We start from the raw sequence: 57671 nt of genomic DNA, 5'->3' as shown, positions 1-57671 counted from the left end.
CTAAAAGCGTCTTTGATACACTGACAATCACGGCGGAAGTGGACCGAAAACATTGCGTTATTTTGGAAGCTTCCTGTACGTTGGCGACCGATCACGGCCGTCAATACATCCATGACCTTTTAAAAGGCATTAGTTTAAAGACGGGGTTAGCTGAAGCGGAAGCATTAATTCGCCGTCAATATAAAGGGAAAGCGACGAACGCATTGCTCGCCGCTGTCCACGATTTGCATCGCCAATACGAATCCATGCAGGAAGGGGAATGATGAGATGAAAACACGGTATCAAAAAACAATGTCAGGCGGAGAAGCGATCGTTGAATGTATGCAAATAGAAGGGGTGGAGCACGTCTTCACGGTGCCCGGGGAAAGTTTTCTTGCCGTGTTGGATGCCTTGGAACATCAAACCTCTATCCGGCTCGTCGTGAACCGCCATGAAGGCGGGGCAGGTTTTATGGGGGAAGGGTATGCAAAAGCGAGCGGTAAGCCGGGTGTTGTGATGGCCACTCGGGGGGTTGGAGCCACAAACGCTTCCATCGCCATACATACGGCCTATCAAGACTCGACACCGCTTGTCGTTTTTCTGGGACAGGTACAAAGAGAATTCCGGGGAAGAGAAGGTTTTCAAGAAGTGGATTTTGATCGTGGTTTTCATGATTTGGCGAAGGATACGATAGAAATCACCGATGCCCGGCGCGTACCGGAGTTGGTGCAAAAAGCGTTTCGTGTCGCGCAAACCGGACGCCCGGGACCTGTGCTTGTTTCTTTGCCGGAAGATATGCTTAAAGATGAAGCGTTAATGACCTTTGGACCCGCTGCCCATAAACCAAAACCGGCGCCTTCCAAAGAAGAAACCGATAAATTCCGGGAATTGTTGCAACAATCAAAACGGCCTGTCGTCATCGCCGGAGGAGGTGTACAATTATCCGGTGCCGAGGAAGCATTACGCCTTTTTGCAGAAAAACACTCCATTCCTGTCATCGCAGGATTTCGCAGGCAAGATCTCATTGATAACCACCATCCGAACTATGTGGGGCACATGGGGCTAGGGGCTGCGCGTTCACTAGTCAAACATTTTCAGGAAGCGGATCTCGTGATTGCTTTGGGGACTCGCTTATCGGAAGCGACGTCACAAGACTATACACTTGTCGGATGGGAACAATCGCTCATCCACATCGACGTTGACCCTAATACGATCGGCAAGGTGTATGCTCCGGATCTCGGCATCGTTGCCGACTTGAAAATGGCATTGGAAGCTTTTACGGAAATGATCTGCAATCAAACATGGGAAGAGTGGTTGCAGACATGCAAACAATCCTTCGACCGTATCGTTGAAAAGCCAGGGGATGACTCTATTTATACTTCCGTTGTTGAAACCCTTTATAACCGCTTGCCCGAGGAAGCGCTTCTGACAAATGATGCCGGGAATTACGCTACATGGGTAAATGGCCTTTTTCGTTTGAAACGCCCGAACTCTTTTATTGGTCCGGCAAATGGAGCAATGGGGTATGGGCTGCCAGCAGCGGTAGGGGCAAAGCTTTTTGCTCCGGAACGTCCTGTCGTTGCTTTATGCGGAGACGGAGGATTCATGATGACGATGCAGGAAGTTGAAACGTCGATAAGAGAAGATGCGCCGGTCATCTGTATCGTCTTTAATAATCAGATGTACGGAACGATCCGTATGCATCAAGAGATGCATTATCCTGAGAAAGTAATCGGGACAGGCCTCGGAACTGTGGATTTTGCAAAGATGGCAGAGGCAATGGGAGCCAACGGATATACCGTTGAAAGCGGTGAAGGATTTCGGGCAACTTTGGAAAATGCACTGCAATCCGGGAAAACAACCGTGATTGATGTAAAATGCGACGATGAACCGTATGTTGCCTATCGGAAAACCATTGATGACATGCGTAAGACATTCAGGTCATAGAATGGAAGTGTTGGTAACTGGCAACGGAAGGAGGGACCATCAATTGAAAATAGTTGTTCTAGGTGCCGGTTTAATGGGAAAAGAAGCGGCGAGGGATCTTGTAAACAGTTCCGGTGTTGAAAAAGTAGCTCTTGCCGATATTGATCTCAATCGCGCGGAATTCATATGTAAACAACTTAATGCCCCGGCTTTAAAAGGGTACCGTGTGGATGCAAGCGACCCTACTGAATTATCAGCTTTCATTGCCGACTATGATGTGATGATTAATGCCCTCTTCTACTCTTTTAATGAAATCGTCGCCGGAGCGGCCATTGAAGCCGGCGTCCATTGTGTGGACTTGGGCGGACACATCGGGAATGTGACGGACCGAGTGCTAAAAAAAGATAATGATGCCAAACGAAAAGGTGTGACGATTATTCCCGATCTCGGAGTAGCCCCCGGCATGATCAATATTTTATCGGGACACGGGATCGGGAAACTCGACCGTGCACAGTCGGTGCAGTTATATGTGGGCGGCATTCCTATGCGGCCGGAACCTCCTTTGGAATATAACCATGTGTTTTCCATGGAGGGGTTACTTGATCATTACACGGATCCTGCTTCGATTATTCGCAATGGAAGCAAGGATTGCATCCCTTCCCTATCTGAAATTGAAAAGATATATTTTGATCGTTTCGGTCCATTGGAAGCGTTTCATACGTCCGGAGGAACATCGACGTTGAGCCGCTCGTTTCCGAGCTTGAATACGTTGGAATATAAAACTATCCGCTATCCGGGTCATGCTGAAAAGTTCAAACTGCTCGTGGATTTGAATTTAACGGACAAGAATTATTCCATCGATGTGAATGGACAACGCATCAACCCTCGGGAAGTGTTGCTAAAAACGCTTGAACCCATCGTTGACTTAAAAGATAAAGATGATGCCGTTCTTTTGCGTGTCATTGTCGAAGGGATTCGCGAGGGAAAATCATCGGCGTATACGTATGAGATGATAACCATGAAAGACCGCGAGCATGAGGTGACAGCGATGGCAAGGGCTACGGCCAACACCATTTCCGTAGTCGCGCAAATGATAGCGTCCGGAGAAATTCATAAACGAGGCGTCTGTCCCCCTGAGCAAATCGTACCCGGGGACAGCTACATCGAAGCGATGGGCGAGCGGAACGTCATTATTACGGAATCTGTGACGGAGGATTGAGTTTCTCCGTCACGTTAGGATAATTAATAGCGCGTAGCAGGCTCACGCTGTAATTTCGATCCCGTTTCTAACGATTGTTTCTACGATCCCGTCTTGCTCGTAGTAGTCATGAATGGTGAAGGGGTGCGGTTCGATGTCAATTTCGTCATGTTCTACACGCTGAAGCAAAAAGTATATCCCATCAGCCTTTCCCATTCCATCAAAGTAGTTCGAGAAAAAAGCAAGATCGACATCGCTGTCTGGCTAAAAAGTTCCTTTTGAGTATGAGCCAAATAATATGGTTTTCTCTACCGGGATCTCTTGTTATAAATCGTGGATATATTTCCGGGCTGCTATTTTGATACTTCCAGGGATTTCAACCCATTTTGTTGTCTCCTTTGTGGCTCTTCACCAAAATCTAAGGCTGACAAACTAGGGGCAATTATGGTTGTGACCGCTACGGAAAAACCCTACGCTTTCCGTGGGCCCCGAGCTCAGCCTCCTCGGAAAAAAAGAAGTTCGCTTTTTTCCTGCGGGGTCTTCGCCCTGCGCTTTCCCACAGGAGTCTACGTGTTTTTCCTTCGCTCGCTAGTGGTGTTACCATATTTAATCACGAATATCAACCATTGATTTTAGTGTTGACCCTCCTTTGTTTTATTTAAAATCTCATGGTACTCTTTTTTGTTATGGAGATAGACAGCTCTTCTTTGTATGATGGGTAACGTTCATTAATATAGTATAGTTTAGTATCAGATAAGCCCTCAGAAACGAGTTCTGGGGACTCAAAATGTTGATCGGGGGCCAGTGGAGTCTTCAGAAGCGACATCTGGGGACTCAAAACGATGATCGGAAGCCAGGTGAGTCTTCAGAAGCGACATCTGCGGACGCAAAACGGTGTTCAGAAGCCAGATGAGTCTTCAGAAACGAGTTCTGGGGACTCAAAATGTTGATCGGGGGCCAGTGGAGTCTTCAGAAGCGACATCTGGGGACTCAAAACGATGATCGGAAGCCAGATGAGTCCTCAGGCACGGGTTTTGGACTCAAAATGGTTGCGGAACGCAAAATTAGCCCGCAAATGTATCATCATTTCCCCTTCAAAATGGGGTGTCACGAAGCGACATGGTTGATTAAGCCATTCGATTGGTTAAATTTGGATAATAAACACGTTTAATATAGTATGAACGTAACTTGAGGAAAAAGAGAAACAAAGTAATCCCTCAAACGGAGATCGGTTTGGACTAGCGAATGTAACTTTTCAAAAAGTTATTGTTCTCTTGTTTGTGTATTTTAATTGATGCGCCGCTCACGTTGTTCGCAGTCAGTTTCAATATCGGTTCAAATGCCAGTGACAATGACATGGCAGCGATTCCTAGATCGTACTCGGCAATGCCCTTCCAATACTCAAATTTTTCATGGAGAACATATTTATTCACCGTCAAATATATTTTTTATTCTGACTTTAGTTTTGAGAGTTAATTACATCAAGGAGGGAAGCTTATCGATTGGAAAAGCTTCCCCCTTCATCAAGATACTTGCTCAGCCTCCATCTCTGCCAGGACATAGGTTTTATGCTCTTTATCAAACGAAAAGGTTAACGATTCTTTGAAGTGAGCCCGGTTTCCGGCACCGTCTTCAACCGATGATGTTTTCATATTCACGATTTTTTGGCCGTCTCGATGGACAATCTCTACGTGCTCGACATCCCGATGCACCAATGAATCGACCTCGACATAATCATCTACGTCATTATACTCAGCTAAATGCGGGCGATGAAACTGGTTGTAAATCTTTAAAGCCATGTCTTCGGTAAAATAATCTTGCAGTTCCTCGACCATGTGGGCGCCGGTTTCATTATCCATATCTCCTTCCTCTACTTCCAGAAATTGATGCGTCCATTCTTGGACAGCCTTAACCGAAAGAGTAAGGTCATGTTCATCTCCCGCAAATGTCTCTTCAACAAACGGTTTCGGTTTTTGGACCGGCGTTTTTTCGCCCTGGGCGGCATGAATAAATGTTGGCAGCGCGAGCGCTGTGACTAGAACAAGCAGACTGAGGCAGGTTCTTATTTTCATATCGAACCCTCACAAACGGTTTTTCTTTTAGGATGCCATTGTTTAAGGGTTTTTATCCAAAAAACCCGGGGCTTTCAAGCGCCGCCGGGTTTTTCTTTATTGGTTGATTAAATTCATATCAGCCAAATAGTCTTCATACGTTTGCTTTTTGTCAATGACTTTCTCAGGTGTGAACTCGATGATGCGATTGGCGATCGTTTGAATAAACTGATGGTCATGGGAGGAGAAGAGGACGGAACCGTCAAAATCAATCAGCGCATTGTTGAGCGCGGTAATGGATTCCAGGTCCAAATGGTTGGTCGGTTCATCCAAAATTAACACGTTTGCGCCACTAAGCATCAGTTTTGAAAGCATGCAGCGAACCTTTTCGCCCCCGGAGAGGACAGAAGGTTTTTTCAATGCTTCTTCCCCGCTGAATAACATTCGCCCTAAGAAACTGCGAACATACGTTTCATCTTCATCATCGGAATATTGGCGGAGCCAATCAACAAGGTTTTTGCTTGCTCCTTCAAAATACGTGGAATTGTCTTTTGGAAAATACGACTGGCTTGTCGTAACGCCCCATTTATAATAGCCCTCATCCGGTTCAAGTTCTCCGGCAAGAATTTGGAATAACGTTGTTTTTGCCACTTCCCGCTCGCCGACAAACGCGACTTTTTCTCCGGGCTCAAGCCTGAAGCTGACGTTATCCAACACTTTATTCCCATCGATGGTTTTTGAAAGTCCTTCGACGGTAAGCAGATCATTTCCTATCTCCCGATCCGGTTTAAAATGGATATACGGCGTGCGGCGGGAAGAGGGTTTAATGTCATCAAGATCGATTTTTTCCAATGTTTTCTTTCTTGATGTTGCCTGTTTCGATTTGGACTTGTTCGCACTGAACCGCTCGATAAAGGCTTTTAGCTCTTTCACTTTTTCTTCTTTTTTCTTGTTTTGTTCTTTGGCCATTTGCTTGGCCAGTTGGCTCGATTCATGCCAGAAATCATAATTTCCGACAAAAAGTTCAATTTTGCCGTAATCAATGTCCGCGATATGCGTGCAGATACTATTTAAAAAATGACGGTCGTGGGAAACGACAATGACCGTGTTTTCAAAATTAATCAGAAACTCTTGCAGCCACTGTATAGCTTTAATGTCCAGGTCGTTTGTCGGTTCATCGAGAAGCAAGATGTCGGGGTTGCCAAACAGTGCTTGCGCAAGCAATACTTTCACTTTTTCGGAACCGGCGAGTTCGGACATCTTTTTGTTATGCAGGTCGGTTGTAATGCCGAGACCGTTTAGTAAGGAGGCTGCTTCATTGTCGGCATCATACCCGTTCATTTCTGCGAATTCCCCTTCAAGTTCGGCCGCGCGCATGCCATCTTCATCCGAGAAGTCCGGCTTCATATAAATGGCATCTTTTTCTTTCATCACTTCATAGAGGCGGTTATGCCCCATGATTACCGTTTCAAGCACTTCAAATTCTTCATACGCATAGTGGTCTTGTTTTAAAACGGCCAACCGTTGGTTTTTTCCAATATGAACTTCTCCTGTTTGTGCATCAATCTCACCGGAAAGAATTTTAAGGAATGTCGATTTTCCGGCACCGTTTGCACCGATTAAACCGTAGCAGTTTCCGGGGTTAAACTGAATGTTGACTTCTTCAAAAAGCTTTTTGTCACCGTAACGTAAACCGATGTTTTCGCAACTGATCAAAAGCGATCGACCCTTTCTTTTATATAAAATAGTCATTGTGTATGCTAGTTTTTGTGAATAGACAGTCTGTTTTTTATCATAACATGTTTGCGGCTTGAATACACGTTTGAACGAAAAGTTAGCGCCGCATTCCCCTTTAAAATCTTTGATTTAGTGGGTGGGGGTTAGGCGCTAAGGTCTTGGTCTGTTTATTTTTAAAATCCCATTGATAAGTAGGGACTGCTGAATAACGGAAAAAGATTGGCACATAAGCATTTTCCGTTGATGTTGTCAAAACTGGATGCAAGGAAATCCATCCTATAAGCAAAAAACCCTTGCACTTCTGGAAACGTACGGAGGGATGGTGCTGCAATGGCGAGACTCCAGCGGAAAAACGGACGCGTCAAGACCCCGCAGCGCCGGTTTTGCGCGAGGAGGCTTGACGCGGAAAGCGAAGCCATGGAAGCGGCATCCCGGATCCAACTAATATATGTAAGTTGTTCAGCAATCCCTAAGTATAGAATTAGACTTCGCATAAAGGATAAGGTATAATAAAATCAAACAAATGTTTTCTTTATAAGTAGATGGCCTTGGAAAACCTTTGGAAGGAGGGTTTGATGATGAACATAGCCAAAACGTTATCGCACAAGATTACGAATCACTCTCGTATATTTGACGCAACACTAGATATCTACAACGATGCACTGGCTTTTATTATCGAAGTCATAGACAAGGAATTTGGTAATCTAGATGAGATGACGACGAAATCCATCGTTCCTGCGGTGGAACGGCTCATGCATACGACAACATCAAACCCTCATCCGAAGTACCGGGCATTTAACGCTCGTTTTTATAAGTTCCCTTCGTACTTTCGCAGAAGTGCCATTGCTTCGGCGTTTGGGAAAGGGAAAAGCTATCGCTCCAATTTATGTAACTGGGAAGAAAGAAAGCAATTGCGCTTGCCGAAGGAAAAAAATTCCAAAAAGAGCCCTCCGAGGTTGCAATTAAAACGCAAGGAATTCCCGGTGTTTTATCGAGGTAATATGTTTAAATGAACATCAGATACAACGGCTCAAATCAAAATTTTCCATAACAATGATTGGGTCTGGGTGGATATCCCCTTCAAAGAACAGGACTTATATAAACGTGGCGTTTGGAATTGGAAAGAAAACAACCCTACGCTTGTTAAAGTCGGAAAAGTATTTCCTGAATGTTAGTTATCAATCAAAAGTGACATTAAATAAAGCCAAAATGAACGACCAAAAAGTGTGCGCAGTAGACCTTGGCATCAATAACTCTGCGGTTTGTTCAGTGATGGATATAAAAGGCACTGTCTTGGCTCGTAAGTTTATTAACCAGCCAAACGAAAAAGACCGGTTATATACATTGACGAACAAACTACGCCAAGCGCAACGGACTCGGGTTGGATTGTTGCGCCTAATTTTTGAAGAAAAATCAACGGGCTTCAAAAACACATCGTGACTGATACGTCGCATGACATTGAGACGTTCGCAAGCGAAAACGATTGCGATGTTATTGTTTTTGAATATCTGGATAAGATGAAAACGCCGAAAGGGTTTTGGGGTGCGAAGAAACTTCGCTTCAAACTTCGTTACTGGCGAAAAAAAGGGATTCAGAACAAAGTAACGGAGATGGCGCATTATCTTGGTATGCGTATGTCAAGAGTGAATGCTCGGAATACAAGCGCCTTGGCATATGATGGTTCCGGAAAAGTGGAACGCAATAACAAAAAAGACCTTGCCACGTTTACAACAGGCAAAGTCTATCATGCCGATTTATCAGCTTCGTATAATATCGGTGCACGATATTTTGTTCGAGGCATCCAAAAATCCATGTCGGAAACGAGATGGTTGTCCCTTCAGGCAAAAGTACCTGAAGTGGCAAAAAGGACATATACGACCTTGTCTTCATTCACTAGCCTTACGAAAGGATTAGAGGCGCCGAAGGCGTCTTAGCCGCTTTTGTTTGTGCCGTATTTAAGATAAGGGGTGCTCCATCAAAATCTTTGATTTAGGTGGAGAGGTTCACCGAAATTTATGGGATCGAAAAAAAGTAAGGCAAGCCTTGCACTGGATTCTGAGGACTCAAATGGATCCCGTGCAACACAGAGAGTCCTCAAAACTCAATATCGAGGACTGATCTAAAAATCGAACTTAGCCATTTTCGTATGAAACCCCCGGTATAATAAAAATACCGAGGGTTTAAAGTGTTTAATACGTTTTCACCACATTATAGAATGTATCTCGTTCTACAGGCGTTTTGTTTGCGCCTTTAATTAAGTGGATGAGTTCTTTTCTCGTGATCCCTTGAGACGTTAGGGCGCCGACCGAATGGGAAATTCGTTCTTCAATCAGCGTGCCGTGAATGTCGCTGGATCCGAATGTGAGTGCCATCTGCGTCAGTTGCGGTCCAATATTGATCCAATACGCTTTAACATGTTGAAAATTATCAAGCATAAGCCGCGAGATCGCGATCGTGCGCATATCGTCAAACGATGACGTGCGTCGTTCGAGCCCCGCTTTCTTTTTGCGCGGTTGCATGGCCAGTGGAATAAAGACCATGAATCCGTTGGTACGGTCCTGCAACTGGCGGACGCGGTCCATATGAATGAGACGTTCTTCGTACGTATCGATGGATCCATAGAGCATGGTCGCATGTGTTTTTAATCCCAAATCGTGGGCAATTTCGTGCGCTTCCAACCATTCGTCGGTGCTTGCCTTTTCCGGGCTCATCTTTGCCCGGTAGCGTTCGGTTAAGATTTCTGCGCCTCCGCCCGGTAGGGTATCAAGTCCGGCATCGATCAACTGCTCCAGGACTTCCCGCATGGAGAGGCCGGCATGTCGGGCGAAAAATTCGATTTCAGCTGCGGTGTATGCTTTGACGGTAGCATTCGGATAGTTCTTTTTTAAGGCGCGGATCGTGTTTAAGTAATAATCAAACGGCACGTCGGTGTTATGTCCGCCGACGATGTGGAATTCACGGATGTTGTCATTCCAACGGTCACTGACGTATTGAAGCATTTCCTCTTCGTGCATCGTGTACGCGCCTTCTTCGCCGGGCTTGCGTTTGAACCCACAGAATGAACAGTTAGCCTCGCATACGTTGGTTGGATTAATGTACATGTTTTCGATAAAATAAACATTATCTCCGTTTTTTTGCTCGTTGACTTCATTTGCCAACTGGGCAACGGAGAGTAAATCGGCAGAATGGTATAGTGTCAACCCATCCTCAATGGTGAGGCGTTCCCCATTTAGTACTTTTTCGCGGATGGCCTGAAGATCCGTATCTTGCGTGAGCGTAACCATTTTAGTCCTCCTCGTCTGGATAAATCGCCCTAGGGTGAATTTATAAATAGTGTTTTGATTTGTGATATCTATTCTCTATTATACATCTGAGAAGGGACAAAGAAAAGCGATCGAAGTATGTTGCCGATTTTTTGTTTGGCGAAATTGGAACTATCCTTTGCATTTTGTCTATTTTAAAGTATTATTAAGGGATAGAGAGAAAAAACACGCAAAAAAGATGGCTCTTCACCAAAATCTATGGCTGACAAACTAGGGGCAATTATGATTGGTAGTGACCGCTACGGAAAAACCCTACGCTTTCCGTGGGACTCGAGCTCAGCCTCCTCGGAAAAAAGAAGTTCGCTTTTTTCCTGCGGGGTCTTCGCCCTGCGCTTTCCCACAGGAGTCTACGTGTTTTTCCTTCGCTCGCTAGTGGTGTTACCATATTTAATCACGAATATCATCCATTGATTTTAGTGTTGACTCAAAAAGATAGCAGGGAAGGAGATCATTCGATGATGTACGCCGTGGCAAGGAATCGAATGGAAAATGATTTAGAAGGGTTAAGGGCACAGATGATGGAAGCGGCAAAAGAGCATGGGATGCAACATCCACTTGTATTATTTTACAGCCGTGAAATCGATCGTGTGCATACTGCTTTACTTGCAGAGCAATACAGTACCATGTGCGGATAAGGTCTGGTTTTTTTAAACCTCCGACGTTATATGATATGATGAAGTTGTGCAAGATTTTTGGGAGTTTGTTTATGCATGCTGCCAAAGACACGAAATTCATCCGTAAGGGGGTAATGAAGCAATGATTGAAATCACCGAAGCGGCAATGACGAAAATTAAAGGCATGCAGGAAGAGGAAGGTGATCCTTCTTTAATGCTGAGAGTTGGAGTCAAAGGTGGTGGTTGCAGCGGACTTTCGTACGGGCTCGGATTTGATGCAGAGAAGAATGAGGACGATGAGTTACTAGATAAATCCGGCTTGAGCGTGCTCATTGATAAAGAGAGCCAACCGGTCATTAACGGCCTCGTTATTGATTATAAAGAAAATATGATGGGCGGCGGGTTTACGCTGGATAACCCGAACGCGATCTTAGCTTGCGGTTGCGGCGCATCATTCCGTACGAAAGAAAATGTAGGCACACCGGAAAATTGCTGAACGATAGAAAACGTCCGTATGGGGAATCACTTCCTCATACGGACGTTTTTTTGCGTTGGTAGATAAGTTGGGCGAAGGCTTTCGCCATAAAAGCTTGGCGAAAAGCCAAGTCTCATCTCTAGAACATGTGCGTGCTGTGGCCGGGTTGCAAACGCGCTGTCGGGTCCATATAGGCTTTCGCATTGCTTACCGCCATTGGCGCTTCCCCGAAGCCGGTGGCAATCAGCTTTACCTTTCCATCGTAAGAGGAGATGTCTCCCGCAGCATAGATGCCTTTGATATTCGTTTCCATACGGGAGTTTACGAAAATAGCGTTTTTCGTCGTCTCCAGTCCCCACGTTTTGATCGGGCCGAGGGAAGAGATGAACCCATAATTCACGATCACGTTGTCCACATCGACGACTTTTTGATCCGTTCCTTTTACTTCTTGGAGGACGACTTGCTTAATATTTTCACCGTCTCCCCGAAGCTCGCTGATTTCAAAGGGGGTGTGCATTTGGACGGGTGCCGATTGCAATTCGGCAATGCTATGTTCATGGGCGCGAAATTTATCCCGCCGATGCGTAAGTGTTACATTTGCGTTGTTGGCGAGCATGAGTGACCAATCGACCGCAGAGTCCCCTCCTCCGCAAATGAGGACGTCTTTATTTTTGAAAGCGCCGAGGTTGTTAACAAAATAATGAAGATTTTGGCCTTCATATTGGGCGGCCTCTTCAATTTTTAATTTTCGCGGCTGAAAAGCACCTACGCCTGCGGCTATGATGACTGTGCGTGAATAGTGAACGTCTTCGTTCGTCTCGATGCGAAATGTCTCGTCGTTCAACTTATGAACCGTTTCTACAGATTGATCGAGCACGACGGTTGGGTCAAACATGTTCATTTGTTCGACCAAATTATCAACAAGTTCTTGTGCCCGTATCTTCGGAAAACCGGCCACATCATAAATATATTTTTCGGGGTAAAGCGCGGAAAGCTGTCCGCCCAGCTGTGGCATGCTTTCGATGATTTTTACCTTTGCCTGGCGCATGCCGCCGTAAAAAGCGGTAAATAATCCCGTCGGCCCACCGCCGATAATCGTTATATCGTAAAGATCAATGGAAGTATCCTCCACGAATCTACACCTCCACACCTAGTGTATATTTCCAATTCTTGCAGTAGCGCATGGTCTATCTTTTAACAGGTAAGAAAGTATAAATTAGCTTGATTACCTGCATAAATTGGGCGAAGGCTTTTCACCATAAAAGCTTGGCGAAAAGTCAAGTTTGCTAATATAACAGAAGTATTATAACACTTTTGTTTCCGAGAAGGAAAGCGAACCGCTCGGTCCTTCCAGGGAAGTTTTCGGATCCCATGCCGTCACCCTTGAAATACAATTATAAAAATGGTTATAATTATAGGTAGAAATCATGAATATTTTTTAAACATTATTTTTACCTTACTATGTGAAAATGATCACACAGTGATGATAATAAAAGGATGTGGATGAAATGGCGAAAAAACCGCATATCGTTATTCTCGGCGCAGGATATGGAGGAATGATGGCTGCAAACCAATTGCAAAAGAAAATGGGAACAGATCGGGCAAATGTAACCTTGGTGAACAAGCATGACTATCATTATCAAACAACGTGGTTGCATGAGCCTGCGGCAGGGACGTTGCACCACGATAAAGCGCGTGTGGAAATACGCAAAGTATTGAATCCGGCAAAGGTTAACATTGTTCAGGATACCGTGGAGCAAGTGAAAACTGACGAGAAGCAAGTCGTTCTCAAAAATGGGGACGACCTTTCCTATGATTACCTTGTCATCGCTGTCGGATCGATCGCTGAAACCTTTGGCGCCGAGGGCGTCTACGAGCATTCCTATCACAAATGGACCTTGGATGGTGCTCGTGAACTTAAAGATCAAATCGAATTTCAATTTGCGCAGTACCGAAATCAAGAAGAAGCCGAAGAACAAGACTTGACATTTGTTGTTGCAGGCGGTGGTTTCACCGGCATTGAATTCATCGGCGAACTGACCGAAAGGGTGCCGGAGTTATGCGAACAATATGACGTTCCGCGGGAAAAAGTTCGAATGTACGTGATTGAAGCCGCACCATCTGCCCTCCCTGGTTTTGATCCCGAGCTTGTCGAATATGCCATGAATTTGTTGGAGCATCGTGGCGTAGAATTTAAAATCAATAAACCAATCAGTGAAGTGCAGGAAGGGAAGGTTATCCTGAAGGATGGAGAAGAGATTGCTGCAAGCACGGTCATTTGGGCGACGGGTGTACGCGGAAATCCGATCATCGAAGATGCGGGAATTGAGGCGAACCGTGGACGTGTAAAAGTAGAACCGGATTTACGTGCGCCTGGGCTTGAAGATGTCTTTGTGATCGGCGATTGCTCCCTAATTATTAATGAAGAAACGGAACGCCCGTATCCCCCGACCGCTCAAATTGCCATGCAACAAGGAATAAAAGCCGGTGAAAATATAACGAATTTAATTATGGGCGGTGCTCCCACAAAATTTGAACCGGAAATTCTCGGGACATTGGCCTCCCTTGGTGGAAAAGAAGCGATGGGGACGGTTAAAGAAAGGAAAATGTACGGCCGTTCCGCATTATTTATGAAACATATGAGCGACAATCGTTATTTAATGAAGCTCGGAGGTCTATCGCTCATGCTAACAAAAGGACGGAATCCACTCTAGAAACCGTACCCTTTTAAACGCTCACCTCTCTCATTGACGCTTGACGGTTCCTTTTGTACACTTGTTTTGATGGAGGTGAGCGGTTTGGGGATTACCAGTCTCCCGCAAGTAATTATTTCGATGATGTTATTTCTCATCCTTTTCTTTGGAATTGGATTTTTATTGAATATGGTATTGCGTTCCACGTGGATGATGGCTGTGCTTTATCCGATTATTGTCATTTGGATTGTAAACCCGGCGAGTTTCACGGAATACTTCACATCACCGGCTGCTTCTTTTTCTACGGTAGGTCCGAGCTTGGCAACATTGCAATTGGTAGATGTGTTGATTTTAGGTTCTGGGTTAATTGGAGCGATCATCGCGGGGATTACCGTACGAATGTTACGCGTTCGCGGATATCAAATGTTTTAACGCGCCCAAGGCAGGTAAGAAAGTATAAATCAACGTTATTACCTGCATAAGTTGGCGAAGGCTTCCCGATAAAAGCTTGGCGAAAAGCCAAGTTTTCTTAGTATATCCCCCTGTCTCTTTGGGCATGCTTTCTTTCAGAAGTGAAAGAGGGTGAGCGCATGTCAAAGGGACTAAACGTTGTAAAAAACGTTATCATGACGGTGCTATTCATTGCGGCATTATATGTGACATGGACGACATTAAGCCAAGTGCCTGTAAATGAACTCATAGGTTACGAAAATGATCATATAGAAGATACGCACGTTGCTTCCCCTATACATAATGACTTAGGAGTTGCCGCGAAAAAAACGGTGCATAAAGCCGAAACGGCAAGCGCTTCGATGGCGGAGACGGTTACAGCACTGGAACAAGAAATTAATTGGTCTAAATACCCCGTTGAAAAGGTAACAGCAACAGGTTATACAGCTGATGCAGAATCGACGGGAAAAAACCCGGGAGATCCCGCGTACGGGATTACATACTCAGGCGTTCCCGTTCACCGTAATGTATATTCTACGATTGCAGCAGATCCCGCCCTTTTTCCGCTGGGAACGGTTTTATTCATCCCCGGTTATGGCTATGGAGTGGTTGCGGATACCGGATCGGCGATCCAAGGAGCAACGATTGATTTGTATTTTGACACGATCGACCAAGTTTATAACGAGTGGGGAAAAAAAGACGTAAACGTATATATTGTTCAAAAAGGGAATGGTGAAATCAGCGCAGAGGAATTGGCAGCACTTAATGAGTGGGGCGTGCACGATGCCGGGCTATGATTATTGTCTAGCGCCGAACATTATGGGTCCCAACCGCTGGATGTAACGAACGATATGTTCGCCATGAACCGCGTTCATGAAGCCCGAACATGAAAAGTTAGTACCTTCCCTTATTTCCCCAAATGGCCGCATCCCAAATGATACTTAATAATCACCGGGCGCCCGCTGACTAGGAAAGTTTTGTCCTATCACGGGCCGTTTAACGGTTTCGGGAAGATTGCGGGCAACGATACCGGCTGCTATCGTGAACAGAATATCTTTTACTAACAGTGGAAGCATTCCCAACCAAACAATGCCATACGTAAATTGTTCAGGAGCATCAAATCCGAATACATAAGCGCCATATACCCAATTTGTTCCGATTAAATAATTAAACGCCAATCCGGCCAAACCTGCGAACAAATAAGTAGGCATCCCCGGTTCCCGCGACTTTTCGATAATTTTTCCGACAACAAAAGCAACGACAATAAATGATAAAATAAACCCGAATGTTGGTCGAACAAGGATCCCGGGACCTCCTTGGAGTTGTGCGAAAACAGGAGCGCCAAATAACCCGACAATCGTATAGACGAGCATCGAGAATGCGCCTCTTTTACTGCCCAGAACGGCACCGGCCAAAATCGCGATGAATGGTTGAAACGTTAGCGGTATCCCTGCAATCATGAGAAAAGGGAAAAGAACGGTTATATTTGCTGCTACACCCATTAGGGCGACAAACATCGCGGTGATGACTAAATCAAATGATTTCATATGTAGATCCCCTTCCATATTTTTTGGAGATGATGTGATTGTAATCTGGTGAGGAATAATTGTCAACATAAAAATAAATAAGGTTAACAATAAGCGTAAAAAGAGGGACAGTGATGGTTCATACCGTCCGAAATCAAGGAAACCCGGGCATTTCGGTCACCATGACAGGACCAATGCCTTTTGTTACAACGATCTTTATACCACTGTTTGCGTTCGCTCAGATTTATTTTCCTTATTCAGGTCCTTGTGGTTGAGTATGATTTTCACGACGATCGCGGTAATAATCAGCAGAATCCCGGAGAAAATGAATACAGCAGGAATGCCAAAACTACTCGCAATCACCCCACCGGATACCGGTCCAATGACATTGCCGAGAAAACGGAAGCTTTGATTGTAACCGAGGACCTCCCCTTGCATAGAAACCGGACAGACTTGACGGATATACGCTGTAGTACACGGAATAAGGCCGCCTACCTGTATTCCATATAGGAACCGGAGCAATACCAATTGCCAGAGTTCAGTAACGAATGCTTGCGGGATGAAAAATAAACCCGACAAAACGAGCAAAAGCAGCAGTATTTTTTCGTGGCCGATACGATCCCCGATTTGTCCCCATTTGCGAGTAGCCAGCAAGTTGCCGAGCCCTGTAACGGAAAAAGCCATTCCCGCCAAGAAAGCCATATTTTCAGCAGAGGTAAGTTCGCCGACATAGAGCGCAAGCAGTGGTTGTACGCTAAAGTTCACGAGTTGCACGATAAGTGCAACGACCATTACGATAATTAATAGCGGATGCGTGACAATGTGTCGGATGACTTCTTTCCAATGATAGGAACGTCGTTTTTCATCTTTTTCTTCGAAAATAACTTCCTTTACGCCGAAGATGACGAGCAATGTTGCCAAAGCGAGAACTAATGCGGTCAAAATAAATGTTAATTCCATGCCGACGGTGTCGGCGATCAATCCGCCGAATAGCGGGCCCAACAAACCTCCGGAAACCGTGCCCATCTGCAAGGTTCCCAGTGTTTCGCCCGCCGTACGTTTATTGCTCTGCGCAGATATGAGCGCCATGGAGGCGGGGATGAAACCGGTCGCCAATCCCATGAATGCCCGCAAAACGAAAAGGGCGCCGACAGACTCGACGTATCCCATTAGAAAAACAGAAAGGGCAATTCCAAACCCGGTGCCGATGAGGATGCTTTTTCGGCCAAACCGATCTCCGATTCGGCCCCATATAGGGGATACCAGGAATGCAACAAGAAAAGAAACCCCGAAGACAATGCCGGCCCATCGTTGTACTTCTGCGGGTGAATATTGTCCAAAAGATTCAATATATAACGACAAAAACGGCAAAACCATAGTCATGCTCCCGGAGACGAGCATGTTGGCAAACCCCATGATTATTAAATTTCTTTTTTCGATTTGAATACGATCACCTTCAATTGGTTTTCGCCCGTTCGTTCCCCTGTTGAATTATTTCGTTTCTCTAAATATATAGCGAAAGGATTGCATCGTCAATGTTGGCCATTTTGCAATTCCGAGCAAAAAACAAGGAAGTCGTGCTTGAATGCAAGATTGCTCCGCGCCACCGAAAATTCCATCTAAATGCTAAAGGATGAGAGAAATGGAGGCTATTGTCCAACATGCGCACAGAACGAAATGCCCTCGTTATTGCCCATCGCGGAGTTACGGGTGTGGATATGGTTGAGAACACCGTAAAAGCTTTTGAAAGAGCGGTTGCTCTTGATGCTGATTTTATTGAAACCGATGTTCGTCGCACGGCGGACGGCCAATTGATTTGTTTTCACGAGGGAAAACTTGATGGCACTGCGGTAAAAAAAAGAAGTTATAAAAGCCTGCAAAAGGATGCCCGAGGCATTGGTTGGGAACTTCCGTTATTGAAAGATGTACTGTTATTATGTAAAGGAAATTTAAAACTGGATATTGAAATCAAAACCAAGGGATTGGAAGAACAGGTCGTAGATGTCGTGGAAGCTACCGGGATGTCGCAGGAAGTCCTGATTACTTCTTTTCATGATACAGTACTGAAAAAAATAAAGCAGATGAATCCCGAGATCCTAACAGGCCTATTGCTCGGTCGAAGGTTACTTCAACAACGCTTTCGGTTGCATGCCTATATTCAAGACTTTTTCCCAGAAGCTCGATTGAAAGACATCAACGCAGATGCGGTTTGTCCGCATTACCATTTGCTACGGTTTGGATTTGTAAAACGTATGAAACGGCTCAACCTGCCGGTCTATGTGTGGACGGTGAACGAAAAATGGCGAATGGAAAAGGTGCTTTATAAAGGGGCGAACGGATTAATCACAGACGATATCGTCGAAGCGATGGAAGTGGTAAAGGGTACTCGGAGATGATACGAATCATGATGATGGAGGGGGACAAGGCCCAGGGATTGCAGAAAGTATTTGTTAAAAGACCGATCTTCCTTTGGAAGGCGCTTTTTTAAGCAGGTAAGGCACTCGCTTGTCATTCATGCATGAATGACATCCATTAAGCTTAATAACCCTCCTTTCACACATCATTTCCCTCCATTCATGTTTGTTTCAATGATATTCGTTATGATTTCCTTCATAATAAGAGTGATACTCGAAAAAAGGAGAAACGTTCATGACGTTAATATTGAATCAATTCAATAAGATCGTAGAAAACAAAACAGTGCTGCCAACCATTGAATTGATCATTGAAGATAAAGAGATTATCGCCATCCAAGCGGAAACAGAATATATGAGAGCCTTTATCGACCTTTTGGAAGATCAAAGCATGTACACATCGAAAAGGATACATATGGACAAAAGCGCACTTACGGGCCCGGATCAAGTTTTTCTTTATCGTCATGAGATGGGGTTGTATAAACGATTGAATCCCGAACAAATCCTTGATTTTTGGTCCCGATTGCATCAAAAAAACATCCATACAGACAGGTTATTAGAGATCAGTGAATTAACCCACGTACGGTCAACCATTAATAAACGATTGACGTTTTCTGAAATGAAGCGGTTGCACTTTGTCCGAAGTTTAATCCAAAAAACGTCTGTTTACGTGTTTGAGGATCCAACCGATAAAATTGATCTTCAATCAAAGCAAGTGTTTAATCGTATTTTGGATAAAATTATGGAAAGCGGCGGGATCGTGATCATTCTCACTTCTTCCTTGGAAGAAGGCATTCGATTGGGAACAAAGGTATATCGCATCACAAACCGCGGCATTCAAGAGGTGGAGACAGATGATGAAACCGAAGAAAATAATGAAGCGGATGATGAAATCACAAATGAAACTGCTCATCACATGAAATTCGAGAAAATTTCGGCGAAATATGAAGACAAATACATTCTTTTCGACCCTTTAGAAATCGATTATGTGGAAACACGCGAGCGCCATACGATCTTGCATGTTAATGAGGAAGAATTTATTTCCACCATGACGCTAAAAGAACTTGAAGATAAGCTGTTGCCTTATGGTTTTTATCGATGTCATCGTTCTTATCTGATTAACTTGCAAAGAGTCAGAGAAGTCATTGTATGGAGTAAAAATAGTTATAGCTTGATTCTTGATAAACATTCTGAAAAAACCGTTCCTTTATCAAAGAGTAAATATGCGGGGCTTAGAGATTTATTAAATTGGTGAATGAGGAGAGGCGGCTTATATGGATCGAAGCCAATCCCTACGTACAATTATATATAAAGACATGTGGGATTTGCGTTGGAACGGCCAAGTGATTGTATTGTTGTTGTGTCAAGTTTTGATACATATTGGCCTCTATAATTTTGATGTGCAACACGTGCTGCCTTCCTTTTTTGTCGGTGTTATTGCAACTTTACTCACAATGTATGTGCAAGGCAATTTGATTGTCGAAGAATCTGAACAGGGAACATTAAGATTGCTCCAGCAAATGAAGGTTCGTCCCATTGACATCTTTATGGCCAAGTCTTTATTAACATTAATGGTATCAATCATTGTGTTCATCGTTAGTGCGGTGTTTTATGGATATACGTTATCCAGTATATGTGCAGGCATTCTTTTTAGTTTGCCACTGCTCTTGATGTTCTTATGCCTGGGCACAATCCTTGGCGTTATTTCCAAAAATACCGTAGACGTCAGTTTATACGGGTGGCCGGTAATTTTAATCTACTTCGTGTTTGAAGGAATTGTGGGCTATAACACTGGCAGTGAGCCCGGGATTTTGTTGGCATTGCCCAATTATCATATGTTTCATGGGCTGCAATTGATTGAACAGCAGGAATTTGCATCCGCGTTTGCCCAACATATGTATGTCCCCATCGTTTGGGCGTTATTGACCGTTATGCTTACCTTTAGAATGACCCGGAAATTATTCAAACATTAAAAGCCTCCATTTACCATGAATCAACCTCCTTTCGTGCATGATTGAAGGCATTGTTCCTTGCTCCTCGATAGAGTAGGGGAGAATCATCAAACGAATAGGAGGTTTATTAATTGTCATCGATTTTAGAAGTTGAACAGTTGAACAAACAATACTCGGGTTCTTCTTTTGCTTTAAAGGATGTTTCCTTTGCCATTCCATACGGATCCATTGTCGGGTTCATCGGGGAAAACGGGGCAGGGAAATCCACAACGATGGGATCCATTTTAGGAACCCTACAAAAAGACAGTGGATCTATTCACATTTTTGGTGAAGAAATGGATCCGGACAAGAGAGACATAAAAGAAAGTATCGGGGTTGTCTTTGATGACATTCACTTGCCCGGTGGCATAACCGTCGATAAGTTGGGCCAGGTGTTCAACAAGATTTACCAACAATGGAATCAAGAGACGTTTGATCATTACATTGATTTTTTTTCCTTGCCAAAAGCAAAGCAAATCAGTGGGTTTTCGCGAGGGATGTCGATGAAACTTTCAGTTGCGGTTGCCCTTTCCCATGACGCTAAATTGTTAATTTTGGATGAAGCAACCGCGGGTTTGGATCCGACGGGAAGAGATGAGTTATTGGATGTGTTAAAGACGTTTGTTGCAGGTGCAGGGCGCAGCATTTTATTATCGTCGCATATCACAAGCGACATTGAAAAAATAGCGGATAGCCTGATTTTTATTAAGAATGGGGAACTTCTGTTAAAAGTCAAAAAACAAACATTGCTGAACCAATACGCCATTTTGCAATGCGAGCAACATGAAATTGAGCAAATCGAGCAAGATTTGATCATCACGTATAAAAAAAGCGGTGATGGAATGGAAGTGCTCGTATCTGATCGTAAACAAGTGCCTGCCCCGATCAAATCAAAAGCCTTTTCCATCGATGATATTACGCTCCTGTTAATGCGAGGTGAAGAAGCTTGAAAGGTCTACTCTTAAATCAATATTATTCGGTTTCCGCGAGTCTTCGAAATTACGTGTTGTTAAGTGTGGTCATCGTGGCTATTCTTCTCTTTTCCCGGAATGAATTGATGCAGGGTTTCGCACAAATGTTGATCACTATCTTTATGGTTACGCCTGCCCTTGAAGTGTTAAAGCATGAGTCAAAGTCCGGTTGGAATAAATTTGTGCTTACGCTACCGATAAAAAGGGGCGATGTTGTGCAGAGCCATTTTCTCTTTTTTGCCTTGGCGATGATCAGCGGTTTATTGGTCACAGTTGCTTTATTTGCGTTAGCTGATCTCATATTAGGAGATATCTTAACATCTACAAATATGTTGGGGATCCTGAATGGCGCTGGCATTGCGCTGCTTTTAGGGATCGTGGCATATCCCCTCACATACAAATGGGGAGCAGAAAAAGCGGATACAGTACTCATGCTGGGCATCATTGTGGCTGTCGGATTGTTTTTGTTAAGCAATTGGTTGTATATAGAGTTTATCGAAGACGCATTTCAAGGGATCAATCATGAGCTGCTGTTTACTTCCGGTTTTTGTGTGATTACCTTCATGCTTTATATTATTTCCTATGGAATCACACTTCAAGTGTATAAAAGAAAAGAATTCTGAATGTCAAATCCACTTAGGGGGGAGGAAAAATGAGATTCTTTTTCGCGATAATAATGATCGTTTTATCGATCATTCCATTCCTTTTTATCTATAATGGCATGCAACAGAACTTTGATACTTGGCCCGAACTTCATTTACCTGATTTCTTTTCGTGGGCGAGTTTCATTTGTATCGGGTTAATTATTGTCATCGCGATGTTCATGAAAACCCGTGATGAATGATTGAGACAAACAGATTGCCGGTGAAGAAAGTATTCATGAAATCCTTGGCTTCGCTTTCCGCGGACGAACGGTCAAGCCTCCTCGCGCAAAATCGGCACTGCGGGGGCTTGACGCGTCCGTTTTTCCGCTGGAGTCTCGCCATTGCAGCGTCGTCCCTCCGTTATAGGGTCAAGGACTTTAAATGATGGTTCCAGACCGTCCGGGTTAGGGATCGGGTGTATAGAATAGGCAAATTTAGACTCTGCACAGCATATACAAATGCAAACGATAGTTATCGACGTGCGATCAACTTACTTCTTACTGAAAAACAGAAAAGATCACTCTGTTAAGGTGTAGACGAGTGGCAGGAAAAACGAAAAATGATGCGTAAAAAATGATTCGTGTTAGAATGAAAAAAGAAAATATAACTGGGAAGAGGCATATTCGTGACAAAATTTCTTACTAAACGAAACATAACTATTGTTATCGTTGTCATCCTGCTTATCGTAGCCGGGTATTTCGTATTGCCGGTTTCCCTGCCGATTATTACAGCTTTCTTTACAGCGCTGTTATTGTCTCCGGCAGTTAAGTTTCTTATTCGCCGGGCGAAAGTCCCGAGACGTCTTTCTGTCATTACAGTATTTAGTTTATTTTTGGTTATTTTAGGAGTATCTACATACTTTATCGCCGCGGCTATCGTTACCCAGGGAATACAATTTGTGGAGAACATCCCCCACTATATCAATGAAATAAACAATGCGTTGATTGACTTTCAAAATTTTTTAGAGGATAACGAAAACCTTCCTGCCGAATTTGGCCAGGTCATTAACCAGGAAGTTAGAAGCTTGTTAAATGAATTGGGGGCAAGTGTCAGCAATGTAAATGTTCTTGGACAAATTACGGCATTTATATCCAGTATTCCGGGCTATTTCGTATCCATCATCGTCTATGTGATCGCCTTGTTTTTATTTTTGTTGGATATGCCACGCTTAAAAAAGGTGTTTTATTCATACTTGAAGGATGAAACGAAAGAAAAAGTAAACTTTATGGCCATGCGTTTTTCCAATGTCATTTTCGGGTTTATTAAAGCGCAATTTTTGGTGAGTCTCATTATTTTAGCCGTCACCCTTATTGGTCTTTATTGGATTACACCAGAGGTGGCATTGATAATGTCGCTTATTGTTTGGGTCGTTGACCTTATCCCTATCATTGGCTCGATTGCAATATTGGCCCCGTGGGCATTGTTCCAATTCATTGCCGGCGAGGCTGCATTGGGCACACAACTGCTCATATTAGCTGCGGTCCTCTTGGTGATTAGAAGAACGGTAGAACCAAAAGTAATGGGTACCCATATGGGATTATCCCCGCTTGCCACGTTGATTTCCCTATATCTCGGTTTGATGGTATTTGGCGTGATCGGATTTGTGCTTGGCCCATTATTGCTGATTGCTTTTTTGTCTGCCAAAGAAGCAGGCATTATAAAAATGGATTTCAAGATTTAGACGAAAATTCATGGGCAAGGTCTTTTTTAGAATAAAATGTTGAAGATATCCCGGAAGAATTGTATCCGCCGGAGTATGACGAAGATAGTGAGAGCGAGTAATCTTTAATTGGGGACAAACGGTTCTAGATGTTTCATTGTCTAGAGCCGTTATGTTTTTCTGATTGTCCCGAAAGTGAGAGCCGCATATGAAGCCGGAAAAGCCTGTTGATAAGAAAAAGAAGTACCTTGTATCTAGACGATCCGTTACGTTTGGTATTTCTGTCGCACCATTAAAACGGCAGATGAAGGAAGAAAAAGAAAACTTAGGTGCGTTAACAAAAGCTGAACGAAAATGTATAGGGATGTTATGTTTAACGGTAGCGCTTTGGATGACACAACCACTTCATGGTTATCATCCAACCGTTCCTGCCCTTCTCGCAGTCGTTTTAATGGGGATGCCTAAAGTAGGGTTTATAGATTGGAAGAACCTTGTGAAAGTTAATTTTGATATGGTGTTGTTAATTGGTCCTTTCGGCAGATTGGATTCTTGCGGCATTTAGTGAACCATGGATAGCACTTTTGCTCGTTGTAATCATTTCGCAAATCTATCATTTAGGCGTAACCAATGTCTCGACAGCCGTCGTCACTTTGCTTCCGGTTTTCATCGGTTTATCCACGCAAGTTGGGTTGGACCCTGTTGTCATCAGTGTTGCTGCAGGTTTAACAACGTTGTACGGATACATTTTGGTTGTGGAAACGATGCCCAATGTCGTTGCGCACGGCACCGGCTTAATCAAACAACGAGACTTTTATATTCCGGGCATATGGGCGACGATCGCAACAACGATCATTACATTATTGGTCATCTATACGTGGTGGAATTGGTTAGGTTTTTGGCCTTAAATCAAAAGAAAGCGAGGTGAGGGACGAGCATATAGGACATCCATGTGGATAAGAGAATGTCGATTTAAGCGTTGACATGATTCAAGCATTTCAGCCTGAAAGTGGCATGAGGACGAGTGGAGTGCCGGTCCTTGGGGCTGAAAAAGGAGGTTGCCAACATGTGGCATGAAACAGAGGTTCAATCACGTCTAGAAATCAAGTATCCGGTTATTCAAGCCGGGATGGCAGGTGGCACAACGACACCGGAGCTTGTTGCTGCAGTTTCAAACAGCGGGGCTCTCGGGACGTTGGGAGCCGGGTATATGGCTCCGGAGCAGATTCGATCTGCTATTCGCGCTGTTAAAGAGCTAACGGACGCATCATTTGCGGTTAACTTGTTCATTCCTTCTCCCAAACATTCAAAGGAACAGGAGCAATCCTACATCGAAGCCGGATTGAAACTGACGGAGCGTTACCGGCAAAAATTTAATCTTGAACCCCCGCAAATAAATCAAGTTGAAGAAAATTTCGATGAGCAATTAAACGTCGTTTTAGAAGAGGAAGTGCCTTGCTTCAGTTTCACATTTGGTCTTCTTCCAATGCGAATGCTTCAAAAATTAAAAGCGCAAAACATCACCACAATAGGAACCGCGACGACTGTAAATGAAGCAATCGAACTTGACCTAGCCGGCGTTGACCTCATTGTGGCACAGGGAAGTGAGGCAGGCGGACATCGTGGTACATTTTTGGCTTCTTCAATGGAGCAAGCGATGGTTGGAACGCTGGCATTGGTGCCACAAGTCGTCGATCAGGTGGATGTTCCGGTTATTGCTTCCGGAGGGATTATGGATGGAAGAGGGATAGCAGCAGCATTTATGCTAGGCGCATCCGGGATACAAATGGGTACAGCTTTTCTCACGTGTCACGAAAGTGGCGCGCAAGATATGCATAAAGAGGAAGTTTTAAACAGTACTGAAGCAGATACGATGATCACAAAAGCCTTCTCGGGGAAAGAAGCGAGGGGCATTAAAAATCGGTTTATGGAAGAAATGGATGATAAGCATGATCCCATCCCTCCATATCCCATTCAAAATGCCGCCACAAAAGATATTCGAAAAGCGGCCGGTCAACAAAAAAAACCGGATTACATGTCATTGTGGGCAGGACAAGGTACGAGGCTTAGCGAAGCAATGACCGCTAAGGAACTTGTTGATAAACTGGTAGAAGAGACGGATGCTTTACTACGTTAAACGACCAATTCATGCGAACCGGAGCATTGCGAAGGAATTTCGCCTTGTTGTATAATAGGAGTAGGAATATTATACGGAGGGATTTTTTATGGAAGCACGTGTTGAGAGCTTCGAGCTTGACCATACAAAAGTGAAAGCGCCATATGTCCGCCATGCCGGAACACAAAAGGTAGGCAGCGACGGCATCGTTCATAAATTCGATCTCCGTTTTGCCCAGCCGAACGTGACGAACATGACGCCGCCGGTGATTCATACGCTCGAGCACCTGCTTGCATTAAATATACGTGGGTATGCTGAGGCTTACGACCATTTTGAAGTGATTGATCTCTCCCCGATGGGATGCCAAACCGGCTTCTATCTAATCATTAATGGACCGGCGGAAGTTCCTGAGATCATTGATGTTTTGGAAAAAACATTAAAAGCCGGCATCGAATATGACTATGTTCCCGCTGCTACCGAAGAACAATGCGGGCAGGCGAAACTCCATGACTTGGAAGAAGCGAAAACGTGGATGCGGGATTGGCTAAAACAAGATCGAAAAGCATTGGAAGAAGTGTTTTAGGATTCTAGCTGGGTCTTGTTCTTTATCCCGGTGGTGAGTAAGAGTCATAACTCCTGCTTCAACCCCGTATGGGGATAACGGACGACTAACACCCGATTTGTTCCGACGCCCAGGATGTGCTTTAGCGGTAGCGTTTCTACGTCTTAACGGGGGATTTAAATGACCACCTACTTTAACAGATGGGTCATTTAAGAATGTTCATTTACAAATATTGCAAAACGTACTTAAACTATTGGATAAAACCTATATGCCCTTACAGTCCTATTGCTCAGTCGAAGACTACTTCAACAACGCTTCCGGTTGCATGCCTATGTTCAAGATTTTATCCTGAACTCCGACTTAAAGGCATAGGCACAGATGCGGTGGATTTGTAAAACGTATGCACCGTCTCAACCTGCCAGTCTATGTGTGGACGGTGAATGAAAAATTGCGTATGCAAAAGGTGCTCCATAAAGGGGTCAACGAATTAATCGCAGACAATATCGTCGAAGCGATGGAAGTGGTGAAGGATACTCGGAGATGATGCGTTCAAAGCAATTTATAATAAACCGGTCACGAGGCAATGCGCTCATGGTCGGAGAACTAAGTTAGATTTCAACTTTTGAGGATTGGTATATCATTTAACATGCTTTTTAAGTTAATGGCATCCCATGACATATCCTCAGTTATCCCTAATTCCACCATTTCTGTTTGCTTCGATACATCTTGTATTAAACGTAGTGAGCACCTGATAAAGGTGTTAAACATGCTGTATTATGTTATATTTGCGGATGAATTTGCTGTCCGGAAACCATTATGAGTCCCAGAACCCAAGTCTGAGGACTAATCTGGCTCCTGAGTTTCCTCGGAGTCCATAGCAAGAATCTATCTGTGGAAGTGTATTTCTATTTCTATGAAAAATGTTATGTTTTTTCTTGATAATACAAATGGGATACGATATACTATATCCATATAGAAGTATGGAAATTTTAATAAAAAAATAAAAATCTAAATAAAGTAAAAACTTTTAACGCAATCTTTTATTTTATATTGTGTTTTATACGTTTGTCGCATTTTTCGAAGGAACGTACGAAAGGGTTTCTTTGAATTTGTAAGTGATTGCTAAACAGAAATAGGTATCCAAACTCAAAGGAAGATTGATGATTATTTATCATAGTGAATAAAATATCCTATTAAATGTAAGATGTTCAAATGTATGTGGTTCTGAGATACACATATGGAGAGGAGAACACCCTACTAAGAAAACAGGTGTACTTGGTCATGAAATGGTAGGGGAAGTAGAAAGCTTAGAGGAAGGAGTAGTATCTGATTTTGCTGGAGCTAATCTAAAAGTTGATGATAGAATCAACTTATTTTCAGACATGCTGGAAATGTAAGATGTGTCAAAAAGGTGCAATAAATCTTTGTGAAAATGCATATGAGTATTGGATTAAGGCAGCTAACGAACCACCGCATTTTCATGGTAGTTTCGCTCTCATCATTATGTGCATCCTGATTATTAATTTTATAAGGTTTCTGATAATGTGCCATGCTGTGGCAGCAAGTACTAATTGTGCTATTTCACAAGTCTACTTTGGTATTGAAAAAGCTAATTTACAATAGAAACAATAGTAATTCAGGGGGCAACGGTTTGGAATTGAACGCTGCTACGTTCGCCAAAGAAAAAGGAGCTACAGTAATTATAATAGATGGGGTAGAAGGAAGATTAGAGAATGCACTTAAGTTTGGTGCTGCTCATACCATCAATTTTAAAGAGCACGAAACCGTGAAGCAAAGGGAGAAAAGGTACTTGAGTTGACGAACCAAGATGGTGCTGATGTTGGTATGGAATTAACTGGAGTTCCAGATGCATTCAGTGAAGGCGTTCATTTACTCACTGGTGGAAGTAGATATGTAAGTATCGGAAATGTTTCACTAGGAAAAGCCACATCATTCGATCCGGGGTTACTCACAAGAAAAGCAATTAATATAATCCCGATTGTTAGGCATCACCCATGGTATTTGAAAAAAGCTTTGGACTTTCTTTCAAATAATATAGATAAATATCCGTTTGAAGATATGGTCGATGGAGAATTTACATTTGAGAACATTGAAAGTGCTTTAGAAAGCTCTGTTAAGAGAGAAGTAAACCGAGCCTTTATTGTGTTCTAAGGATTACTTGAAGGAGTAATATATAGAATGACTTGTAAATATATTAGTGCTGTATTTGGGTTGAGAAGAGAAATAAAACTAACATTTGAAGATGATGTAATAAAATTATCTGTATGGTTTGCTCCCAAAAAGGTAGGTTTTTAAAAATACGCTCTTAAACACACATTATATCCTGGATTCCCGGGAAAAACACTATTTTATAACGAGAAATACTGGTATAATAGGATTTTGAAAATTATAGGCTCGTTATATATACATTTATGTAACGAGAGGAGAATATTGATTTGTCGCCATTTGCAGACTGTCTCGTTATACATTCCGGGAACGCAGGTTATATTGTTTTGAATTCACCGTCTTATACACTATATGTTGTGGCATAAATGGCTAGCTGACCTTTTTGGGTGAGAACCTCTGTATATATTCGTACGTAATATTCCATATATTTTATAATTTCTGATTGTTTACATTTTTCCATGTGTCGAATGATTGATTAAGGTCACAGTGTGCAGATTAGTGTCATTACAAATATCCATTCGTCGACAAAATGTTAAATAATACTAGACAAATCATCGGCGAGGGAGTGTATCAAGAGGGATAATTATTATGGGGGGGTGATAGAAAATATAATAATTGGAATCACATTTTATAATTGACCAAATCAAAATTACATGAAGGACTTTGAGAATTTAAAAATTACGAGGGAGGAATTACAATGGTTAACATTAACCAGGTCAGACCCAAACTTTATGTTATGGACAATGGCAAGATAAAAATGGATAAAAATTTGATGATTGCCAGTAGTAATACAGCTAATATAGACTATCCTAATGCACCTAATGAAATGATTGAGTTTCCAGTTTACACCGTTTTAATTGATCATCCAGAAGGGAAAATTTTGTTTGATACAGCCTGCAATCCTAACTCTATGGGTCCTCAGGGTCGTTGGCCGGAAGGTGTACAAAAAGGGACGCCATGGACAGTGGCTCCTGAAGAATGTTATTTGCATAATCGATTAGAACAATTAAATGTTCGCCCGGAAGATATAAAATATGTAGTTGCTTCACATCTTCATTTAGATCATGCTGGATGTCTAGAATGGTTTACAAATGCAACTATAATTGTCCATGACGATGAATTAAATGGTGCTTTGCGTATATTTGCTCGTAATCAAAGTGAAGGTGCCTATATTTGGGCTGATATTAACGCTTGGATAAAAAATAATTTACAGTTTGAAACAATTAAAGAAAATGATGATAATTTGGAATTGGTTAACGGAGTGAAAGTTCTTAATTTTGGTAGCGGGCATGCTTTTGGCTTAATTGGATTGCAGGTTGATATGCCGGAAACAGGATCTATTATTCTTGCTTCTGATGCTATTTATAATGCCGAAAGTTATGGACCTCCAATTAAGCCGCCCGGAATTATTTATGATTCCTTGGGATGGGGAAGAGCAGTTGAAAAAATACGTAGAGTAGCAAAAGAAACAAACTCTGATGTTTGGTTTGGGCATGATGCTGACCAATTTTCAAAACTCACAAAATCAACCGAAGGATATTATGAATAACGGATATAATCAGATGATAACCAAATGCTAATCACCTAAAAAGGAGTTGTTAAAATTGAAAGGAACAGTAGGTTTTATGACTGAACCAGGTAACGTAGAATTACATGACTATGATTTACCAGAAGTTATCCCAGGTTCTGTTTTAGTTAAAGTTAACCAAAGTAATGTGTGCGGCTCAGAATTACACATTTTTAATGACCAGCACCCATATATCAAAAACGCGGTTTTAGGACACGAAATGATTGGACAAATATTAGAATTAGGTGAAGGAGTAACCATTGATTATGCGGGAAATACGGTGAAAAAAGGTGATAGTATTGTTGCTCCTTACTATTTAACCTGTCAAAAATGTAGGGCATGTCGAAATGGACAATTTCATTTATGTGAAAATGCATACACCTATTGGAGTAAACCACCGACTGAATGGCCATATTTTAATGGGGCCTTTTCTACACATTATTATATTCATCCAAATCAATATTTTTACAAAGTCCCTGATAATATCAGTAGTAAGGTAGCAGCAAGTGCGAATTGTGCCTTATCACAAGTATATTTTGGTATTGATGAGTCCCAATTAAGCAGTGAAGAAACAATTGTTATTCAAGGAGCTGGAGGTTTAGGGATTAATGCAACTGCTGTTGCAAAAGAGCGTGGAGCAAACGTTATCATTATTGATGCAGTCGCTTCTCGACTTGAATTAGCAAAAGAATTTGGCGCAGATGAAACGATAAATCTAAATAATCATAAGACTGTGGATGAACGCGAGAAAAAGGTTAAAGAACTTACCGATAATTGGGGAGCTGATGTAGGAATAGAGCTTACTGGAGTACCAGATTCTTTTTCGGAGGGTATTAAACTTGTCAGACCTGGTGGTAGGTATGTGGCTATTGGTACACAATCTCCCGGAACAACTACTGCTGTTGATCCAGGGTTGCTTGTTCGTAAATCAGTAAGGATTATACCACTTATTAGATATAATCCTTGGTATCTCTATAAGTCATTGAAATTCTTGGAGCAAAACCAACACAAATACCCATTTGAATCGTTATTGGATGCAAGTTTTGATTTATCTGAAATCCAAACAGCCCTAGATAAGTCTGCAAGACGTGAAGTAACTAGAGCAACCATAAATTGTTCTTGAGAAAATTCACACCCTATGTTGCATTTTAAGTTATAGAAGCAAGGTCTAATTCCACCGTCTTTAGACGGTATAAGCTTTTAGCCTTGCTTTTTAATGTCCATACTTAAACCGAGGTGAGCGTATGGATGAATACAAAAGAAGCAGTCATGCGGTTTATGACATCAAATACCATGTTATATGGGTGACAAAGGATAGCTATCATGTGTTACGTGGGTGACATCGTCCACCGAGTAAAAGAGCTTATCAGACAAGGGTGTGAAGCGAGGGGATAACAAATATTGGGGGCAGCACTTATGGGCAAGAGGTTATTTTTGTGCATGTAGGAAATGTTACGGAAGAAATCATTCGAAATGACATCGAAAACCAGACTAGCGAGAAGAGGGACGGTATATTTAGGATTGATGATTGAGTTCCAGTCAAATATACTGTAACCATTGCGTACAACATCTTAAAAATGGAGAACCGTATCAGAAACTAGGCACCGAATACGTTCGTCAAATGCAGCAAAGTAAAGAACGCAAAATGATCGAATACCTCAAAAAGAAAGACTATACCATCTCAAATAATAATCCAGAAACAGCTTAAATAGATCTTATCAAATAATGGTATTTACTTTAGTCCTGCAAAATGAAGTTTTAGGAACTAATTTCCTATTTCCTTTTCACTAAAGCAGGGACTGCTGAATAACGGAAAAAGACTGACACATAAGCATTTTCCGTTGCTGTTGTCAAAGCTGGATGCAAGGAAATCCATCCTATAAGCAAAAAAACCCTTGCACTTCTGGCAACGTACGGAGGGATGACGCTGCAATGGCGAGACTCCAGCGGAAAAACGGACGCGTCAAGACCCCGCAGCGCCGGTTTTGCGCGAGGAGGCTTGACCGTTCGTCCGCGGAAAGCGAAGCCATGGAAGCGGCATCCCGGCTTCAACTAATATATGTAAGTTGTTCAGCAATTCCTAAAGTAATTTTTCATACAAAAAGTATAAATCAACTTTCTTACCTACATAAGTGCAACTAAGGCTTTAGCCATAAAAGCTTGTTTTCTACTTATTAAGTATCTTCGTAATACGCCTGCGCCTCGGTAATGACATTGCGCAGCGATAATTCAGCGGCAGGCATCGTAGATACTTGTAAAACTTTTTCCATCATTCGAATGGCTTCTTCGTTTTCTTGCTCATGAACCGAAGCAATGCAATCGCGAGGGACAATCGATTGATACCCCCGCATATAGGCATCGTTTGCCGTGAATTGAACACACATATTGCCGGATGCCCCGGTTAAAATCAACGTCCGAACGTTTAGGTAGCGTAACAGAAGGTCAAGCGGGGTATAAAAAAAACCGGAAAACTGCGGCTTTAACACAAAATAATCTTCATCAGCCGGCGGGAGGATACGAGCAATTTCTTGGCCGCGGACATTTTCGGAGAGGCAATGGCTGACAAGTTCCCGAAAGTCACTTTGCCAAAATCCATAATTGTCATTGACGTAAATAACCGGAATGTGAAACGATTTCGCCTGCGCTTTTAATGCTGCAATTTGTTTGGCCGCGGCTCGCATCGGCTCATACAATTTTCCCCCATTTTCGAATTCCAAATCGTTGATCATATCAATGATGAGCATTGCAACAGTCGGTTCTTTATGATAATGACTGATGTATCCTTTCATTTCTTTCCCACTTTCAAAAAATAGTCAGAATAACGGTAGAAATTTATGATAAAATGTATATATTCGTCATTTAGGAACATGATAAATGGTTTTACAATAAGGTATGTATAGATAGGCATTTTCATCAATGGGGGGATGGCAGTGACAAAAGATAAAGAATTGGAGCTCATTCGTATTCTTGAACATCATGGACGCATAGAAACGGATGTGCTTGCGAAGATGTTGGACGAAAACGAAGAGGATGTAAAAACAGGCATGAAAAAACTTGAAGATGAAAAGGTTATTTTGAGCTATGGAGCAATTATTGATTGGAATAAAGTGACCACGGAAGATCATATTGCCGCCATGATTGATGTGAAAGTTACCCCTCAGCGTGAGGTAGGTTTTGATGAAGTGGCTGCACGTATTCAGCGTTTCCCGGAAGTCACCGCCCTATACTTAATGTCAGGGACGTACGATCTTTCCGTGATGGTTGAAGGGCAAACGATGGAGGGCGTTGCCCGTTTCGTGTCCAATAAGCTGTCTACACTGGATGCTGTACTGTCAACGACGACCCATTTCCGCTTGAAAAAATATAAGCATGACGGCGTTATTTTTGATCAAGAGGAAAAAGATCGACGTATGGTGGTGTCACCATGAAGCAACAGACGATGCAAACAACACCGAAAAAAAAGCGACTCTCACGGGCGGCTTCCAGTATTGAACCATCCGGTATCCGCCGTTTTTTTGATTTGGCTGCAACTATGAAAGATTGCATCTCCCTGGGAGTTGGCGAACCTGATTTTGTCACGCCTTGGAATGTGCGGGAAGCTTCTATGGCGTCCTTGGAACAAGGGTACACCTCCTACACATCGAATGCCGGCATGATTGAATTGCGTACGGCTATCGGCGAGTATATGCTTGACCGTTTTGGCGTGGACTATGATCCGGAAGAAGAAATGATTGTTACGGTAGGGGCAAGCGAGGCAATAGATCTTGCCATACGAGCAACGATTGATCCAGGTGATGAAGTGTTGGTGGCAACACCTGCGTTCGTCTCGTATGAACCGTTGGTTACAATGTCTGGGGCGGTGCCCATACCGGTCCCGACAGATGCTTCTACTGATTTTAAATTGACGAAGGAACGTCTGGAAGCGGCAATCACCGACCGCAGCCGTGCGGTCATCCTCTCGTTTCCGAACAATCCAACGGGAGCGGTCATGAACGATGTTGAGCTTCAGGCGATTGCAGAGGTAGCAGAAGCCTATGATCTGCTCGTCTTTTCCGATGAAATTTATGCGGAGCTTAGTTATGACACGCAGCACACCGCTTTCTCGGCATTGGAACGTATGCGCGACCGCACTGTGTTAATTTCCGGGTTTTCCAAAGCATTTGCCATGACAGGCTGGCGGCTCGGTTTCGTTTGCGCTCCAACCGACATTACGCAAGCGATGTTAAAAATTCATCAGTATTCTCTCATGTGTGCACCAACACCGGCGCAACATGGAGCATTGGAAGCACTGCGGAACGGCAGAGAAATAGTGGAAAAAATGACCAATAGTTATCGTGCCCGTCGTAATTACATTGTGCATGCATTAAATGAAGCGGGACTTTCCTGCCGTTTTCCCGGCGGATCATTTTATGCATTTCCATCGGTAGAGGCGACAGGGATGGATGATGAAACATTTGCCGAACAATTGTTGATAGAGGAAAAAGTGGCAGTAGTGCCGGGAACGGTATTCGGCAAAGGCGGCGAAGGTCACGTTCGTTGTTCATACGCAACGTCCATGGATGCCCTGCAAACAGCAACTGCCCGCATTGAAGCATTCGTCCAGCGGCATGCCCAATAGTGGAAGAAAGGAGAGCATAAAATGGATGCTCTCCTTTCTTGGCAGGTAAGAAAGACAGAAGTTGTTCAAAAACGCCGGGAAAAATAAGCGTCCAAGAGACTTCGGTTAAGTTCCGGCATGTCTTGTGTCGAACGTCGAATTCATAGAGTCCGCTCCGCAATGATAATGTAAGCCTCCCCTGAGCTTTCCCCGCCTCATAAAATTCAAGAAATTGTCGTCCTCTTTCCTTCTGATTTCATGTAAAGTAGACGGAGGGAGAGATGATCATGAAAAATGTTTTTTTAAAATGGTTTCGATATCTTGGACATATGGAAGGCCTTTCACTCGTCACCCTTCTATTTGTGGCCATGCCACTAAAATATATGGCCGGTTATGATGCAGTCGTTTCTGTTATAGGTATGGCACACGGGATCCTTTACATACTGTACATGGCGTTCGTTTTGCTCGGAACTTTCACCATACGCTGGTCTTGGAAATGGTTCTTCGGCGCAAGCGCCGTTGCATTCATCCCATTCGGCAATTTTATCCTCGATGCACAGTTGAAAAAAGCTGACTTTGCACAACCAGTACCAAATGTTGAAGGTTCAGCCGAATAACACACAAACCAACGAAAAGATACAATAACAGCTGTGTCTTGTATGCTTATGAAAAGACAACAAACGATTGTGGGTCAACACTAAAATCAATGGTTGATATTCGTGATTAAATATGGTTATACCACTAGCGAGCGAAGGAAAAACACGTAGACTCCTGTGGGAAAGCGCAGGGCGAAGACCCCGCAGGAAAAAAGCGAACGTCTTTTTTCCGAGGAGGCTGAGCTCGGGGCCCACGGAAAGCGTAGGGTTTTTCCGTAGCGGTCACTACCAATCATAATTGCCCCTAGTTTGTCAGCCATAGATTTTGGTGAAGAGCCACGATTGTATGATAGAAATGAAATTATATTTCAGCAAAGAGAAATTACACAAATAAGGTCGTGTTAATAATGACTAAATCTACACCTTCCAACCCAGTAAGAATTTTGCAAAGAGCGAAGAAAGAAACGTTGCCGAAAGCGCATCAACAACTTGAGTCCTGGAAAAAAGAAGGGCAGAACATAAAAGATAAAGAAATTAGGGAACAGGCGATATGGACGGTAAGCGATAAAACATTTCATTGTGAGGGCGGGAGCATATTAGCCTTACTGGCCGGGGATAACCAAGATGCTTACATTCAATTTATGGTTGCCTATCAATCCATTTGTGATTATTTAGATACCCTTTGCGATAAAAATGACGCACATAACCCTGATGATTTTCGTTCCATGCATCAAGCGTTATTGGACAGTTTGGAGCCATATGAACAGATCAGCAATTATTATCAATACCGGTCAGGCTTTGAAGATGATGGCTACTTAGAAAAAATGGTCAGTCATTGCCGGGAAGCAATTGTTCAATTTCCAGGTTTCTCTGCCATGAAAGAGGACATGAAAGAAGTATCCCAATACTATATTGATTTTCAAGTATATAAACATGTGGAAGAAGATCGGCGTGAGCAATTATTATTCGACTATTACAATGAAAACAAGGATTTGGTACCGGGTATGCGCTGGTATGAATTTTCGTGTGCCGTTGCTTCAACACTCGCTTTATATTGCCTCGCGGCATACGCTGCAAGTGGCCCTAGGACAAAAGAAGAGTCCAAACGTCTGAAAGATGCATATTTCCCATGGATGCAAGGGTTGCATATTATGCTCGATTACTTTATTGATCAAGAAGAAGATCGGCAAGAAAATGAAATGAATTTTGTTACGTACTATGAAAGTAAAAATGATATGCTTGCGCGATTTAAATACATCGATCAGGAAGCCACAAAAAGATTGAAAGGATTACCTGACGAAAAATTTCATCTCATGATAAAAAAAGGTTTATATGCGCTTTACTTATCCGATGGCAAGGTTAAGGAAAACGAAGATTTTAAAAAGGACGCAAAAGAAATCATCAAACTTGGAGGGAAACAAGCCTCCTTCTTTGTCCAAAACCTTTGGATTTTCAAAAGAACCGTTTAACACATTCGTGAAAAAATAACCGAAAGGAAAATCATCAATGGTGCCTATTACAATAGAAAAGTTGTAAAAATGTATTGCGATTCGAACCCTGACGAAGAACCAAAACAGTTACATGTTTAACGGGAGATGCGGATTCCTCTAAAGACTATGAGATCGTTGATGTTTATTGGTGATGAGAAATCCTTTAAGGAGAGTTTTCTGATATGAAAATGAAAATGCTTGGTTGTGGATTCTTTTTTATTTTCCTTGCAGCTTGTGGAGCGGAGGAAGATCAGGCGGAAGGGGACCCGGGTTCTACGGAAGCGATCGACGTAGAAGTGACAATGCCTGAAGAAATGGACACAGGTGACCACACGTTAGAGACACAAGTGACGCAAGAAGATGAGGTAGTTACAGATGCGGACGAAGTTGTTTTTGAAGTTTGGGAAGATGGAAACAAAGAAAACAGTGATATGATCGAACAAGAAACGGAAGATGACGGGGTCTACAGTGCTGACTATACGTTTGAAGAGGACGGCATTTATCTTGTGCAACCCCATGTAACGGCCAGAGGCATGCACTCAATGCCCGTTCATCATATCGTCGTCGGTAACGTAGAGCAGGAAGAAATAGACGCGTTTGATGAAGACGACGTTGATAACGAAAGTGATCTCATGGACGATCATTAATTGGGGATTGCTGAACAACTTGCGGCTATCAGCTGAAGCCGGGATGTCGCTTCCATGGCTTCGCTTTCCGCGGACGAACGGTCAAGCCTCCTCGCGCAAAACCGGCGCTGCGGGGGCTTGACGCGTCCGTTTTTCCGCTGGAGTCTCGCCATTGCAGCACCATCCCTCCGTACGTTGCCAGACGTGCAAGGGTTTTTTTGCTTATAGGATGGATTTCCTTGCATCCAGCTTTGACAGCAGCAACGGAAAATGCTTATGTGTCAGTCTTTTTCCGTTATTCAGCAGTGCCTAATTGGCAATAAAAAAGGATCCCTCGTTACAGACGGGATCCTTTCTTGGTAGCTATGATCCTGCAATACCCTCTTCAACTTCGTCTATCATATGATTCGTGGATTCTAATCCGCCGTAGCTTAAATACCAATAATCACCGGTCATTTGGATGATCTTATCATTTTGGAAAGCGGTGGTGGATTCTACGAGTTCATTATCAAGGATTTCATTCAGGCTTGCTTCCTCGTCGCTTCCGACGGTTGCGCCACGATCCAAGACGAATAGATTATCCGGATCAACATCCGCAATGTATTCAAAAGACACATTTTCCCCGTGCGTTTCTGAGTCAATGGCTTCATCAGCAGGAGTTACATCAAGTACATCATGGATAAGGCCAAAACGGGATCCTGCACCGTAGGCACTTGCCGAGCCATCATCGACAGAAAGAATTAAACCGTCTTCGTCAGCTTCATTCACCTGTTCGCTAACTTCGGAAATTCTCGTCTGTACTTCGTCCAATTGATTTTCTGCTTCATCTTCAGCGTCAAAAATTTCCCCTAATGTTGTAACGTTTTCTTCTAATGATCCCATAAAATCTTCGTCGTCAATGTCCATATAAACAGTTGGAGCAATTTCGCTTAGTTCTTCATAATTGTCGGAGGCACGACCTGAAATAAAAATGACATCCGGTTGCATTTCATTAATCAACTCAAAGTTCGGTTCAAAAAGATCGCCTACATCTTCGTATTCATCGCTTTCAAATTCCGATAAATACTCCGGAACATTTCCTGCTTTTGGAATGCCGCTGATATTGCCTCCCAGCTCCCGAATGGAGTCTGTTAAGCCATTATCAAAAGATACAACAGTTTCCGGATTGACAGGCACTTCCGTTTCTCCAAAGTCATGTTCAATGGTGATTTCTTCCGTTTCCGAAGATTGATTCTCTTCGTCACCTGTCGCTTCATCGTTATTTTCTCCGCTACACGCGGCAAGTGCAAAAGTCATTGATAAGCCTGTAAGTATTCCAATCAGTGGCTTGCCCATGTTTTATAAACCCCTTTATTATGTTTTATTTGCATGTTCAGTGATGAAAACTAAGAAAAAGTTAAGCCTTTATCCCCCTCCCCATAACCAATAATGAAAATCATTATCAATTAACTAATGATCATTATAAGCATTGACATCGCTTTCGTCAATCATAATTGAGAGTTTTTTTCAATTAGAATGGAAAAATTCATTTTCGGCGCACAGAATGGACGTGTCACTTTATGCTAAGCTAAAATGGCAGGGATCAGTGGTGGAAATCATAGAACTTAGAAGCGGTGAGGGAACCAGCTCCTTCCGATGAAATGATAAAAAATGATCCCTACATGAAAGATGAAAAACGGAGACCGATGTCTTTGATCATATCTGCAAAAAAATAAAAAGCAGCGAATTACATCGCTGCCAGTTCATTTAATGCCTACGATTGCTCTAAACGGTCAATGCGATCCTGCAGGTCCGGGTGGGTGGAAAATAATTGCGTGAACCCGCGTTTTCCATTGATTTTCATTGTTTGCAGTGCTGAATCGTCCGTATGATCATCCGTTTGTGCACGATTTGCATACCTTTGCAGCGAACGCAGTGCGTGGGCAATTTTATCTTTTCCTGCAAAATCGGCTCCGCCTCGGTCCGCGTGAAATTCTCGATGGCGAGAATACGCGTTAACGACAAGGCTCCCGAGAATGGAGAAGAGAATTTGCAAAATGATGATGGCAGCTATCTGCACGATAAACTGGAGCTCAGGGCGCACAAACCGCGATAAGATAATCGCTGCCACCCGTGATAAAAAGACGACAAATGTGTTGACGATCCCTTGCAACAGCGTCATCGTCACCATATCCCCGTTGTCCACATGGGCAATTTCGTGCGCAATGACTCCCTCTACGGCACTTTCATCCATTTCTTGCAATAATCCGGAGGATACTGCAACGAGCGACCGCTTTTTCGTGGGGCCGGTTGCGAAGGCATTCACTTCTTTCGATTGATAGACCCCGACCTCGGGCATATGAACAAGCCCTGCGGCACCCGCCATTCGATGTACTTTTTCAACGATGGCACGTTCCGCTTGGTTTAAGTTTTTTTCAGGATCCAACACTTTTACGCGCATCATTTTCTTCGCGATCCAACGTGAAATGGCCAAGGAAAATAACGCGCCCCCGAACCCGAGCAATAAACTAAAAATCAACAAGGAGAGGACATTAATGCCCAATACGCCGTCGCTAGACTGAAAGGAGCCATCGATAGTCGTAAACGTTGTAATCAACGACCAAACGATGGCTACCGTCGTCAGAACGAGAATGTTCGTTAAAATAAAAAGTCCGATTCTTTTCCCCACTGTCTTATGACACCTCCGATTATTTTTCCGTCTCCCATTATAGCATGCTTTAATCAACCCTTAAATCATGGAGATAAAAACAACTACAATCGCAATCGGCACAACATAGCGAATTGCAAGGAACCAAATGTTAAACAGCCCTGTTCCCCTGTTGCTTCCGCGCAGCAATTCTTCCTGCAAATCATTTTTGCGCATTCTCCAACCAACAAAGAGCGAGATGAAAAACGCTCCGGTGGGCAGTAAAATATTGCTTACGAGGTAATCGACTTGATTAAAGAAGATGTCGCCAAACACGTCCCAATCTGCCAGAACGCCAAAGGATAGGTTTGAAGGAATTCCCATTGCAAAAATGAGCAAGCCGACAATCCACGTCATTTTGACACGTTTTTCTTCTTTGCCGCGAATCAACGGTTTGACGATGATTTCAACGAGTGAAAATGCAGACGTCAACGTCGCGAACAGCATCAAAATCATAAAAAGCGAGAAAAAGAGGGAACCGAAGGCCATCTCGCCGAAGACTGCCGGTAAAATGGTAAAGATAAGCTCCGGCCCTTCGTCCGGTTGCAAGTCAAACGCAAATACCCCCGGGAAAATGGCAAGTCCTGCCATAAATGCAATGAGAATCGTGAGCAAAACGACTGACCAGGCGGACCGTGGCAGGTTTTCGCTTTTTCCTAAATAAGAACTGTATGTAACCATAACAGAGACACCGAGGCTAAGTGAAAAGAACGCTTGTCCAAGGGCTGTCAGCAGCGTTTCGCCGGTTACGGCCGATAAGTCAGGCTGCAAGAAGAAAACGACGCCTTCCCAAGCTCCGTCAAGCGTGAGGGAGCGAGCGACGAGCACAGCAAAAAGAATGAACAACGCCGGCATCATGTATACGCTTGCTTTTTCAATCCCTTTGCGAATACCTTTTTGAACGACGAAAATGGTCATAATCATAAAGGCAAGATGGGCTGCTCCCACTTCCCAAGGGTTCGCAGTAATCGTTTCGAATAGCGCGTTGTAATCACCGTCCGGCGGAGAAGTCACTTGACCGCTGAAACTCCGCACCAGGTAGGTGACGATCCAACCCCCAACGACGCTATAAAAAGATAAAAGCAAGAAGGCAGCAATCATCCCTAAAGTCCCAATTAATTGCCATTGCCCTTTGGGCGCGATGCGTTTATAGGCGTGAATCGCGCCTTCCTGTGTATGCCTTCCGAGTACAAACTCAGCAAGCAACAAAGCCGTTCCCATTGTTAATAAAAGCACGAGAAAAATTAGGAAGAAAGCACCGCCTCCTTCTGTGCCGGCGACATAGGGGAGGCGCCAAACGGTTCCTAACCCGATGGCCGACCCTGCGGCAGCCAAAATAAATCCAATCCGTGTTGTCCATTGATCAGATGCCATCTTATATAAACAACTCCTTTCCGAGTGTTTTAAGGTATCAGTTACGTACACATTATTTATGAAAAGAGGGCTTGTCAAGCTTGAACAAATAGGATGCTTTGTGAAAAGCTATTGAAGATGAAAAGGATGGTAAATCTACCGTGTTGCGGACTCATTTAGCGTTCGGCAACCATTATGAGTCTCCAAAAGCCGGTCCTGAGGACTGATCCGGCTTCACAGAAATGATTAAGGTCTGCAGATGTGGTGCCTGAAGACTCATTTGATTTCACAGCAAAGCTTTAGGTCTGCAGACGTTGCACTAAGATACCTTGGATTGCTATAGGATCGAATATATAGGACACCTGCGAAAAGGTGTTTTATGGTAAATTAACGCGCCTGCTATTGCCTTTTAACCAAAATGGTTTTCAAGCAAAAAGCCAAGTTCTCTAAAACTATTAAAAAGGGTCAATCATCATTTCCAGATATAGAACTTTTCTTTGCCTGAAAGGTGAACATGTGGTATGATTTAAGCGTTAAAAAATGTTTAGGGGATGTTTGAATGTCTGTAGCAGAGTACGAAGTTGGAAACATTGTGGAGGGTAAGGTGACGGGTGTTAAACCATTCGGGGCATTCGTTGCGCTTGATGATAAAAACCAAGGACTCGTTCATATTTCCGAAGTAGCCCATGGCTACGTGAAAGATATTAATGATGTGCTTTCTGTCGGTGAAGAAGTTAAAGTGAAAGTAAAGTCCGTAGATGCTGAATCCGGCAAGATTTCCCTGTCCATTCGTGCCACCCAGCCTGCACCGGAAGGCGGAGACAGTCGACGCGGCGGGGCACGGGGACCGAAGAAGCAAGAAAGCAAAAATCAAGGATTCAACACATTGGAAGATAAACTTAAAGATTGGTTAAAAGAGTCCAATGAAATCCACGCCGATCTTAACAAACGTGCCCGTAAATAATGCTTCCAGCCAGAAAATAAATGAGACCCGGACATTTGCAGCGTCCGGGTTTTTTTATGAAGTGATCACTTTTGGGGTTCGGGACTTTGTTGTGTTTGTTCTTGAGGAATAAAAAGAAGGGAAATACAATAGAGACCTGCGAGACCGACAATGGCGTAGATGACCCGTGCAAATACCGCGCCTTGGCCGCCAAAAATCGCTGCAACCAAATCAAAACCGAAGAATCCGATTAACCCCCAGTTGACTGCGCCTATAATTGCTATAATAAGTGCCGTGCGTTGTAAGCCGCTCATTCCTTCACCTCCCTAACATGGTAGGTAAGGAAGTATAAATCAACTTTCTCACCTACATAAGTGTAACTAAGGCTTTCGCCATAAAAGCTGGACGAAAAGCCAAGTTTTCTAATACCTGTAGGTAGTATGAGGGAGAAATGTTTGGATTATGTATGAGGAGATAAGATTTTATTGCGCAAAAGGGAGGATTTTGCATGCCGTCACCTGTCTCACTGAATTTGAATTATGTCGCTCCGTTTGTGGCTGATCATGAATGGGAGCAGTTGTGCCCGGCGGTTTCCCGAGCCCACCATCTTTTACATGCAAGAACCGGACAGGGAGCGGATTTTCTCGGCTGGATGGATGTGCTTGAAAAAGGGAATCAAGAGGAAATCACCCGTATTGAAAAAACAGCCGCGCGGATCCGCGAATATGCCGATGCGTTTATTGTTATCGGCATCGGTGGTTCATCTTTGGGAGCAAAAGCCGTGATTTCGGGTTTAAGCCACTCTTTTCATTCTTCTTTGCATATGCAGAAGAAAAACAGCCCGGATGTTTTTTTTCTTGGGGAGCATTTCGGTTCCGACTATACATGTGAACTTCTTGAGGCGCTTGAAGGAAAAAACGTTTACGTAAACGTTATTTCTAAGTCGGGAACGACGACAGAACCTGCGATCGCGTTTCGCATTGTGAAAACATGGATGGAACATACATACGGGAAAGAAGAAGCAAAAAAACGAATCATCGCCACGACCGATCGGGAAAAAGGTGCTTTAAAAACGATGGCAAACGCGGAAGGGTATGAAACATTTGTCGTCCCGGACGATGTAGGCGGACGATATTCCGTCCTCACACCTGTAGGCTTGCTTCCGATTGCTGCGGCAGGTATCTCTATCCGGGATTTGATCGCGGGTGCGGAGGAAGCACGCCTAGATTATACCGAAGAACGTTTAAATCATAATCAGGCTTATCAATATGCAGCTTTTCGCTACCTGATGTACCAAAAAGGAAAACAGATTGAAATGTTGTCTGTCTATGAACCGAAACTTGCGGATTTCGGTGAATGGTGGAAACAGCTATATGGGGAAAGTGAAGGAAAAGATGGCAAGGGACTTTTCCCCGCATCGGCGGTCTTTACGACCGATCTCCATTCGATGGGACAGTACATTCAGGAAGGGCGCCGCCATTTATTTGAGACCGTTTTATTCATCGGAAAAAGCGGGAATGAAATACAAATTCCCCGCGGCGATGAAGATGGACTTGATTTTCTTACCGGAGAGTACCTGGATGCCATTAACAAAAAAGCATTTCAAGCGACGCTGCTGGCACATACGGATGGAGCAGTGCCGAATGTTATCCTTGAAATGGAGCAGTTGGACGCTTTTTCGATGGGTGCATTGATGTATTTTTTTGAAAAAGCCTGTGCTATAAGCGGCTATTTGCTTGGCGTAAATCCGTTTGATCAACCGGGAGTGGAGAGCTATAAGCAGAATATGTATGCCCTTTTGGGCAAACCCGGCCATGAACAACGCCGAATCGCGTTGGAAGAACGCCTGAACGAATGGCGATAGGCAAAACTGGTGGAAACTGCCTCTCCTATGCTTTGCATGAAATCAGCATTTCGAGGGATAGTAACGGAAGATGTGACGGAGTCATATTTCTGCGAAATGCTTCATAGGAGGCCGGTGGATATGTTAGAGCTGCGATCACAAATCAGTGGTTTGGAAATGTCCGTGAAGGAATTGGAACAACAGTTGGAGCCGCTCGGTTTTATGATTGGAAACGGATGGGAATACGATCACGCGTATATGGATTATCAAATGGCCGATGACAATGGCTATCAATTCTTGCGCATCCCATTTTCAGCGTCGGTTGGGGAAATCGGTAGCGGGAACGCAACGGTTGTGTTGGGGACCCCATTCCTCTTGGCTCACCGTTATCAATCCGGTATTGACCATGAAGGGATTACGGCGTACAGTGCTCTATGGAACCAATTTTCGTCACCGGAAGAAAAAGATGCTTACATTGATCAGGTGTATGTTCGCGAAGGGGTTATGCTTGTCCGGGAGTTGGAACAAGTGTTATCACCGGGATAAAGGTCGCACCATAGCGGCCTCTCGATTGGAAATGGGAGGGGAAAATGCAAGCCATTTGGTTTGGGGTTGCCATCTTTGTCGGATGGCTCATTATCGATTGGTCCAAAGAGAAGCGCATGAACAGTGAGCAAGTGCTTCATTCCATTGTTGCCGGTGTGATTGGAGCGATTGGTTGGGCATTAGTGGAATGGATTTTTTAAAACGTGTTGTCCGTGGGGGCAACACGTTTTAAATTTTGCCGGCATGATCGAAAAATTCTTCAAGCGTAATATCATGGTCGTAAATGACTTCTGCCGCTTCTTCCCCGACGTAGCGTAGATGCCAGGGTTCGTAGGAGATCTCTGTTATTTCTTCCCCATCTTCCGGGTAACGGATGATAAATCCGTGTTCATGGGCATGTTCGGCAACCCATTCTCCTTCTTCCGTTTCGGCAAAGGAAGTGTTTAATTCAAAATCATTGCTTTCGCTGGAAATGTCCATTGCCAAACCGGTTTGATGCTCGCTGTTACCGGGATTGGCAACTGTCTCACTTGCCTCCTCTTCACTCGTTTCTTCTGCCGCATCTGCAAAAACGGCATCTTGTCGTTCATAGGAACGAAATCCGGACACGGCAAAGAGATCATGTCCGTCATCTGCTGCAGCATCGAACAAATCTTCCAGTGCATCTGCCGCCGGTTCTCGTAAATACCGTTTCTCCACGTCTTCATCAAAAGAGAATAACACATCGGGGACGACGAGATCGTCGGGTTCATACCCTTCCGGAAAGGCGTAATCATGATTGACGAGCACTTGATCATTATCGGGATTTTGGATGGTTTCAATCCCTTCTACCGTTTCGATTTCGTTGAATTGTTCCTCTTCGAGGACCCATGGATCATCGTCCTCTTCTTCGGTGTTATTTTCTTCCGTATTTTTGTTGTTTGTGTTTTCATCAGTGGAATGATCCGTTTGCTGGTTTTCTTGCGTCTCTTGGCAAGCACTTAACAGGAGGATCAAAGCCGTGATAAGAAGTGTTGTTCTCCTTTGTTTCAAAGTCTTCCCTCCCCTTTTAATTTTTGGATGCTTGTCGTACGAACAATAGACAGATGGTAATGAGTAAGAAAGATATTAGGGCTAAAAAAGGAATGGTTATAAAACCAAACCAGTTGATGTATTCGGCACTGCATGGCACCCCGTCCGCGCATGGTGTTGCGCCGCCAAACGCCGGTATTTTTTGTTCCGCATAATGGAAAGCTGCCACGACAGTGCCGATAATGGAAAATGGTAGCGCATATAAACGAATGCCGAAATCGGATCGGAAGGTAGCGATCCCGAGAATCACCGCGAGCGGATACATGGCTATCCGCTGATACCAGCACATTTCACAGGGAACAAAACCTGCGACTTCACTGAAATATAAACTTCCGACCGTTGATATCAACGCCAGTAACCAAGCGGCGTATAAGAAGAGGCTTTGCCGTGTCATGAATCTGCGGCTGCCAATTCTTCGTCGATGGTTTCTTGGATGGCGTCATAATCAAAAGGATCGTCAATGACTTGGTCGTTGATCATGATCGTAGGCGTCGCTTCTACGTCAAATTCTTCTATTACGCTGTGGTCCTCTTCAATTTGTGGCATTGCTTCCTGGTTAATGATAGCATCCTCAAGCTCATCTTGATCCATATCCGGGGCATGTTCTTCCGCTAAATCCAAAAGAAGATCAGTAGTCACCTGTGAACCCTGTTGTCCTGCATGTTGCATTAGGGCGTGATGATACCCCCAAAATTGGTCGGGCGTTTCTTCATAAATGGAGTGGGCTGACAAAGATGCCAACAATGACTCTTCACCAAAACCGATATAATTATAAAATGATAATGAAGCATCACCGGCATCTACATAATCGTCATATAGTTGAGGGACGATTTCGGAATCCCAATCGCCACATGCCGGACACTTATAATCCCCAAATTCAACGATTGAAACAGGCGCATCTTCATCTCCTGTTGTTGGAACATCTTCAACGGACGGTGCTTGTCCGACAGCCGTGGTATTTCCCCCACTGTTCACGACGAAGAAGAGCGCTCCCATGACGATGACAAGGGCAAGCGTGATAATGACCAGTATTTTGATCGGTGCTTTTTTATTTGTACTTTTTCTTTTTGCTTGAGCCATTTTTTCACCTCTGAATCTGTTTTTCTCATCATAACACTATCACACTTTTCGTGTATAAATCGATCATGACAATTTTTTGTATGCATTATAGTCCAAAGCTATGGCTTGGAAATTGAAAGCGTATGTCTTGACATAAATTTAGACTAAGTATAAATTAGTATATGTAAGGGGTGAACTACATGTCGGCAAAAGCTTACCATACGCCCCAAAGACAAGCTGTTTATGAAGTTATACGGGAGTCGGGTGATCATCCGACAGCGGTTGAAATTATGGATCGGCTTCGTAAGCGAGGTCAAAACTTTGCTTATGGCACAATCTATAATTCGCTTCGTTACTTAGTCGATGCGGAGTACATTTCGGAATTAAAATTGGGGGATAACGCCAGCCGTTATGATGCAAACATCGAGGACCACCATCATATAACATGCATGGAGTGCGGGAAAATCGATGAAGTCTATGCGGATCTTCCGAAAGAATGGCTCGACGCCGTCGCTCAAGAGACGAATTATGCCGTTGATAAGCCTGTTAACTTCCATCATGTTGTGTTAAAGGGGGTGTGTGCGGACTGTCGAGGGAAATGAATGGCAGTAAGCATTCCATTTAACATACAGCTTGTTTTTTATTAAAAATCATTTGGAGGTGCGTTTTTCATGAGCGAAAATGAAAACAAAAACAATGAAAACAGGAAACTGACAACGGCGTTTGGGAATCCGGTTCCCGATAACCAGAATGTCCAAACAGCGGGACCACGCGGCCCGATGCTTATGCAAGACTTTTGGTTTCTTGAAAAAATGGCAAACTTCGATCGGGAAGTCATTCCGGAACGGAGGATGCACGCGAAAGGTTCCGGAGCGCACGGTACCTTTACAGTCACCCACGACATTACAAAATACACAAAAGCGGATATTTTCTCGGAGGTTGGCAAACAAACGGACATGTTCGCTCGCTTTTCAACGGTTGCCGGTGAACGTGGTGCCGCAGACGATGAACGTGACATTCGCGGGTTTGCTTTGAAATTTTATACCGATGAAGGGATCTGGGATCTCGTAGGTAATAACACCCCTGTTTTCTTCCACAGAGATCCAATAAAGTTTCCGGACTTAAACCACGCTGTCAAGCGTGACCCATACACTAATCAACGAAGCGATCGAAACAAATGGGATTTCTGGAGCTCATTACCGGAGGCACTCCATCAAGTGACGATTGTCATGAGTGACCGTGGCGTCCCTAAATCATTCCGTCATATGCACGGATTTGGAAGCCATGCGTACAGTATGATTAACGCTGACAATGAAAGAGTATGGGTGAAGTTCCATTTCAGGTCGCAACAAGGCATTGAGAATTTAACCGATCAGGAAGCAGAAGAAACGATAGGGAAAGACCGTGAGAGTAACCAAAAAGATTTACTGGAGAGCATCGACAATGGCGATTATCCGAAATGGAAGCTCTACATTCAGGTCATGACGGAAGAAGAAGCTAAAAACATGCCTTACAATCCGTTTGACCTTACAAAAGTATGGTATAAGAAAGATTTTCCATTGATTCCGGTTGGGGAATTCGTGCTCAATCGCAATCCGGAAAACTACTTTGCGGAAGTAGAGCAAGCTGCTTTTGCGCCTACAAATATTGTTCCCGGTATTGGCTATTCTCCGGATAAAATGTTACAAGGACGCTTGTTTTCCTATGGAGATGCGCAACGTTACCGTTTAGGTGTAAACCATCATCAAATCCCGGTTAACGCACCGAAATGCCCGGCTCACAGCTATCATCGCGACGGTGCTATGCGAGTCGACGGTAATTATGGAAGTAGAATTGCTTATGAACCGAACAGTTACGATGAATGGGAAGAAACGCCGGAACGCAAAGAAGAACCTTTGGAAATCAGCGGCGATGCATACGCGTATAACTTCAGGGAAGATGATGATAATTATTACGAGCAACCAGGTAAATTGTTCAATCTTATGAGCGATGAACAAAAAGAATTATTATTTGCCAATACTGCCCGTGATATTTCAGATGCACCGGAATTCATTAAGCTCCGACACATCGGCAACTGCTATAAAGCCGACCCTGCATATGGTGAAGGCGTAGCTAAAGCATGTGGTATTTCCATGAGTAAAGTGAATGTTTAAATAAAAGTCTCTGAAACAATGAAACCTTCGTCGAGTCTATCAAGATTCGACGGGGTTTCTTTTTTCTGTGTGCATAGTATAATAGTAATAAATTACCGTGGAAGTAAAAGGGGTTGATTTCCAGTGCATTTGCAAGATGTGTTGCCAATGATGACGAAAATGTACCTAACAAGAACAGTAGATAGTTTTTTAAAAGATGTGAAATTAAGCGATGAAGAAGAAATGCGAGATATTATTATTATAAATTTAGATGAATTCAAGAATACGGATAGGGTGAAGAGGAACCTAAATTTTAGAACGACTGATCGGGATATAACTTTGTTAAACCGGCTCATTCTCAAGTGTTTGTTGGGTAGTGAAAATTATATTTTATCAGAGAAACAATTACATAAAGATGTGTTAGCATTGCAAGCGCAAATATTGGAGGATAGTAAAGACGAGAGCTACATGTCGGCAAATAGAGCAAACAGCCATGAGGGTGTACACGGCTGTTTTAAATACAGCATGGAAGAAAGATGAAGCGTTAAATGCCCATGAAATAAACATTTTGTATACGCTTCGCGATGAGTTCGGCTTAACCATTCGTGACCATTATCTTATGGAAAGTACAATTGAGAGATTTCCCCAAAAAGGAAACAAAATGCATTCGACAAGACATGTGGATAACTCATTAAAAGATTTGCAACTCCGGGGTATAGTCTTAAGATTTAAGTCAGATGAAACGTATTATGTCATCCCCAGTGACATTGTAAGAGTGGTCAGGTATGAGATGGGAGAAGAACTGAGAAACGAAACCTACATCCAACTGTTGAATAACTTAAATGTCTCACAACTACGGTCTATACTCTCATCAATGAATATTAACGTAAGCGGGAAAAAGGATAACTTAATCGAAAGAACATTAAAGTATAATATCCTTCCTTCGCAGGCATTAGCCCATCTTAGTAGTTCGGATTTGACACAATTTCTGAGAACGTTGGAGGGTGTTAATATAAGCGGAACGAAGGAAGATAAAGTACAAAATATAATCGACTACTTTGAAAATATAACCGTGCGGGTAGATTCGGATCCAACAGATGAGCGCTCCATATATTATGATTTTTTCGAAGAATTGGCTTCGAGAAATTATAAATCGCTGCGGACAAATAAAGTCATAGATAAAGATGTGAATGTAGAGAAATATTTCGAAGAAGGGACAAAGTACTTGTTTGAAAAGAAATTGGGGCTGCAGATTGAAGAAATGCCGGGATCTAAACATGCGGATGGAAAAATCAAAATGGATGCCAAAACCTCCCTCTTATGGGACAACAAAAGTACAGAAAAGCCGTATACGTTTCCAGAAGAACATGTCGAGCAGTTTTTAAGCTATATTAGATCGGAAAAAACGAAGGTTTCGATGTTTGTAATTATCGCTCATGATTTTTCACCGGAAGCGGCTACACAAGCACAAAAATTGAAGGTTTTTTCCGAGGGCGATACAGGAGTAGCCTTGATTAAAGCAGAAGATTTAAAATTTGTAGCGGAAAATTGGAAAGATTATTCTGGCCACAAAAGCCCATATTTTGATCTCCAAGTATTTAATTTGACGCAAGTGTTGGACAGAAAGCTCCTTTCCAGCAGAATGGATTGGATTATTAAATAAGTGTGGGTGGTGTAGAACGATCAATCCGGGAAGGCGGTGAGTAACTAATGCTGTATAGGAGTTTTTATTAATCGAGCTATATTAGGGATTGCTGAACAACTTGCAGTTATCAGCTGAAACCGGGATGCCGCTTCCATGGCTTCGCTTTCCGCGGACGAACGGTCAAGCCTCCTCGCGCAAAACCGGCGCTTCGGGGGCTTGACGCGTCCGTTTTTCCACTGGAGTCTCGCCATTGCAGCACCGTCCCTCCGTACGTTGCCAGAAGTGCAAGGGTTTTGTTGCTTATAGGATGGATTTCCTTGCATCCAGCTTTGACAACACCAACGGAAAATGCTTATGTGCCAGTCTTTTTCCGTTATTCAGCAGTCCCCATATTAATTGTATGTAGGTCGAATTTCAATTGAAACAGAATATAAGTTCGGGTATTATTGAGGTGAGCTATTAGAAAAACGGATTGGGGGGGAGGGGTGGATAGCGATGAGCGATGAAAGGTTAGAGCAAATTTTCACGAAATTGGATGGAATGGACCAAGATATTACGGAGTTAAAAACTTCATATGGGCGAATGAATGAAGATATTCAAGGTCTAAAATCAGGCCAAGCTCGTATGGAAGAAAGAACGACCTCGATGGACGGAAGAATTAATTCGATAGATGAGAGAACGAATAGAATGGATGGAAACATCGAAGAATTGAAAGTTGGCCAAAAAGTGTTGACCGATGGTCAAATAGGGGCTAGGAAAGAAATGAATACTCGCTTTAACGAAACCAAGGATCGTTTTGATTTTGTTGATCGTCAGCTTCGGCTTCTGGATGTTGATTTCTCAGGGATAGAAAAAAATGAAGCATCATGATCGGGATACCCGCCGTTTAAAAAACTTATAGCCATATGCGCCCTTCAGAGTTAATGCTTTGCCTGCAACCAGATTCTTTTTTCAAACCCTGACACGCAAAGCATTCTTTTCTTTTTTGATACAATCGATAATTTTTATTTAATAATACCATTTTTATGTTATAATATTTGCATACTAAATGGTTAGTATAAGAAAAAGGTTCAGAATTTACAGCCGAATGTACATTGTATGCTCAGTAAGGCTCCGCGATCACGCGAGAAAAATCAGTAACGGGAGGCTATCTAATGAGTCTATTGGATCTTTTTAATATCAAAGGAAAAACAGCCATTGTTACCGGTGGCGGTCGGGGACTCGGTGCACAGTTCGCCGAAACGATGGCAGAAGCCGGGGCTAACGTTGTGCTTGGTTCACGGAAAAAGGCATCGTGTGAAGAAGTCGCCGAAGAATTGAAAGAGGAATATGGAATTGAAACGTTGGCACTGCAATGCGATGTAACCAAACAAGAAGACGTGGATAATCTCGTTGCCAAAACGAAGGAGACGTTCGGGTCTATTGATATTTTGATCAATAACAGCGGCGCAACTTGGGGAGCGGCGGTTGTTGACGTGCCGTTGGAAGCTTGGCAAAAGGTGATCAATGTCAACATCACCGGCACCTTTCTCATGAGTCAGGCGGTCGGCCGAGTGATGATTGAACAAGGGGGAGGACGAATTATTAACATTTCATCGGTCGCGGCACTGAAAAGTTCGATGCCGGAAATGATGGATACGATTCCTTATAATACGAGCAAAGGCGCGGTCATTAACTTCACGAAAGATTTAGCCGTAAAATGGGGGCGTCATAATATTAACGTCAACGCCATTGCCCCGGGCTGGTTTAAGACGAAAATGTCAAAGGAATTGATGGACAAAAACAGCCAAGCAATGCTGACGTTTACACCGTTACGCCGTTTTGGCGGAGATGACGATTTGAAAGGAGCCACCCTTTTTCTTGCATCCGACGCTTCGAAGTATATAACCGGAGATGTCGTCGTTGTTGACGGAGGGACGAGTTTGATGTAGCGAGGGCTGAAAAATGAGAGAAAAAATAAAGAAAGCAAGCATTCAATTATTTGGGGAAAAAGGATTTAAAGAAACATCCATTCAGGATATCGTTCGTTCGCTGGACGTCACCAAAGGAACGTTCTATTACTATTTTTCCAGTAAAGAAGAATTATTAACCGAGATCCATTTTGATTACATCGATGAGTTGGTTCGGAATATTGAAGAACTCTCTGAAGATGAAACAAAAAGTAATAGGGATAAACTCGTCGGTGTTGTCTACTTAATGGTCATGAAAATAAAACATCATCGCTCAAGCGCCAATATTATTTTTCGGGAAATGCGTCATGTGAGTGCAGAGAGTTACACGGAAATTGCACGCAAGCGCAATCAAGTAAGAGAGCGGGCCGAAGAGATTGTCCGAGCGGGAATTGCAGCACAAGAATTTCGCAGTGATCTGAACCCGCCCATCGTTACGCTCGCGATCCTTGGAGTAATAAATTGGAGTTATCAATGGTTTAACCCTGAGGGGAAGTACAGCGATGAAGAAGTAGCGGGCGTTTTCGTCGATATGGTGTTGCGCGGCATTCAATCGTGAAGGAGAGGGCACAATGAGATTTAAAGATATGACGGCCTTGATAACAGGTGCAGGGAGTGGCATTGGGGAAGAGACAGCCGTTCGGCTTGCCAATGAAGGGGCAAAAGTGATTCTCGTGGGCCGGACGAAAGAGAAATTACAGCATGTGGCAACGAAAGTGCCGGGGGCGGCCATTTTTCCCGCCGATGTGACGAAAAAGGAAGAGGTAGATAAACTCGTCTCTTTTGTAGAAGAGGAATGTGAAACATTGGACGTGTTGATCAATGGCGTTGGCGGATCTAAGCATTCCCCGATTATGGAAACGGCGGAGGAAGATTGGGATGCCATGCAGGAGGTGAATTTGAAAAGCGTTTTTCTTTCTTCGCAGGCACTCGGCGCTTTAATGATCAAACAAGCGGAAAAAGAAACAAATCGTCGGCCGCGCGCGATTGTGAATGTGGCTTCGTTATCCGGCCATCAAGCAGGTGCGCAGATTCCCCATTACAGTTCGGCGAAAGCGGGAGCGCTAAATTTCACAAAAGCACTTGCCCTCGAACTTGCGCCGTATGGTATTCGGGTAAATTCAGTGTCTCCGGGATTTGTGGAAACGCCGTTGACCGAAGATGCGTTGACGAATGAACGGTTTTCCAAAGCAATTGAACGGAATACGGCGTTAAAACGAGTGGGGCAGTCAGCAGAAATAGCCAATATCATTGCGTTTGTTGCTTCAACGGAAGCATCGTATATGGTCGGTTCGGATGTTCTTGCCGATGGCGGTTGGCTCATTAAATAATTCGGAAAGGCGAGAGTGATAAAATGAAAGCAGTTCAATTCTCGAACTATGGCGGGCCGGAAGTATTGGAAACAGTGAATGTAGAGCGGCCAATACCGGAAGGCCGCGAAGTCTTAATTGCCGTTCATCGCGTCGGTGTCAATTATGCGGACACTGCACGACGGAGGGGACAATATGTTGTTCCTACACCGCTTCCGTTTATCCCCGGAGCAGAATTGGCAGGTGTTGTACAGGAAGTCGGCCCCGAAGTGACAAGTGTGAAGCCGGGCGCCCGTGTCGTTACAATGACAGGATCGGGGGCATATGCCGAATATGTAACCGCGGATGAGCGTGGGTTAATCCCAATCGGGGACACATTGGATTTCTCCACTGCAGCCGCCTTGCCTTTACAAGGGTTAAGCGCGTATCACGTGTTGATAACGATGGGGCAATTGGCAGAAGGGGAGACTGTTCTTGTCCACGCGGCAGCGGGTGGTGTCGGCAGCATCGCTGTGCAACTGGCCAAACTGCATGGAGCGGACAAAGTAATTGCGACGGCAAGCACGGAAGAAAAGTTGACGGACGCTAAGCGATTGGGTGCTGATGTAGGCATCAATTATACCGAAGCAGGCTGGGAAAAAGAAGTCCTTGAAGCAACGGACGGCAAAGGTGTGGATGTCGCCATGGAAATGGCCGGAGGGGATGTTTTCGAGAAAACACTTCGGGTGCTCGGCCGCTTCGGACGCCTCGTTATCTTCGGTTCTGCGAGTGGCGAACAAAGCAAACTTAATGCCGGTCGGCTTATGGAAAAAAATCAATCCGTTATCGGTTTCTTTTTGCCGCAAATCATGCGAAGGCAAGCGTTAATGCAGGCTAGTTTGGAAACGTTGTTCACCCATTTGCAAAAGGGAGAGCTAGAGCTGCAGATTGGCCATACGTTTCCTCTGGAAGAGGCCGCGCGTGTGCATGAGCTCATGGAATCCAGAAAAACGAAAGGAAAAATTATTTTGGAAGTGGAGTCCTAACTCCTAAAACATAAATGGTTGCGAAAGGTCGAGCTCAAATGATTGGGCTTGGCTTTTTTTATAGGTGCCAATGCCAAAATCATAAATCCCAGCCATGACAGTTTAAAACCTAATGACATTTATCGTCCTTTTTTCCGTTAAAGTAAAATGATGGACATGTGTCTTCATCTGTCAATGTTCAAATTCGGTGATTGGCCGTCATTTGGCGTGGTTTTCTTCTGAGCAGGGCACGCGTAATTTCATGGAAATATATGGTGAACGAAAGCCTTTGTCTTTTCAATTTTGACGCCATCATAATCAAGCGTAGGAACTTTCATGGTGTCATTGTTGCCCATGGACGCCATTAAATGTACACAGGCGTTGTTTTATGGCTTCATACTTCATAACTATACGATGATGCCATTATATGCTGGATTCTGTAGATTCATGGCTTCAAACGTTTGTACTCTGACATCATTTGTGAACACGCTTTTCATTAACGTTTCGCTACTCTAAAGCTTCATTTTAATTTTGGCAGAGGCTATAGGTGTATTTGACGAACCCCATCAAAAAATGTAGGTTTAATAAGGTAATTATGAAACAGGAAGGTGTTCGTCATGAGTAAACGAAAAGAAGCGCAACCAATATCCCGTTCCCATACGCTTCAATCGCACCTGGTAAGTCCATCGGATACGAATCATTTGCAAACGATCTTCGGCGGCAATGTTCTCGCTTATATCGACGAGGCAGCGGCAATCGCGGCAATGCGGCATTCAGGTAAAATCGTTGTCACTGCTTCGGTGGATAGCGTTGATTTCCATGCGGCCGTAAAATCAGGGGATCTTGTGAATGTGGAAGCATGGGTAGCGACAACCGGACGCACATCGATGGTCGTCTATGTTCATGTAAGTGTAGAGAATCCGGCGACCGGAGACACGAAAACAACGACTACTTCCTTTGTGACGATGGTAGCAATTGATGACCGGGGAAAGCCTGTAGAAGTACCCGCTGTATTCGGGGAAACGGAAGAAGAAACAGAAATCATCGACCTTGCTCACAACCGTAAGAATAGCCGTTAATGGAAATGTTGATGTACTTATTGTGGAAGGAACCATGACCATGGTAATCTAACGTTAAACCTAATTGTTTATGCAAGCACTAATTTTTAATGAATCAAAAAATGCACAAGTGGAGGCGTGAGATATGGAGCTATTGGGCAACATTGCATGGGGGCTTATCGCAATAGTTGTATTGTTAGGGCTCGCTTTATTGCTTTCGGTGGACCGTAAGAATATTAATGTGAGGACTGTTTTAGGTGCGTTGGCAATTCAAGTTGCCATCGGTTTGCTTTTCCTCGGATGGGGTGTAGGTGAGGAAGTGCTGGCTGTGTTAAGTCAATTTGTAACCGGAATTTTAGGCGCTGCAGATGCAGGGATTGACTTTTTGTTCGGGGAAGACTTAATGGTGCTCAACGACGGCAACACGTTTTTCATTCATGTTTTATCTGTCATTATTTTCTTCGCTGCTTTAATGGGTGTCCTGTTCTATATAGGGTTTATGCCTTGGTTGATTAAAATTCTGGGCGGTATCATTTCAAAAGTCTTAGGGACGAGTAAAGTGGAATCCATTGCGGCAACAGCGAATATCTTCGTTGGGATTACGGAGTCTCCGCTTACGATTAAACCTTATTTGAATCAAATGACACGTTCGGAATTTTTTACGGTGATGACTGTTGGATTAGGGACTGTTGCCGGATCCGTCCTCGGAGGCCTAGTCGCCATGGGGGCACCGGTGGATTACTTGATCGTTGCGAGTTTTATGGCAGCCCCGGCTGGGCTTGTCATGGCTAAAATGGTCATTCCCGAATCAGAACACAGCAAGACGACGGATGATGTTAAACTTGAAAAAGACAAAGACACAAGAAATGTGATTGATGCAGCGGCAAGAGGGACAACCGATGGGTTGCGGTTGGCTTTAAACGTTGGTGCAATGGTGCTTGCCTTCGTATCGCTTGTGGAATTATTCGATATAGGATTGGGGCTCATCAGTCAAGATTTGACTATCGCTACCATATTCGGTTTTGTCTTTTCTCCATTGGCCTTCTTAATCGGTGTGCCTTGGGAACAAGCGATGTTAGTCGGCCAGATGATCGCGGAGAAAACGATTATTAACGAGTTCGTCGGGTTTGGGACGCTCATTGAAGCGATGGAAGCCGGGGCGATTACGGATCCGAGAACGATTGCAATTGCAACTTTTGCCCTAAGTGGGTTTGCCAATATCGGTACGATTGCGATTATGATCGGTGGTCTCGGCGCGCTTGTGCCGGAACGTCGGCAGGAAATTGCCCAGTACGGTCCGCGAGCGTTGATTGCAGCGATTCTCGGAAATTTGATGAACGGCGCGATTGCCGGCATGCTGATCCTTTAGAAAAAAAGACGACTGCAAACGATTCACACGTCCGAAGGTGGGCGTGTGTTTTTTTGTAAAAAAAACAGTTGCAAAATGACACAGGGTGTTATACTGTATATATAGATATAAACAGATGAACAGTTGAAGAGGTGTTCATGATGATAAGAGATGTTTTCCGATTGGCTTGGTCTGAATGGAAAAGTGTGAGCGTTCGGGGTGTGGTTAGCGCGCTTTTTGTCTTGATATGTTACGCCATTCTCTTAGCCTTTGTCGCGGGATTGGGAGAAGGTGAAGGAATAGTCCTGGGATTGGACTTTTGGTTTATTTTAGCGAT

The 57671-nt window shown here is 43.6% G+C and carries 68 protein-coding genes (2 of these 68 cut by a window edge); 51 read left to right on the top strand and 17 right to left on the bottom strand.

Annotated elements, in window-relative coordinates; all coding sequences use genetic code 11:
- The 3 genes in view from HUG20_RS16305 to HUG20_RS16295 are tightly spaced (at most 43 nt apart) and all read left to right on the top strand, a layout consistent with a single transcriptional unit that may run on beyond the window.
- On the top strand, positions 1–263 hold the 3' portion of the coding sequence (locus tag HUG20_RS16305) for a DUF3870 domain-containing protein (protein ID WP_200085746.1). It extends 61 nt beyond the left edge of the window; only the last 263 of its 324 coding nucleotides appear in the window; its start codon lies beyond the left edge, outside the window; its stop codon occupies positions 261–263.
- 4 nt (positions 264–267) lie between these two features.
- Positions 268–1926, top strand: coding sequence for a thiamine pyrophosphate-dependent enzyme (locus tag HUG20_RS16300; protein WP_200085745.1), 1659 nt, complete (start codon positions 268–270; stop codon positions 1924–1926).
- Positions 1927–1969: 43 nt separating this feature from the next.
- Positions 1970–3124, top strand: coding sequence for a saccharopine dehydrogenase family protein (locus tag HUG20_RS16295; protein WP_200085744.1), 1155 nt, complete (start codon positions 1970–1972; stop codon positions 3122–3124).
- 1217 nt (positions 3125–4341) lie between these two features.
- Here the strand turns inward: HUG20_RS16295 and HUG20_RS16290 are convergent.
- The 3 genes from HUG20_RS16290 to HUG20_RS16280 all read right to left on the bottom strand — a co-directional run bounded on the left by HUG20_RS16290 (position 4342) and on the right by HUG20_RS16280 (position 6870).
- The gene (locus tag HUG20_RS16290; protein WP_200085743.1) at positions 4342–4536 is read right to left on the bottom strand and encodes a hypothetical protein; all 195 of its coding nucleotides are present in this window, start codon (positions 4534–4536) and stop codon (positions 4342–4344) included.
- Positions 4537–4626: 90 nt separating this feature from the next.
- A complete protein-coding gene (locus tag HUG20_RS16285) occupies positions 4627–5175 on the bottom strand; it encodes a hypothetical protein (protein ID WP_200085742.1) in 549 nt (182 codons plus the stop codon).
- Between the two features lie 96 nt (positions 5176–5271).
- Positions 5272–6870: an ABC-F family ATP-binding cassette domain-containing protein gene (locus HUG20_RS16280; protein WP_200085741.1), complete on the bottom strand. Its 1599-nt coding sequence runs from the start codon at positions 6868–6870 to the stop codon at positions 5272–5274.
- A 280-nt stretch (positions 6871–7150) separates the two neighbouring features.
- On the opposite strand from HUG20_RS16280, the gene HUG20_RS16275 reads away from it, so the two are divergent.
- The 4 genes from HUG20_RS16275 to HUG20_RS19240 all read left to right on the top strand — a co-directional run bounded on the left by HUG20_RS16275 (position 7151) and on the right by HUG20_RS19240 (position 8825).
- Positions 7151–7336: a hypothetical protein gene (locus tag HUG20_RS16275; protein ID WP_200085740.1), complete on the top strand. Its 186-nt coding sequence runs from the start codon at positions 7151–7153 to the stop codon at positions 7334–7336.
- Between the two features lie 133 nt (positions 7337–7469).
- Positions 7470–7904: a hypothetical protein gene (locus HUG20_RS19250; protein ID WP_246476450.1), complete on the top strand. Its 435-nt coding sequence runs from the start codon at positions 7470–7472 to the stop codon at positions 7902–7904.
- A 91-nt stretch (positions 7905–7995) separates the two neighbouring features.
- Complete coding sequence (locus HUG20_RS19245) at positions 7996–8331, top strand: hypothetical protein (protein ID WP_246476449.1); 336 nt, start codon at positions 7996–7998, stop codon at positions 8329–8331.
- On the top strand, positions 8328–8825 hold the full coding sequence (locus tag HUG20_RS19240; protein WP_246476448.1) for a transposase: 498 nt from the start codon (positions 8328–8330) through the stop codon (positions 8823–8825). The genes HUG20_RS19245 and HUG20_RS19240 overlap by 4 nt, the downstream gene beginning before the upstream one ends.
- A 255-nt stretch (positions 8826–9080) precedes the next feature.
- On the opposite strand, the gene mqnE is transcribed toward HUG20_RS19240, so the two are convergent.
- Complete coding sequence (gene mqnE, locus HUG20_RS16265) at positions 9081–10175, bottom strand: aminofutalosine synthase MqnE (RefSeq protein WP_200085739.1); 1095 nt, start codon at positions 10173–10175, stop codon at positions 9081–9083.
- Between the two features lie 494 nt (positions 10176–10669).
- On the opposite strand from mqnE, the gene HUG20_RS16260 reads away from it, so the two are divergent.
- Positions 10670–10849 carry a Spo0E family sporulation regulatory protein-aspartic acid phosphatase gene (locus tag HUG20_RS16260; RefSeq protein WP_200085738.1) on the top strand — a complete coding sequence of 60 codons (180 nt, stop codon included), beginning with the start codon at positions 10670–10672 and terminating at the stop codon, positions 10847–10849.
- A 121-nt stretch (positions 10850–10970) separates the two neighbouring features.
- Complete coding sequence (locus HUG20_RS16255) at positions 10971–11324, top strand: HesB/IscA family protein (RefSeq protein WP_200085737.1); 354 nt, start codon at positions 10971–10973, stop codon at positions 11322–11324.
- Positions 11325–11442: 118 nt separating this feature from the next.
- Here the strand turns inward: HUG20_RS16255 and HUG20_RS16250 are convergent, their stop codons facing one another.
- Complete coding sequence (locus tag HUG20_RS16250; protein WP_200085736.1) at positions 11443–12435, bottom strand: NAD(P)/FAD-dependent oxidoreductase; 993 nt, start codon at positions 12433–12435, stop codon at positions 11443–11445.
- A 376-nt stretch (positions 12436–12811) separates the two neighbouring features.
- On the opposite strand from HUG20_RS16250, the gene HUG20_RS16245 reads away from it, so the two are divergent.
- The 3 genes from HUG20_RS16245 (at position 12812) to HUG20_RS16235 (ending at position 15243) form a co-directional block, all read left to right on the top strand.
- Positions 12812–14017: an NAD(P)/FAD-dependent oxidoreductase gene (locus HUG20_RS16245; RefSeq protein WP_200085735.1), complete on the top strand. Its 1206-nt coding sequence runs from the start codon at positions 12812–12814 to the stop codon at positions 14015–14017.
- 120 nt (positions 14018–14137) lie between these two features.
- Positions 14138–14428 carry a YuiB family protein gene (locus HUG20_RS16240; protein WP_246476782.1) on the top strand — a complete coding sequence of 97 codons (291 nt, stop codon included), beginning with the start codon at positions 14138–14140 and terminating at the stop codon, positions 14426–14428.
- Between the two features lie 158 nt (positions 14429–14586).
- Positions 14587–15243, top strand: coding sequence for a 3D domain-containing protein (locus tag HUG20_RS16235; protein ID WP_200085733.1), 657 nt, complete (start codon positions 14587–14589; stop codon positions 15241–15243).
- Positions 15244–15387: 144 nt separating this feature from the next.
- Here the strand turns inward: HUG20_RS16235 and HUG20_RS16230 are convergent, their stop codons facing one another.
- Together HUG20_RS16230 and HUG20_RS16225 are read right to left on the bottom strand one after the other, a co-directional pair.
- Entirely contained in the window at positions 15388–15993 is a 606-nt protein-coding gene (locus tag HUG20_RS16230; RefSeq protein WP_200085732.1) for a biotin transporter BioY, read from the bottom strand.
- A 195-nt stretch (positions 15994–16188) separates the two neighbouring features.
- Positions 16189–17349, bottom strand: coding sequence for an MFS transporter (locus HUG20_RS16225; RefSeq protein WP_246476447.1), 1161 nt, complete (start codon positions 17347–17349; stop codon positions 16189–16191).
- Positions 17350–17633: 284 nt separating this feature from the next.
- Between HUG20_RS16225 and HUG20_RS16220 the strand changes: the two genes are divergently transcribed.
- The 18 genes from HUG20_RS16220 (at position 17634) to HUG20_RS19650 (ending at position 32134) form a co-directional block, all read left to right on the top strand.
- The gene (locus HUG20_RS16220; RefSeq protein WP_200085730.1) at positions 17634–18368 is read left to right on the top strand and encodes a glycerophosphodiester phosphodiesterase; all 735 of its coding nucleotides are present in this window, start codon (positions 17634–17636) and stop codon (positions 18366–18368) included.
- A gap of 253 nt (positions 18369–18621) precedes the next feature.
- Positions 18622–19638: a response regulator transcription factor gene (locus tag HUG20_RS16215; RefSeq protein WP_200085729.1), complete on the top strand. Its 1017-nt coding sequence runs from the start codon at positions 18622–18624 to the stop codon at positions 19636–19638.
- Positions 19639–19657: 19 nt separating this feature from the next.
- A complete protein-coding gene (locus HUG20_RS16210) occupies positions 19658–20356 on the top strand; it encodes an ABC transporter permease (protein ID WP_200085728.1) in 699 nt (232 codons plus the stop codon).
- A 110-nt stretch (positions 20357–20466) separates the two neighbouring features.
- Positions 20467–21324 carry an ABC transporter ATP-binding protein gene (locus HUG20_RS16205; protein ID WP_200085727.1) on the top strand — a complete coding sequence of 286 codons (858 nt, stop codon included), beginning with the start codon at positions 20467–20469 and terminating at the stop codon, positions 21322–21324.
- A complete protein-coding gene (locus HUG20_RS16200; RefSeq protein ID WP_200085726.1) occupies positions 21321–21968 on the top strand; it encodes an ABC-2 transporter permease in 648 nt (215 codons plus the stop codon). The genes HUG20_RS16205 and HUG20_RS16200 overlap by 4 nt, the downstream gene beginning before the upstream one ends.
- Before the next feature lie 29 nt (positions 21969–21997).
- Complete coding sequence (locus HUG20_RS16195; RefSeq protein ID WP_200085725.1) at positions 21998–22189, top strand: hypothetical protein; 192 nt, start codon at positions 21998–22000, stop codon at positions 22187–22189.
- A 425-nt stretch (positions 22190–22614) separates the two neighbouring features.
- Entirely contained in the window at positions 22615–23670 is a 1056-nt protein-coding gene (gene ytvI, locus HUG20_RS16190) for a sporulation integral membrane protein YtvI (RefSeq protein WP_200085724.1), read from the top strand.
- Positions 23671–23857: 187 nt separating this feature from the next.
- Entirely contained in the window at positions 23858–24211 is a 354-nt protein-coding gene (locus HUG20_RS19660; protein ID WP_200085723.1) for an anion permease, read from the top strand.
- Positions 24174–24554: an anion permease gene (locus HUG20_RS19655; RefSeq protein WP_200085722.1), complete on the top strand. Its 381-nt coding sequence runs from the start codon at positions 24174–24176 to the stop codon at positions 24552–24554. The genes HUG20_RS19660 and HUG20_RS19655 overlap by 38 nt, the downstream gene beginning before the upstream one ends.
- Positions 24555–24712: 158 nt before the next feature.
- Entirely contained in the window at positions 24713–25783 is a 1071-nt protein-coding gene (locus HUG20_RS16175; protein WP_200085721.1) for an NAD(P)H-dependent flavin oxidoreductase, read from the top strand.
- 88 nt (positions 25784–25871) lie between these two features.
- Complete coding sequence (locus HUG20_RS16170) at positions 25872–26345, top strand: S-ribosylhomocysteine lyase (RefSeq protein ID WP_200085720.1); 474 nt, start codon at positions 25872–25874, stop codon at positions 26343–26345.
- 379 nt (positions 26346–26724) lie between these two features.
- A complete protein-coding gene (locus HUG20_RS16165) occupies positions 26725–26868 on the top strand; it encodes a hypothetical protein (RefSeq protein ID WP_200085719.1) in 144 nt (47 codons plus the stop codon).
- A gap of 643 nt (positions 26869–27511) precedes the next feature.
- Positions 27512–27721, top strand: a complete 210-nt coding sequence (locus HUG20_RS20030) for an alcohol dehydrogenase catalytic domain-containing protein (RefSeq protein ID WP_200090552.1) — start codon at positions 27512–27514, stop codon at positions 27719–27721.
- A gap of 254 nt (positions 27722–27975) precedes the next feature.
- Positions 27976–28143, top strand: coding sequence for a zinc-binding dehydrogenase (locus HUG20_RS16155; protein WP_200085718.1), 168 nt, complete (start codon positions 27976–27978; stop codon positions 28141–28143).
- Positions 28140–28496, top strand: coding sequence for an MDR/zinc-dependent alcohol dehydrogenase-like family protein (locus HUG20_RS16150; RefSeq protein ID WP_200085717.1), 357 nt, complete (start codon positions 28140–28142; stop codon positions 28494–28496). Before HUG20_RS16155 ends, HUG20_RS16150 begins: the two co-directional genes overlap by 4 nt.
- A gap of 712 nt (positions 28497–29208) precedes the next feature.
- Positions 29209–30060, top strand: a complete 852-nt coding sequence (ahlS, locus tag HUG20_RS16145; protein ID WP_200085716.1) for an AhlS family quorum-quenching N-acyl homoserine lactonase — start codon at positions 29209–29211, stop codon at positions 30058–30060.
- Positions 30061–30115: 55 nt separating this feature from the next.
- Positions 30116–31201 (top strand): zinc-binding dehydrogenase, encoded by a 1086-nt coding sequence (locus HUG20_RS16140; RefSeq protein ID WP_246476446.1) that lies wholly within the window; start codon positions 30116–30118, stop codon positions 31199–31201.
- A 798-nt stretch (positions 31202–31999) separates the two neighbouring features.
- Entirely contained in the window at positions 32000–32134 is a 135-nt protein-coding gene (locus HUG20_RS19650) for a hypothetical protein (protein WP_281392438.1), read from the top strand.
- Positions 32135–32252: 118 nt separating this feature from the next.
- Here HUG20_RS19650 and HUG20_RS16130 read toward each other — a convergent pair whose 3' ends face one another.
- The gene (locus tag HUG20_RS16130; protein WP_200085715.1) at positions 32253–32867 is read right to left on the bottom strand and encodes a cysteine hydrolase family protein; all 615 of its coding nucleotides are present in this window, start codon (positions 32865–32867) and stop codon (positions 32253–32255) included.
- A 141-nt stretch (positions 32868–33008) separates the two neighbouring features.
- Here HUG20_RS16130 and HUG20_RS16125 point away from each other — a divergent pair, with 141 nt between their 5' ends.
- The 5 genes from HUG20_RS16125 to HUG20_RS16105 all read left to right on the top strand — a co-directional run bounded on the left by HUG20_RS16125 (position 33009) and on the right by HUG20_RS16105 (position 37408).
- Positions 33009–33506 carry an Lrp/AsnC family transcriptional regulator gene (locus HUG20_RS16125; protein ID WP_425504077.1) on the top strand — a complete coding sequence of 166 codons (498 nt, stop codon included), beginning with the start codon at positions 33009–33011 and terminating at the stop codon, positions 33504–33506.
- Positions 33503–34696, top strand: coding sequence for an aminotransferase (locus HUG20_RS16120; protein WP_200085713.1), 1194 nt, complete (start codon positions 33503–33505; stop codon positions 34694–34696). Before HUG20_RS16125 ends, HUG20_RS16120 begins: the two co-directional genes overlap by 4 nt.
- Positions 34697–34962: 266 nt before the next feature.
- Entirely contained in the window at positions 34963–35292 is a 330-nt protein-coding gene (locus HUG20_RS16115) for a DUF3817 domain-containing protein (protein WP_200085712.1), read from the top strand.
- 386 nt (positions 35293–35678) lie between these two features.
- Positions 35679–36740 carry a tetraprenyl-beta-curcumene synthase family protein gene (locus HUG20_RS16110; protein WP_200085711.1) on the top strand — a complete coding sequence of 354 codons (1062 nt, stop codon included), beginning with the start codon at positions 35679–35681 and terminating at the stop codon, positions 36738–36740.
- A gap of 203 nt (positions 36741–36943) precedes the next feature.
- On the top strand, positions 36944–37408 hold the full coding sequence (locus HUG20_RS16105; RefSeq protein WP_200085710.1) for a FixH family protein: 465 nt from the start codon (positions 36944–36946) through the stop codon (positions 37406–37408).
- 28 nt (positions 37409–37436) lie between these two features.
- Here the strand turns inward: HUG20_RS16105 and HUG20_RS19645 are convergent, their stop codons facing one another.
- The 4 genes from HUG20_RS19645 to HUG20_RS16090 form a co-directional block, all read right to left on the bottom strand.
- Positions 37437–37568 (bottom strand): hypothetical protein, encoded by a 132-nt coding sequence (locus HUG20_RS19645; protein WP_281392436.1) that lies wholly within the window; start codon positions 37566–37568, stop codon positions 37437–37439.
- A gap of 182 nt (positions 37569–37750) precedes the next feature.
- The gene (locus HUG20_RS16100) at positions 37751–38722 is read right to left on the bottom strand and encodes a siderophore ABC transporter substrate-binding protein (protein ID WP_200085709.1); all 972 of its coding nucleotides are present in this window, start codon (positions 38720–38722) and stop codon (positions 37751–37753) included.
- Between the two features lie 418 nt (positions 38723–39140).
- Positions 39141–40055 carry a protease HtpX gene (htpX, locus tag HUG20_RS16095; RefSeq protein ID WP_200085708.1) on the bottom strand — a complete coding sequence of 305 codons (915 nt, stop codon included), beginning with the start codon at positions 40053–40055 and terminating at the stop codon, positions 39141–39143.
- Positions 40056–40115: 60 nt separating this feature from the next.
- On the bottom strand, positions 40116–41447 hold the full coding sequence (locus HUG20_RS16090; protein WP_200085707.1) for a sodium-dependent transporter: 1332 nt from the start codon (positions 41445–41447) through the stop codon (positions 40116–40118).
- Positions 41448–41985: 538 nt separating this feature from the next.
- On the opposite strand from HUG20_RS16090, the gene yugI reads away from it, so the two are divergent.
- Positions 41986–42390, top strand: a complete 405-nt coding sequence (yugI, locus tag HUG20_RS16085) for a S1 domain-containing post-transcriptional regulator GSP13 (protein WP_200085706.1) — start codon at positions 41986–41988, stop codon at positions 42388–42390.
- 65 nt (positions 42391–42455) lie between these two features.
- Here yugI and HUG20_RS16080 read toward each other — a convergent pair whose 3' ends face one another.
- Positions 42456–42683, bottom strand: coding sequence for a DUF378 domain-containing protein (locus tag HUG20_RS16080; RefSeq protein WP_200085705.1), 228 nt, complete (start codon positions 42681–42683; stop codon positions 42456–42458).
- 194 nt (positions 42684–42877) lie between these two features.
- Between HUG20_RS16080 and HUG20_RS16075 the strand changes: the two genes are divergently transcribed.
- The 3 genes from HUG20_RS16075 (at position 42878) to HUG20_RS16065 (ending at position 44958) form a co-directional block, all read left to right on the top strand.
- A complete protein-coding gene (locus HUG20_RS16075) occupies positions 42878–44233 on the top strand; it encodes a glucose-6-phosphate isomerase (protein WP_200085704.1) in 1356 nt (451 codons plus the stop codon).
- Between the two features lie 120 nt (positions 44234–44353).
- Complete coding sequence (locus HUG20_RS16070) at positions 44354–44758, top strand: YugN family protein (protein ID WP_200085703.1); 405 nt, start codon at positions 44354–44356, stop codon at positions 44756–44758.
- Positions 44759–44802: 44 nt separating this feature from the next.
- Entirely contained in the window at positions 44803–44958 is a 156-nt protein-coding gene (locus HUG20_RS16065; RefSeq protein ID WP_200085702.1) for a hypothetical protein, read from the top strand.
- Between the two features lie 28 nt (positions 44959–44986).
- Here the strand turns inward: HUG20_RS16065 and HUG20_RS16060 are convergent, their stop codons facing one another.
- From HUG20_RS16060 to HUG20_RS16050, 3 genes are read right to left on the bottom strand one after another with little or no spacing between them, the layout of a single operon-like run.
- The gene (locus HUG20_RS16060) at positions 44987–45811 is read right to left on the bottom strand and encodes a M15 family metallopeptidase (RefSeq protein WP_425504124.1); all 825 of its coding nucleotides are present in this window, start codon (positions 45809–45811) and stop codon (positions 44987–44989) included.
- Positions 45807–46223, bottom strand: coding sequence for a disulfide oxidoreductase (locus HUG20_RS16055; protein ID WP_200085700.1), 417 nt, complete (start codon positions 46221–46223; stop codon positions 45807–45809). The genes HUG20_RS16060 and HUG20_RS16055 overlap by 5 nt, the downstream gene beginning before the upstream one ends.
- A complete protein-coding gene (locus HUG20_RS16050) occupies positions 46220–46909 on the bottom strand; it encodes a thioredoxin domain-containing protein (RefSeq protein WP_200085699.1) in 690 nt (229 codons plus the stop codon). Before HUG20_RS16050 ends, HUG20_RS16055 begins: the two co-directional genes overlap by 4 nt.
- Before the next feature lie 179 nt (positions 46910–47088).
- On the opposite strand from HUG20_RS16050, the gene HUG20_RS16045 reads away from it, so the two are divergent.
- From HUG20_RS16045 to HUG20_RS16030, 4 genes are all read left to right on the top strand, one after another.
- Positions 47089–47490: a Fur family transcriptional regulator gene (locus HUG20_RS16045; RefSeq protein ID WP_200085698.1), complete on the top strand. Its 402-nt coding sequence runs from the start codon at positions 47089–47091 to the stop codon at positions 47488–47490.
- Between the two features lie 69 nt (positions 47491–47559).
- Positions 47560–49041, top strand: a complete 1482-nt coding sequence (locus HUG20_RS16040) for a catalase (RefSeq protein WP_200085697.1) — start codon at positions 47560–47562, stop codon at positions 49039–49041.
- Between the two features lie 123 nt (positions 49042–49164).
- Positions 49165–49560, top strand: coding sequence for a hypothetical protein (locus HUG20_RS16035; protein ID WP_200085696.1), 396 nt, complete (start codon positions 49165–49167; stop codon positions 49558–49560).
- Positions 49514–50683, top strand: coding sequence for an SAP domain-containing protein (locus HUG20_RS16030; RefSeq protein ID WP_200085695.1), 1170 nt, complete (start codon positions 49514–49516; stop codon positions 50681–50683). The genes HUG20_RS16035 and HUG20_RS16030 overlap by 47 nt, the downstream gene beginning before the upstream one ends.
- A 109-nt stretch (positions 50684–50792) precedes the next feature.
- Here HUG20_RS16030 and HUG20_RS19640 read toward each other — a convergent pair whose 3' ends face one another.
- Entirely contained in the window at positions 50793–50924 is a 132-nt protein-coding gene (locus tag HUG20_RS19640; RefSeq protein ID WP_281392436.1) for a hypothetical protein, read from the bottom strand.
- A 236-nt stretch (positions 50925–51160) separates the two neighbouring features.
- Between HUG20_RS19640 and HUG20_RS16025 the strand changes: the two genes are divergently transcribed.
- The 8 genes from HUG20_RS16025 to HUG20_RS15990 all read left to right on the top strand — a co-directional run.
- Positions 51161–51535 carry a hypothetical protein gene (locus HUG20_RS16025; RefSeq protein WP_200085694.1) on the top strand — a complete coding sequence of 125 codons (375 nt, stop codon included), beginning with the start codon at positions 51161–51163 and terminating at the stop codon, positions 51533–51535.
- Between the two features lie 284 nt (positions 51536–51819).
- Positions 51820–52596: an SDR family oxidoreductase gene (locus HUG20_RS16020; RefSeq protein ID WP_200085693.1), complete on the top strand. Its 777-nt coding sequence runs from the start codon at positions 51820–51822 to the stop codon at positions 52594–52596.
- A 13-nt stretch (positions 52597–52609) separates the two neighbouring features.
- Positions 52610–53173, top strand: coding sequence for a TetR/AcrR family transcriptional regulator (locus HUG20_RS16015; protein ID WP_200085692.1), 564 nt, complete (start codon positions 52610–52612; stop codon positions 53171–53173).
- A 13-nt stretch (positions 53174–53186) separates the two neighbouring features.
- The gene (locus tag HUG20_RS16010; protein ID WP_200085691.1) at positions 53187–53945 is read left to right on the top strand and encodes an SDR family NAD(P)-dependent oxidoreductase; all 759 of its coding nucleotides are present in this window, start codon (positions 53187–53189) and stop codon (positions 53943–53945) included.
- A gap of 23 nt (positions 53946–53968) precedes the next feature.
- On the top strand, positions 53969–54949 hold the full coding sequence (locus tag HUG20_RS16005) for a quinone oxidoreductase family protein (RefSeq protein ID WP_200085690.1): 981 nt from the start codon (positions 53969–53971) through the stop codon (positions 54947–54949).
- Between the two features lie 596 nt (positions 54950–55545).
- Entirely contained in the window at positions 55546–56007 is a 462-nt protein-coding gene (locus HUG20_RS16000; protein ID WP_200085689.1) for an acyl-CoA thioesterase, read from the top strand.
- Positions 56008–56131: 124 nt separating this feature from the next.
- On the top strand, positions 56132–57355 hold the full coding sequence (locus HUG20_RS15995; protein WP_200085688.1) for a NupC/NupG family nucleoside CNT transporter: 1224 nt from the start codon (positions 56132–56134) through the stop codon (positions 57353–57355).
- A 137-nt stretch (positions 57356–57492) separates the two neighbouring features.
- Positions 57493–57671: the beginning of a hypothetical protein gene (locus tag HUG20_RS15990; RefSeq protein ID WP_200085687.1), read on the top strand. The gene runs 568 nt beyond the window's last position; 179 of the gene's 747 nt are visible here — the first part of the coding sequence; its start codon is at positions 57493–57495; its stop codon lies beyond the right edge, outside the window.

Origin of the sequence: Salicibibacter cibi (assembly GCF_016495865.1) — a bacterium.
Taxonomy (GTDB): domain Bacteria; phylum Bacillota; class Bacilli; order Bacillales; family Marinococcaceae; genus Salicibibacter; species Salicibibacter cibi.
This window is presented reverse-complemented; position numbering and strand designations above follow the sequence as displayed.

Coding starts and splice junctions, on each gene's coding strand:
- mqnE (WP_200085739.1), bottom strand. CDS start 10,175: ATGGTTACGCTCACGCAAGATACGGATCTTCAGGCCATCCGCGAAAAA.
- HUG20_RS15995 (WP_200085688.1), top strand. CDS start 56,132: ATGGAGCTATTGGGCAACATTGCATGGGGGCTTATCGCAATAGTTGTA.
- HUG20_RS16070 (WP_200085703.1), top strand. CDS start 44,354: ATGTTAGAGCTGCGATCACAAATCAGTGGTTTGGAAATGTCCGTGAAG.
- HUG20_RS16040 (WP_200085697.1), top strand. CDS start 47,560: ATGAGCGAAAATGAAAACAAAAACAATGAAAACAGGAAACTGACAACG.
- HUG20_RS16030 (WP_200085695.1), top strand. CDS start 49,514: ATGAGGGTGTACACGGCTGTTTTAAATACAGCATGGAAGAAAGATGAA.
- HUG20_RS16130 (WP_200085715.1), bottom strand. CDS start 32,867: ATGAAAGGATACATCAGTCATTATCATAAAGAACCGACTGTTGCAATG.
- HUG20_RS16050 (WP_200085699.1), bottom strand. CDS start 46,909: ATGGCTCAAGCAAAAAGAAAAAGTACAAATAAAAAAGCACCGATCAAA.
- HUG20_RS19650 (WP_281392438.1), top strand. CDS start 32,000: ATGACGCTGCAATGGCGAGACTCCAGCGGAAAAACGGACGCGTCAAGA.
- HUG20_RS16195 (WP_200085725.1), top strand. CDS start 21,998: ATGAGATTCTTTTTCGCGATAATAATGATCGTTTTATCGATCATTCCA.
- HUG20_RS16215 (WP_200085729.1), top strand. CDS start 18,622: ATGACGTTAATATTGAATCAATTCAATAAGATCGTAGAAAACAAAACA.
- HUG20_RS16285 (WP_200085742.1), bottom strand. CDS start 5,175: ATGAAAATAAGAACCTGCCTCAGTCTGCTTGTTCTAGTCACAGCGCTC.
- HUG20_RS16005 (WP_200085690.1), top strand. CDS start 53,969: ATGAAAGCAGTTCAATTCTCGAACTATGGCGGGCCGGAAGTATTGGAA.
- HUG20_RS16165 (WP_200085719.1), top strand. CDS start 26,725: ATGCACCGTCTCAACCTGCCAGTCTATGTGTGGACGGTGAATGAAAAA.
- HUG20_RS16175 (WP_200085721.1), top strand. CDS start 24,713: ATGTGGCATGAAACAGAGGTTCAATCACGTCTAGAAATCAAGTATCCG.
- ahlS (WP_200085716.1), top strand. CDS start 29,209: ATGGTTAACATTAACCAGGTCAGACCCAAACTTTATGTTATGGACAAT.
- HUG20_RS16115 (WP_200085712.1), top strand. CDS start 34,963: ATGAAAAATGTTTTTTTAAAATGGTTTCGATATCTTGGACATATGGAA.
- HUG20_RS19250 (WP_246476450.1), top strand. CDS start 7,470: ATGAACATAGCCAAAACGTTATCGCACAAGATTACGAATCACTCTCGT.
- HUG20_RS16210 (WP_200085728.1), top strand. CDS start 19,658: ATGGATCGAAGCCAATCCCTACGTACAATTATATATAAAGACATGTGG.
- HUG20_RS16075 (WP_200085704.1), top strand. CDS start 42,878: ATGCCGTCACCTGTCTCACTGAATTTGAATTATGTCGCTCCGTTTGTG.
- HUG20_RS16045 (WP_200085698.1), top strand. CDS start 47,089: ATGTCGGCAAAAGCTTACCATACGCCCCAAAGACAAGCTGTTTATGAA.
- HUG20_RS16170 (WP_200085720.1), top strand. CDS start 25,872: ATGGAAGCACGTGTTGAGAGCTTCGAGCTTGACCATACAAAAGTGAAA.
- HUG20_RS16230 (WP_200085732.1), bottom strand. CDS start 15,993: ATGAAATCATTTGATTTAGTCATCACCGCGATGTTTGTCGCCCTAATG.
- HUG20_RS16225 (WP_246476447.1), bottom strand. CDS start 17,349: ATGGTTTTGCCGTTTTTGTCGTTATATATTGAATCTTTTGGACAATAT.
- HUG20_RS16245 (WP_200085735.1), top strand. CDS start 12,812: ATGGCGAAAAAACCGCATATCGTTATTCTCGGCGCAGGATATGGAGGA.
- HUG20_RS16020 (WP_200085693.1), top strand. CDS start 51,820: ATGAGTCTATTGGATCTTTTTAATATCAAAGGAAAAACAGCCATTGTT.
- HUG20_RS16260 (WP_200085738.1), top strand. CDS start 10,670: ATGATGTACGCCGTGGCAAGGAATCGAATGGAAAATGATTTAGAAGGG.
- HUG20_RS16235 (WP_200085733.1), top strand. CDS start 14,587: ATGTCAAAGGGACTAAACGTTGTAAAAAACGTTATCATGACGGTGCTA.
- HUG20_RS16300 (WP_200085745.1), top strand. CDS start 268: ATGAAAACACGGTATCAAAAAACAATGTCAGGCGGAGAAGCGATCGTT.
- HUG20_RS16015 (WP_200085692.1), top strand. CDS start 52,610: ATGAGAGAAAAAATAAAGAAAGCAAGCATTCAATTATTTGGGGAAAAA.
- HUG20_RS16100 (WP_200085709.1), bottom strand. CDS start 38,722: ATGGGCAAGCCACTGATTGGAATACTTACAGGCTTATCAATGACTTTT.
- HUG20_RS16090 (WP_200085707.1), bottom strand. CDS start 41,447: ATGGCATCTGATCAATGGACAACACGGATTGGATTTATTTTGGCTGCC.
- HUG20_RS16065 (WP_200085702.1), top strand. CDS start 44,803: ATGCAAGCCATTTGGTTTGGGGTTGCCATCTTTGTCGGATGGCTCATT.
- HUG20_RS16025 (WP_200085694.1), top strand. CDS start 51,161: ATGAGCGATGAAAGGTTAGAGCAAATTTTCACGAAATTGGATGGAATG.
- HUG20_RS16120 (WP_200085713.1), top strand. CDS start 33,503: ATGAAGCAACAGACGATGCAAACAACACCGAAAAAAAAGCGACTCTCA.
- HUG20_RS16105 (WP_200085710.1), top strand. CDS start 36,944: ATGAAAATGAAAATGCTTGGTTGTGGATTCTTTTTTATTTTCCTTGCA.
- HUG20_RS16255 (WP_200085737.1), top strand. CDS start 10,971: ATGATTGAAATCACCGAAGCGGCAATGACGAAAATTAAAGGCATGCAG.
- HUG20_RS16220 (WP_200085730.1), top strand. CDS start 17,634: ATGCGCACAGAACGAAATGCCCTCGTTATTGCCCATCGCGGAGTTACG.
- HUG20_RS16080 (WP_200085705.1), bottom strand. CDS start 42,683: ATGAGCGGCTTACAACGCACGGCACTTATTATAGCAATTATAGGCGCA.
- HUG20_RS16000 (WP_200085689.1), top strand. CDS start 55,546: ATGAGTAAACGAAAAGAAGCGCAACCAATATCCCGTTCCCATACGCTT.
- HUG20_RS16010 (WP_200085691.1), top strand. CDS start 53,187: ATGAGATTTAAAGATATGACGGCCTTGATAACAGGTGCAGGGAGTGGC.
- HUG20_RS16275 (WP_200085740.1), top strand. CDS start 7,151: ATGCAAGGAAATCCATCCTATAAGCAAAAAACCCTTGCACTTCTGGAA.
- HUG20_RS16055 (WP_200085700.1), bottom strand. CDS start 46,223: ATGACACGGCAAAGCCTCTTCTTATACGCCGCTTGGTTACTGGCGTTG.
- yugI (WP_200085706.1), top strand. CDS start 41,986: ATGTCTGTAGCAGAGTACGAAGTTGGAAACATTGTGGAGGGTAAGGTG.
- HUG20_RS16240 (WP_246476782.1), top strand. CDS start 14,138: ATGATGTTATTTCTCATCCTTTTCTTTGGAATTGGATTTTTATTGAAT.
- HUG20_RS19660 (WP_200085723.1), top strand. CDS start 23,858: ATGAAGCCGGAAAAGCCTGTTGATAAGAAAAAGAAGTACCTTGTATCT.
- HUG20_RS16110 (WP_200085711.1), top strand. CDS start 35,679: ATGACTAAATCTACACCTTCCAACCCAGTAAGAATTTTGCAAAGAGCG.